Genomic DNA, 52971 nt, shown 5'->3' on the forward strand with positions numbered 1-52971 from the left:
CGACCGACGGCAGAGGGCTTCGACTCCGCTCGTTGTGAGTTGCCTTCCTGTTCGTGGACTGACTGGGAAGGGCATTTTACTCAGAGTGAAAAACGAGCTTTCGAAGAGTGTCTGAGCAAATAATTTAGATTAGTTCGAGTTTAGTTCGAATAAAGAAGCTGAATGCGATGACCTAAAGCGTATGCATTTTTAGTATTAGATGCGTATGAAATGGAGGATGTGAATGGATGAGCTAATAGACTTTAAAAAACGATTTCTCAAGAATGGCGAGCTGGTTTCAATTCCAAAAAAGGAAAGCTATAAAAGAATCATGCTGCTATGGGCCGTCTCTTTCTTTGAATTAAATACAAGTTATACGGAGCTTCAGGTTAATCGTGTGCTGTCACAGCTCTATCCTGATTATGCCGTGTTGAGGCGGTACTTGGTTGATTATGGATTCCTATTAAGGGATGAACGAGGCCTGAAATACGAGGTTAATCGTGATGTTCACGGTATTGAGAGCTAGCCGTCCGGTTCGGGTCCTATATATTGCTAGAGGGATAAGCGAAATAGGCAATTGGTGTGCGAATATTGCTTTGCCAATGCTGATTTACGAGGTAACTCAAGATGTTTCTGCAACTGCTTTGATGGTCTGCTGCAGATTTGCCCCCTCTCTGTTTTCAGTTGCGCTCGCGCAGCTGCCTCAGAAGATGGGTATCGGGACACTGCAGGCCATGAGATTGGCAGACTTAATTCGCGCGGGATTATTCGTTTGCTATATTTTTGTTGATAGTAAATGGAGTATGTTTGCTATTACGTGCGCGGTATCGCTTTGCCGAACGGTAGAAATGCCCTGCTTTTACTCGTTGTTAAGAGCCAATACGAATAGTATCAATCGCGACGTAATTAATAATTCGTTTGGGTTCCTGCAGAATTTGATGATGGTTCTGGGGCCAGTTGCCGGCGGTTTTGTTGTCGCTCAATTTGGGGCGGAGGCTGTTCTTGCATTAGACGCGCTTTCTTTTGCCGCGTCGTTCTGGTTGCTGCGAGATGTTCCGTCGGTTATCGAGGTTAATGATAAAGAGGGAATAAGCAAAAATGAAAAAAACAGGACTGCATTTAGTGATCTTAGCGCGAAGCACTTGGCAATTGGTTTCCTATTAATCGATATTTCTAGTGGCGTGGCATTCGGCTCTCTGAATTCTCTTTTGCCAGCTATAGCGCAATTGCAATTTGACTCGTCATCGATACAATACGGATTCCTTCAGAGTAGTCTTACAATCGGACTGTTGTTCGGAAATACAATATATGGTCGTTTAATCAGTGGTTCCGATTGCGTTAAATCATATTGTTTTGTGACGTATCTTGCGCTCGGTGCGTATCTGGCGTTTGGCTATCGCTATGCGTCTGGGATATCGTTTATTTTCCTTTTTATCGTCGGTGCCGGAAACGCCATTCAAGATGTGCTTCTCATAACATCGCTGCAGGATTTGGCGAGAGACGGATCTGAATCGATAAGCCTGTTTTCAATTAGGGAGTCTTTGCAATCGGTTGCTGTTGTTATTTCAACACTTCTTGTTTCGCTGTTCACGAGCATCGCGATGTTCTCAATTCTCGTTACAGGACTTGGTGTATTTTCAATTATGATGGTAGTTGTGTTTCAATTGAATTATTTGCGAAAGATGTGACGTTGATATGCCTAAAACGCTTTTAGTATTTCCCCCAGGATGGAGTCCAGTGGGGCCGTACCTTGCCTTGCCTGTTTTGAAGTCATATCTTCAAGAGGTTGAACAATACAAAGTTGACATTGTTGACTTAAACGTGGAATTTTACGATGACCTCCTATCTTTTAGACATGTCGAAGAGTGCTGTAAAAGGTATCGGGAATCAAAGGATTCGTTTAGTTCGAATGTTCAATTAACAATCGAGTTGATACAAAAGTCGGCACTTAATGTTGACGAGGCAAAAGATATTTTCAGATCGAAGAGATACTTTAATCTAAAAGAAAGACAATATGCTGAAAACATTTTTAGAAATGCACTCTATATCATAAATCACGTCTCATATGGAGTTAAATACACGTTCAACTCCATAGATCTGCCCTATGATTATTATTCGACACCAGAAATAATGAAATCGCTTGCGGATACCTTGCATAATCCGTTTATTTCCTTCTATGAAACTGCCTTTCTTAAGCGTATTCAGAGGGAAAAAATCGAGTTTATTGGGATTTCGGTGAGCGGCTGTTTCCAATTGATTTCTGCAGTTACGTTAGCGAAACTGATTAAAGAAGAATGTCCATCTGTTAAACACGTCTCATTGGGCGGCAATTACATTACTCGTTTAGCAGATGACTGCATGAAAGAATGGCATCCCTTTTTTGAATACATTGATTCGATAATGATGTATGACGGCGAAGAGCCGCTTGCACGTCTTCTTGAGGCTCTTGACTCTGGTGATGACAATCTCGACTGTGTTCCAAACCTTTGCCATGCTAAAGGTGGAAAGATATATAAAAACCATCGGATTGAGCAAACATTTATCAACGATACAGTTCCCGATTTCGATGGCTTCGCCCTTTCTAAATACTTCATGCCTGAGCTAATATTGCCGGTTTATTCCTCTAGGCAGTGTTTTAATCATTGCGCCTTCTGCACCATTCCCGGTGCTACCGGTGGTTGTTACCGAAAGATGCCTATATCGAGAGTATTTGAAATAATGTGTCGGTTAAATGAAAAATACGGCACGAGAGTTTTCTCTTTTGTGGATGAAACATTCGAAGGCAAAAGAATGGAGCAACTCGCGGATGAAATAAACGCATCGGGAAAAACGTTTTTCTGGCATGGAGAAACGAGGTTCTCTCCAACCCTAAGTACAGACGTTTTTAACAAGATATACCAAAGTGGATGTAGGCAGATTCAGTTTGGCCTCGAGTCATACAACCAAAGAGTTCTTGATCTAATGAAGAAGAACACGAGAGTTGATTGGATTGATCGCAATATCCATGATTGTCTCAATGCGGGTATTCCTGTTCATCTATTTTTTATGATTGGCTTTCCGACCGAAACTAAAGAAGAGGCTCTGAACACCTTAGCTTATACAGAGAATGTTTTGAATTATTCAAAACAGGTATGTGGTGTTCCATATTCCACGAGAGGATTTACAAATTTTGGTCTCGTTATGGGGTCGGATGTTTGGAATCATCCCGATAAGTATGGTGTCTCTGTAATGCCGCAGTCCCAATATGAGGATTTGCGCCTCGAAGTAGATTATGTTTCAGGCACTGGTTTAACTTTAAATGAAGCAAAATCCTTATCTGATGAGCATCATATTGATTTTTATATGCAAGAGGTCATAAACGGTAGCGACACAATTGACTTGCCCCAGCGGCTTCATATTTCAGAGGTGACCTGGATCCTAGATTCTATTCACGCTGTCAGGTATAAGGGACATTTGACCAAAGTAAAGCGACGGCTAACTAGTCTAAATCCAGCTGATCGAATCTGTCTGGATTCCAAGACCTCTGTCGTGCTCGTTGAGCCATTTGCCTACTTCTATAATTCTGAATACCATCATGTCTATGCTGTTTCCCAGTTGGTATACCATAAGTTGGCCCGTTTATTGGAGGCCGATTGTAGCATTTCTCTTATTCTTGATCAGGGCGACCTCGAGCTGACAAGGGCGATAGAAGAACTGTTGCATTATGGATTGCTGAATACAAATATCGATGCCGATTATGTAATGCACGATAATGGTTTTCAATTGGTTAAAAGTTCGTTTGTTAAAGAAGTCGGACGCTCAAAAGAGGGGTTAAGAGTACTGCTGAGTTGTGCCACCCATAGAATGTGTGCGGTTAATGATTTTTCGTTCGCTTTGCTTTCGTTGTTTGAAAAGCCGATTACTAAGAACGAGGTGCGCGACATTTTGAAAAAAGAGGGACTATCGACAAGCGAGGAGCAATTAAACAAGTTGGTTGATAATTGCATGAAAGCAGATATACTACAACTGATTAGATAGAGGAGGTTTCTGCATGGACGTTATTAACAAAGATCTCTTGGAGCAACTGAAAGAGTCTCAGGAAGAGGGCGTCGTGGTAGAAGTGTTCGACTTTGAGGACTACATGGATAAATTCTGCCATTAGTTTCGGAATTTTCTTGCCTCGCTTAAAGGAGAAGTCGATTATCGATTTCTCCTTTTTTAATTAAAGATATTTTTGGAATACATGCTCTTAGCACAGGTTAGCGTCTCAGTAAACTGGGAGGTTGCTTTGGCTAGTTAGAGATATGTGAACGTCCGTTAGACTGAATCTCAGGGTAGAAGGGGCCTCCAGTGTCCAGATCAACAAGGCAATGCTGCGTTTCGGCTAATAAGAACGACGGCTTTTTGCGTGTGGCGGCGGCGTCGCCGCAGATTCGCGTCGCCGATGTCGAGGGCAATGTCGAGGTTGCGCTGGCGGCTGTTCGCGATGCTGCCGAGCGCGGCGTTCATGCTCTGGTGCTGCCCGAGCTTAACCTGACCGGCTATACCGCGGCCGATCTGTTCCATAACCGCACACTGCTGCATGCCTGCGAGGCTGCTCTGGTGCATATCCTCGACGAGACTCGTGGGCTGCCGATCGTCTTTACCATCGGTCTTCCCGTTGCAGTTGCCGAGAATATCTACAACTGCGCCGCTGTGTGCTGCGCGGGCGAGCTTTTGGGCCTCACGGCCAAGAAGTATCTGCCTAACTATGGCGAGTTCTATGAGCGCCGTTGGTTTGCTCCGGCGCCTGCGGATCCCGTGTGGGTTGAATTTGCCGGTCAGGGTCCGGTCCCGCTGGGTTCGGGGCTTGTCTACCGTTGCTGTGATGAGGGCGCCGAGGACCTGGTACTGGGCGTTGAGGTCTGTGAGGACCTGTGGGTGCCGGCGCCCCCTTCGACCGAGATGGCGCTTGACGGTGCGACGGTGATTCTCAACCCGTCGGCCTCGGACGAGATTATCGGTAAGGCAGATTACCGCCGTAGCCTTATCTCCAATCAGAGTGCGCGCCTGTACTGCGCCTATGTCTACGCCGATGCGAGCGAGGGTGAGTCCACGACCGACATGGTCTTTGCGGGGGAGAACCTCGTCTACGAAAACGGCTCCAAGCTCGCCGCGACCAAACTGCTTACCTGCGATATGGCCATGGCCGACGTTGACCTTGACCGCCTGGTTGCCGAGCGACGTCGCTCGACGACGTGGGCGCGCGCGGACGATGCGCCGGAGGCCGCGACCGTTGAGTTTTCGTTTGAGGGCGTGTTGGCCGAAGAGCCTGTCCTGCGCGATGCCTGCGATATCGACCGCGTTTTCCCGCGCGCGCCCTTTGTGCCGGCCGACCATGGCGACCTGGCCGAGCGCTGTGAGACCATCCTCGACCTGCAGACCGCCGGCCTTAAGACCCGCCTTGCCCATACGGGTACCAAGGCGGCTGTCATCGGTCTTTCGGGCGGCCTGGACTCCACGTTGGCACTGCTTGTGACCGTGCGCGCCTTTGATGCGCTGGGGCTGCCGCGCACGGGTATCACGGCGGTTTCCATGCCTGGCTTTGGCACGACGCATCGCACTAAGTCGAATGCCGAGTCGCTCGCTCGCGACCTGGGCGTGAGCTTCCGCGAGGTTTCGATCCACGCGGCTGTGGAGCAGCACTTCAAGGACATTGAGCACGATCCGACCGTGCAGGACGTGACCTACGAGAACAGCCAGGCCCGCGAGCGTACGCAGATTCTGATGGATCTGGCCAACCAGGCTGGCGGTTTTGTCATCGGCACGGGCGACCTGTCGGAGCTGGCGCTCGGCTGGGCTACCTATAACGGCGACCACATGAGCATGTACGCCGTCAACGCGAGCGTGCCCAAGACGCTTGTGCGCCATCTGGTGCGCTATGCGGCCGATGTCTTTGGCGGGCGTATTGCCGAGGTCTTGCTCGATATCCTCGATACGCCGGTGTCCCCCGAGCTCCTGCCGCCCACGGGCGACGGCGAGATTGCGCAGAAGACTGAGGACCTGGTGGGCCCGTACGAGCTGCACGACTACTTCCTCTACTACCTGCTGCGTTTTGGCTTTGAGCCGGGCAAGATCTACCGCATGGCGCTCAAGAGCTTCGAGGGCGTCTACGACGTCAAGACCATTCACACGTGGCTACGCACGTTCTACCGTCGCTTCTTTGCCCAGCAGTTTAAGCGCAGCTGCCTGCCCGATGGCCCCAAGGTGGGCTCGGTCACGCTCAGCCCGCGCGGCGATTGGCGCATGCCGAGTGACGCCAGCTCGCGCCTGTGGCTCGCCCAGATTGACGCGCTCAATCCGATGGACTAAGGTTGCCAAATTGAACCAAAACAGCGGGTGCAAGCGTTACACTTTTGCAATCTGATGGCCCGTATCGCGCGGCGCTCTTGTCGGAGCGCCGCGTTTTTCATATCGAAAGGTGGCACCATGCAGGCATCGCAGCGTCTCGACCGCTTTGGCGCGGAGGTCTTCGCCTCGCTCAACAACAAACTGCTTGCGCTGAAGGCTCAGGGCAAGACCATTTACAACATGAGCGTGGGCACGCCCGACTTTAAGCCGTACGACCACGTGGTCGAGGCGCTCACGCAAGCGGCCCAGGACCCCGAGATGTGGAAGTATGCCCTGCGCGACCTGCCCGAACTCAAGCAAGCCGTGTGCGATTACTATGAGCGCCGCTTTGGCGTTTCGGGCATTACGCCGTCTATGGTGCAGTCGTGCAACGGCACGCAGGAGGGCGTGGGCCATTTGGGCCTGGCCCTGCTCGATCCGGGTGACACCATTTTGGTTCCCGATCCGTGCTACCCGGTCTTTGAGGCGGGCGCCAAGATTGCCGATGCCAAGCTCGAGTACTATCCGTTGGTCGCCGAGCATAATTACCTGCCCTATGTGGCGGGCATCGATCCCGAGGTGGCCGATCGTGCCAAGTATATGATCGTGTCGTTGCCCGCCAACCCGGTCGGCTCGGTGGGCACGCCCGAGGTCTACGAGGAGATCATCGCTTTAGCCCGCGAGCACGACCTGCTCATCGTCCATGACAACGCGTACTCCGACATCGTGTTCGACGGCGAGCCGGGCGGAAGCTTCTTGCAGTATCCTGGTGCGCTTGAGGTGGGCGTGGAGTTCTTCTCGCTTTCCAAGTCGTTTAACGTTACCGGTGCGCGTATCGGCTTTTTGGTCGGCCGCGAGGACGTGGTCTCTGCCTTTGCCAAGCTGCGCGGCCAGATCGACTTTGGTATGTTCTTCCCGATCCAGAAGGCTGCTATCGCCTGCCTGAACGGTCCGCGCGATGAGGTCGAGGCGCAGCGTCTGAAGTACCAGGAGCGCCGCGATGCCCTGTGCGACGGTCTTGAGGGCTTGGGCTGGGAGCGTCCCAACGCGCATGGCTCTATGTTTGTGTGGGCCAAGCTTCCCGGTGGTCGCACCGATTCCATGGCGTTTTGCGAGGAGCTTATGGAGAAGGCCGGCGTTGTGGTGACGCCGGGCGCGAGCTTTGGTCCTTCGGGTGAGGGGCATGTGCGCATGGCGCTGGTCCTGCCGCCCGATCAGATCGCTTTGGCTGTCGAGGCCATTCGCGAGGCGGGCCTGTATTAGAAAGCTATTCCGCTCGTCAATAGCTCGAAACCGATTTCGTGCAGTTATTTTACGAATCCTGCAAACAATTTCGGTAAACGGTCGATTTTTGGCTGCGAATAGGAGCATAATCAAAGTCCCGATTGGATGTATTGGGATTACGGCAAGCCGCTCGGGTCGTTCCCGGGCGGCTTGTTTGTGGAGAGAGATGGGAGTTTCTAATGGTTAACGAGAAGAAGGTCGCTATTGTCGGCTGCGGTTTCGTTGGTTCGTCTTCGGCGTTCGCGCTGATGCAGAGTGGTCTGTTCTCCGAGATGGTCCTCATCGACGTGGACAAGAACCGCGCCGAGGGTGAGGCCCTGGATATCGCGCACGGCATGACGTTTGCCGAGCCGATGAAGATCTACGCCGGCGATTATTCCGATGTCGCCGACGCCGCCATGATCGTCGTCACCGCTGGCGCTGCCCAGAAGCCCGGTGAGACTCGCCTGGACCTGGTCAACAAGAACGTCAACATCTTTAAGTCCATCATTCCCGAAATTAAGAAGTCTGGCTTCGACGGCATTCTGCTCATTGTCTCCAACCCGGTCGATGTTCTGACCTATGCCGCCATCAAGATGTCCGGCCTGCCCGAGGGCCATGTCATCGGCTCCGGCACCGTGCTCGACACTGGCCGTCTGCAGCAGATGCTTGGTGCCCACGTCGAGGTTGACCCGCGCGATGTCCAGGCCTATGTCATGGGTGAGCACGGCGACTCTGAGTTTGTCGCTTGGTCCAGCGCCCAGGTTGCCGGCGTGCCGCTGAACACTTTCTGCGAGCTTCACGGTCATCTGGAGCATGAGGCTGCCGAGAAGCGCATCGCCGAGGACGTCAAGAACTCCGCCTACACCATCATCGAGAAGAAGCACGCCACCTACTATGGCGTCGCCATGGCCGTCAAGCGCATCTGCACCGCCGTCATGCGCGATGAGCAGACCGTTCTGCCCGTCTCCTCGCTCATGGTGGGCGAGTATGGCCTGTCCGATCTTGCCATCTCCATGCCGACGGTCGTTGGCCGCGACGGCGTCGTCTGTCGCGTCCCCGTGCCGCTGAACGATGACGAGCAGCATGAGCTCACCGCCTCCGCCAAGGCCCTCAAGGACATCATCGACAGCGTCGACTTCTCCTGCTAAATCAAGCTCGCTAGAGCGAAAAGCTACAATGAAGGCGTCCGGGTCCACACGGCCCGGGCGCCTTTTTGGTGCAAAGTAACCTGACCCCAATGCACCATAGTTGCCCCAATGCACCATAGTTGATGGGAGGGCCATGTCGGATTCGCCTATTTTTTTAACCTATGCCCAGACGGCGTTTGATCCGTTTGAGGAGAGGCCGTTCTGCGCGGTGGATAGCCTCGTCTTTGCGTGGTTGTCCTATTTGCGTTTGCCGGGTGATATGGCGGAGCTGACGAACTGGCAGGGCCTAGACGTACGCGAGCTGCTGCGTGCCGAGTGCTACCGGGACATGATTGACGACTTGTGGGACCCGGAGGGGAGCAAGGCCTTGCTGGAGGCCGTGGCAGCAAGTCCTCGCTACCGTGGCGTGCACGTTTGCGGCTATCGTGCCGTGAGCGATGTGGTGGCGACAGAGCAGTTTGCAGCCATGGCGTTCCGGTTTCCGGCGGGGTTTAGCTATCTTTCCTTCCGGGGGACCGACAGCACGATTGTGGGCTGGAAAGAGGACTTTAACATGGCGTTCCGGTATCCTGTGCCGGCCCAGGAATCCGCGGCGCGTTATGTGGACGAGGCGGCGGATGCGATTGACGGGCCGCTTTTGTGCGGAGGTCATTCCAAGGGTGGAAACCTTGCGGTGTACGGTGCGGCGATGTGCTCCGATGTCGCCCGTGCGCGAATCGAACAGGCGTATTCCCATGATGGTCCGGGTTTCGTCGAGGAGTTTCTGAACGGCAACGCCTTTGCCGATCTTTCCGGTCGAATCGACAAGACGCTACCTCGGTCGTCGATCTTTGGCATGATGTTCGAGACGCAGGAGGACTATGCCATCGTTGAGAGCACCGAGTTCAGCCTGCTGCAGCACAATCCCTTTAGCTGGGTGGTTGATGGTCGCGACTTCGTGTACTGTGAGCGCCTGTCCGCCGGTGCTCGATACGTTGATGGCTCCATTCGCGAGATGCTGCTTGCAGTTTCGCCTAGCGAGCGCGAACGTTTTGTAGATGCGTTGTTCTCCGTGTTTGAGGCTACGGGTGCTGAGCGGTTTGCGGATATCGCTGGGAATCTGCGCGAGAGCCTGCCCGTGATGCTCCAGGCTGCGCAAGGGTTTGACAAGGATACGCGACGCTTTGTCTCGCAGACCATCGTGGCAATTCTTAAGTGTGCGCTGCTGCCCAAACGTCCCGAGTTCAGCGTGCCTTCTAGTGGTAAGAGCCTGGCAGAACAGCTCGAGGTATGGCAGTCCGAGCTCCTGCGCTAGCCATTGGTGCAAAGCAACCTGTCCCCGATGCACCAATCTTCGATGCGCCTGGGGCGGGCTCGACCGCTATACTGGTTCGTGCTCAATTCAATCTAGAACGGAATGCCGTATATGAAAATCAATCATGCGATTCTGCATATCCTGGACTTTGACTCTGCCGTCAACGTTATGAGCCAGCGCGAGCTCGATATCGAGAGCCGTACCGTGCGCAACTTCGTGACCACGCATCTGCGCCGCGCACGTACCTCGGCCGACAATAAACGCGCCGCGTTTGCCGAGAACTCTGCGTTTGGCGGCGAGCTCAAGGGCTATTTCTTTGGCGAGCGCGAGTTCGTAGACCTGTCGCAGCAGATTGCGGAGTTCATTTCCTCCGAGCTTACCAAGGCCGAAAAAGCCGAGTCCACCGACGTGCTCGTGGCCGACTTTGACGACGATGAGGATGCCCGCTGGTTTGCCGTGATGCTGCTGGGCTCCAAGCAGGCCTTTATGCACGAGGTGGGCCGCGAGGAGGGCGAGGTACGCAACGACATCGCGCGCCACTATGCTATCCTGCCGAATCCTTCCCAAAAGGTGCCAAGCTATGCCATCGTGCGTGCGAGCACCATGGAGATCGGCTATGTGGACAAGAAGCGCAAGATTGCCGGCGAAGACCGCATGCTCATTCCCGACGGTCTGCTGCAGTGCGATACGGGCGTGTCGGGCAAGGAGGTCATCGACACCGTGACGCGCGTGGTCGAGGAAGTCGCCGAGGAGCACGGTGCCAATACGGCCGTAGCGCTCGCTAAGGTTAAGGCTGCCGTTGCCGAGAAGGTTGAGGATGACGAGGAGCTGCCGCCCTGGGATATCGTCGATGAGGTCTTTGAGGACGAGCCGGTCATCAAGGAGAGCGTACGCGCGGCGCTGACCGAAGAGAAGGTGCCCGAGCGTGTGCCCGTGGAGCGCAAGCAGGTCGAGCGTGCGGCCGTGCGCAACCACAAGATTCGTACCGATACGGGCATCGAGATCAGCTTTCCGGCCGAGATGGGCTCGAACTCCGAGTACATCGAGTTCGTCAACGAGCCCAACGGCCTCATTTCCATCGAGCTCAAAAACATCGGCAGCATCGAGAATAGATAAACTGCGCTTGGACGCTGCAGAAAAACAAAGGTCGAAACCCTTCGGGACTTCGGCCTTTTTGCTTGGAGCTGAATTGAGTTGCAGACTGAGCATACGTCAGCGAAAACGCCCCTAGGCGAGCAAGGTGACGTGAAAGAGGAGGGAAGCGTACTTCGGTACGCGACCGACGATTGAACGTCAGATTGCCGCTTAGGGGCGTTTGCAGCGTCGAGCCGTTACGCGGTTTGGTAAAACCGCGTAACTTCTACAGCCGGCGTAAGCCTTCCTCGAGTCCGGTCTTGCTGTCGGTCTTCTCGTCGCGCATCTTGATGACGCGGGCGGGGACGCCGGCCACGACGGCACCAGCGGGGACGTCCTCGACGCACACGGCGCCGGCGGCAACGACAGCGCCCTTGCCTACGTGCACGCCTTCCAGGACCACGGCGTTGGCGCCGATCATGACATCGTCCTCGATGATGACGGGCGTGGCGCTTGCGGGTTCAACGACGCCTGCCAACACGGTTCCAGCGCCGATGTGGCAGTTCTTGCCCACTGTGGCGCGGCCGCCCAGCACGGCGCCCATGTCGATCATGGAGCCCTCACCGATGACGGAGCCGATATTGATGATGGCACCCATCATGATGACGGCGCGATCGCCGATCTCGACGCGGTCACGGATGATCGCGCCCGGCTCGATGCGGGCGTTGATGCCCTTAAGGTCGAGCATGGGCACGGCGGAGTTGCGGCAATCGTTCTCCACATCGTAGTAATCGATGGAATCGGCATTGGCATCAAGGATGGCTTTGAGCTCATCCCAGTCACCAAAGACGGTCTTGCCACGACGACCGCCGTAGACGTGCGCATTGCCCCACTGGACCTTCATGCCGGGCTTCTCGCGCACGTACAGTTTGACGGGCGTCTTTTTGGGCGCTGTGGCGATGTAGTTGATAATCTCCTGGGCATCCATCTCGGCTGCATTGCTCATTTGCTGTCTCTCCTTTGGGTGGATCCGGTTGATACCTGGTTAGGCAAACATGACCTGGTCGAACGTATAGAAGCCGTGCTCGCGGGTGACGAGCTTCTGCGCGGCTGCCAGGGCGCCGTTGACGAAGATCTGACGGCTTGTGGCGCGATGCGTGAGCGTGACTTCTTCGTCCTGGCCAAAGAAACTCACTTCGTGCACGCCGGCGACAGTGCCACCGCGCAGCGAGTGCATGCCGATCTCCTTGGGGTCGCGCGCTCCGCACATGCCCTCGCGGCCATAGACGGGGTGGTAGCCTGCCTTGGGCTCGGCCTCGACTACGGCGTCGAGCAGCAGCTTTGCAGTGCCGCTGGGGGCATCGACCTTTTGGTTATGGTGCGTCTCGACGATTTCGCAGTCAAAGCCGGGCAGCTCGCGTGTGGCCTGTGCTACCAGATGACGCAGGGCTGCGATACCGATGGAGTAATTGCCGGAGTGCATGACGCGGGCGTTCTGACCCAGCTCGCGCAGGCGATCCATCTGCTCGGGTGTGTAGCCTGTAGTGCCCGAGACCAACGCCGCGCCCGTGCACTCGACATAGGCGACGACGGCATCGAAGGTCACGACGTTCGAGAAGTCGATGATGACGTCGGCTGCCGGGGCGCTCTCGAGCTCGGACAAGTCGAAGCCGATGTGGGCCACGATATCAAAAACGGGCTGCCCGGCGGCGTCGACAATGCCTTCGGCGGTAGTGCGGATGAGCGAGCCCATGCGGCCCGTTCCCATAATGACGGTCTTAATCAAGCAGACCAGCTCCCTTCAGAGCATCGGTAAGTGCGGCTCGCGTGTCGTTGGCCATGGGGCACAGCGGCATGCGGTAGTTTGCCTCGATCATACCCATCTGGGCGAGCGCTTCCTTAACTGGGATGGGGTTGACCTCGCTAAAGAGGGCATTGATGAGCGGCTGGCCGGCAATCTGGATATCGCGGGCGCGCGCTACGTCGCCGTCCAGATAGGCGCGGCACATGTCGTGCACGAGCTGCGGCTGAACATCGGCCCACACACTGATGGTGCCCGAGGCGCCCAGGCTCATGAGCGGCACGGTGAGGGCGTCCTCGCCCGAGTACATGCGGAAGTCATCGGACAGCAGGTGGGCGATCTTGGCCGCGTAGGCGACGTTGCCCGAGGCTTCTTTAATACCCATGATGTTGGGGTGCGCGGCCAAGCGCTCTACGTTGCGCTCGCTGATGCCGCAGCCGCAGCGGCCGGGGATGTTGTACAGGATGCAGGGGATATCTACGGCATCGGCAACGGTCTTAAAGTGCTGGTAGATGCCCTCCTCGTTGGACTTGTTGTAGTAGGGGGTAATGAGCAGCAGGCCGTCGGCGCCCAGGCCCTGATAGGTGAGCGACTTGGTGAGCATGGTCTGCGTGGAGTTGGAGCCCGAGCCGGCGATGACGGGGACACGGCCTGTAACCTGCTTGACCACCGCGGCGACAACGGAGTTGTCCTCATCGTCAGTCATCGTGGCGCTCTCGCCGGTGGTGCCCAGGGTGAGGATGGCGTCGGTACCGTTTTGCAGGTGGAAATCGATAAGGCGCTCGAGCGCGTCAAAGTCGACGCTTCCGTCCTTTTTAAACGGCGTGACGAGGGCGACGATCGAACCCTCGAGGTTGCGGATATCCATGTTCTTCTCCTTCGCTTCCGCGATCTGGATGCGTTTGTTCCACTGAGCGGCGACGGCCAGACGCTCGTCCTGGGCGCGACGGCGGGCACTTTCGGCGCGCGACTTGGCCAGCAGCTCTCGGCCGCTAGGCAGCACGTCGAGCGTGGCAAAGTAATCGCCCGGGCGCTCAGCACGGCGGATGAGGTCGGCCGAGCCATCGGGGCGCAGCAGCACCTCGGCGGAGCGCAGACGGCCGTTGTAGTTGTAGCCCATGGAGTAGCCATGCGCGCCGGTATCGTGGATCACGAGCAGGTCGCCCATGTCGATATGCGGCAACTCGCGATCAATGGCGAACTTGTCATTGTTCTCACACAGATTGCCCGTGATGTCGTAGGTGTCCGTAACGGGTGCTGCGGTCTTGTCGGCGCCACCCGGCTGTCCCATCACCGTAATGTGGTGGTAAGCGCCATACATGGCGGGACGAATGAGGTCGACGGCACTGGCGTCCACGCCGATATAGTCCTTGTAGATCTGCTTTTCGTGGATGGCCTTGGTCACCAGGCAGCCGTAGGGGCCCATCATAAAGCGACCCATCTCGGTGCAAATCGCCACATCGCCCATGCCGGCGGGAACCAAGATCTCGTCGTAGGCCGCGTGTACGCCCTCGCCGATGGCACGGATGTCGTTAGCCTGCTGCTCGGGCAGGTAGGGGATACCCACACCGCCGGACAGATTGATAAAGGCGACATGTGCGCCCGTTTCACGCTCCAGGCGCACGGCAAGCTCAAAGAGGATGCGCGCAAGCTTGGGGTAGTAGTCGTTGGTGACGGTGTTGCTGGCAAGGAATGCGTGGATGCCAAAGTCCTCGGCGCCCTTGGCCTTGAGCATGCGGAAGGCCTCGAAGAGCTGCTCGGTGGTCATGCCGTATTTGGAGTCGCCCGGGTTGTCCATGATGCCGTTGGAGAGCTGGAATAGGCCGCCCGGATTAAAGCGGCAGCTGACCGTCTTGGGGATGGGTCCCGCAACGCGCTCAAAGAACTCGATGTGGCTGATGTCGTCAAAGTTGACGATGGCACCCAGCTTGTCGGCGAGCTCAAAGTCCGCCGCCGGTGTGTCGTTGGACGAGAACATGATGTCGTGTCCGGTGATGCCCAGCGAGCGGGCGATCATGAGCTCGGTATAGCTCGAGCAATCGCAGCCGCAGCCGTATTCGTTGAGAATGGAGATGAGTGCCGGGTTGGGGTTGGCCTTGACGGCAAAGTATTCCTTAAAGCCCGGGTTCCATGCAAAGGCGTCGCGCACTTCTTGCATGTTGCGGCGGATGCCCGCCTCGTCGTATAGATGAAACGGCGTGGGGAACTGCTCGACGATATGCTCGAGCGTCTCCTTGTCCACAAACGGCTGCTTGGCCGCATATGCCTCGTTGGGAGTCAATGACATGTCCCGTAAACCTCGCTATCCAGACGGCGCTACCTGCGCATCGAATCCGCATAGCGTGGACCCAATGTCCGGATAGCGCTCCCGCATTGCTGCAGACAGTCCTGCGGGTGTTTCCCGCAGGCCCACCAGGCTGTTCGTGCCCGAAAAACCCAGTTCGGCGGGTTTCGCCTCCCCGCGGGGTCAAAGCCTGCCGGCTCGCCCGCGGCTCTTCGTGCCCGCGCCTCTATCAAGTGGTAACGACCCTACCACGTTGCACTTTACCAAACAAGAGTATTCGTATATAACGTTTAAAAAATGCAGGGATATGCTGGAAATAAGGGTGTAGCAATCTTGCGGCACAATAGATAGCAGCCGACGCGCACCTACGAAAGGAACCAATATGGCCGAGCTCCAAGAACTCCGTCGCTACCGCCGCGACTTGCACAGGATCCCGGAGCTCGACTTCGATCTTCCGCAGACGATCGCCTATATCGAGGGCGTGTTGGCACCGCTCACCTGCGATGTGACCCATCCGTGCCCCGGCTGCGTCTGCGCTTTCTTCGACGCTGGCGTTGGCGCCGCGCATGCCACGGCGATTCGCGCCGATATGGATGCGCTGCCCATTGCCGAGGCAACGGGGGCAGCGTTCGCTTCGACCCATCCCGGCAAGATGCATGCTTGCGGGCACGATGGACACATGGCCATGGCGCTTTCGGCGGCAACCTTTGTCGACCGTACGATCCGTGAGCAGCCGGGCGCCATTAAGCGCAATGTGCTCTTTGTGTTTCAGCCGGCCGAGGAGACGACTGGTGGTGCCAAGACGGTGTGCGAGAGCGGCGTGTTCGAGCGCTACGGGGTGGATCGCATCTTCGGCTTCCACGTGTGGCCCGATCTGCCCGCCGGCACGTTGGCGAGCTGCTCCGGTCCGTTGCTGGCGCGTTCGAGTGAGACACACATTCATATCCATGGCACGAGCATCCATATCGCTAAGACCTATGGCGTTCCGGTCGAGGAGTCGCACGATGCGGCGCTGGCGGCTGCCAAGTTCTTGGTTTCCGAGCGCGAGCTCATGGACGAGTTGGGTGTCGACGAGCCCTGTATTGGTAAGTTCGGCCTGCTGCAGGCCGGCACCGTCTGCAATGCGGTGGCGGGGGAGGCCCATGTTGCCGGCAGCCTACGTGTGTTTACGGACGACATGTTCGACCGCGCGCGCGAGGGCGTGCGCCGCGTGCTGGACGATGCCTGCGTCGCAACGGGCTGCACATATGACCTCGATTTTGCCGAGGGCTATCCGCCGGTCGATAACGATCCCGAGCTGTTCGCCCACATTGCGCCTGTCTTGTCCGAGCTGCAACTCGTGGATGAGCCTTTGCTGATTGCCGAGGACTTCGCTTTCTATCAGCGCCATCTGCCAGGCGTGTTCTTCCTCCTGGGTACGGGCGTGCCGGAGGGACAAGATAATCCGATCGATTCGGATGGCTGTCCCGCCTATGCCACGAGCGCTCTGCATACCGATACCATGCTCTTTGACGAGGAAATTCTACTCAAGGGCCTCGATGTCTACAAACGATTGCTTAACTTGGAGTGACGATGAAGCGCCGACAGTCTTCCGTATATAGTCCGGGTGGATGCGGGTGTGGCTTGCTGCTGCTTCCGGTTATTGCTGTGAGCATTGGCGTGATGTTTGCGCTTGCCGGGTTGGCCGCGGCGGCGCTCGTGCTGCTGATTGTGGCCATTGGCGTGACGGTCTGGCTGTGCCGTTCTCGCGAGCAACGTCGTGCCGATGGTAAGACCAATGTTGGATGGACCATCTTTTTAGTCGTCGCCTACCTATTGAGCATCAGCTATTTAGTTTTCTTTATCCTGTTGCTTGCGAGTGCCTTTACCGGGGAATCCGTCACGGTGGGTTGATCACCACTGGCAGACGGTCGCGCAAAGTGCGTTTGCTCGGCGCTTGGACAACTGCATTGGCCGTTTACCGCAACCTTAGCTCTCAGCTAATGAATTCAAGTTCAATCCTTCCTACGATGTGCTGTGTGCCGGCACGGTAGCCGGATCGTAGGAAGGATGAATAATGGCAAAAGAGGGAAAGAAGCCGATCGGCAAGATTGTCCTAGGCGTCATCGTGGTGCTGGTTATCGTCGGTGCCGTGGGCTCTATGGGTGGCAATTCAACCGATTCGTCTGCGAGCGATTCGGCAAAACCTGCCGAGGCGACACAGCAGGCTGAGGAGCAAAAAGAACCGCAAGAACCGTATACCATTGCTGACGAGGCTGAAGACACCTCCAATCAGTTTGCCTATAAGATCACGGGCACGCTGACCAATAACACGGACAAGGAAAAGAGCTACATTCAGATTGAGTATGTTCTGTATGATGCCGATGGCAACCAGGTTGGAACGGCTCTTGCAAACACCAATCATCTGAAGGCGGGCGGTTCCTGGAAGTTCGAGGCGCTGGGTACGGTGTCTCCCGACCAGGTTGCTAGCTGGGAGCGTTCGGACGTAAGCGGTTTCTAGCATGTTGCATGCACTGGGGGAGGTGAAGTCGTATGCCCGATAAAAAGCTGACTGAGGAGTTGCTCAATGAGCTTCTCGATGCACCGAACATCGATGGCTATATCAGGGAGCACGACTTTGCCGCCCCGTCGCTTTCGGACTACCTGAAGCAGCTGCTGCAGGAAAAGGGCTTGGAGCGCTCTCGCGTGGTTCGTATGGCCGATCTCAATGAGACCTTTGGCTATCAGATCTTTACTGGTGCGCGTCACCCGAGTCGCAATAAGGTGCTGCAGATTGCCTTTGCGATGGCGCTGACGCTCAAAGAGACCAACCGTGCGCTGACGGCTGCCGGGGTGAGCGTCCTCAACTGCAAGGATCGCCGTGATGCGATTATCATCTTTTGCATCGATCGCGGGTGCAGCCTCCAAAAGGTCAACGAGGAGCTGTATCGCTTTGGCGAGGAGACGGTGAGTTAGCGGCTGATATCTGAGCCGGCGGAGCTGCCGAACAACGATGCAAACGAACGGGGCGCAGATGCCATGGGGTGTCTGCGCCCTGCGCTATGATGGAGGCTATGGATACTCAGACCCCAACATATTCCGATGACGAGCTGACCGCAGCGCTTGCCGAGCATCTGGCGTCGCTCGATCGCGACGACAGCTATCGCGTGGAGCGTGTACTTAAGCGCTCGTCCGTTGAAACAACCGAGCTCGTGTACTTTGAAGGAACCGATGGTGGTTCGCTCGGCCCCTTTGTCCGTAAACGTATCGATGCTTCGGCTCAAATCGGCGGGGCATACGAGCGTCTGTTTGCCGCTCAGCGGGTAGGCAGGCGTTTTGAGCATCTGCCCAGAATCGTCGATTGTCGTCGTGTGGGCGACGAGCTCAACGTGGTTGTGGAATACATCGAAGGGGAGACGCTCGGGGCGCTGGTGGACCGTCTGGGAGCCACCCCCGATTATGCGCGTGAATTGTATCCTGTCCTATGCGATGCCGTGGGTGAGCTCCACGCCGGTTTTGCAATGGCGGGGGAGACGTCGGCGCCGGTGATCCATCGCGACCTCAAGCCGTCGAATATCATCGTGACGGGTGCGAGCCGTACGCTCGATGAGGGCCTGACGTTTTCATCGCTGGTGATTATCGACTTGGGGATCGCGCGCGTATGGCGCGATGGCGCCGATGCCGACACCGTCAAGTTTGGCACGCGACCCTATGCGCCGCCCGAGCAGTATGGGTTTGGGCAGACGAGTGTGCGCAGCGACGTCTACGCACTTGGCGCCCTGTTGTTCTTCTGCTTGACGGGGGCCGATCCGAAATCGGGGCTCGACATGCGCGAGCAATGCGAGATGCGCGGCATTCCTGCCCCTCTGGCCGATGTCATCTGCATGTCGATGGCGCTCGACCCGGCTAAGCGTTTTGCGAGTGCGGAAGCGTTGGGACGGGCTACGCGCGCGGCATACGATCTGAGTCGCCCCGTGCGGCCTCCTGCGCCTGCGCCTGTCCGTACTCCAGACTCGGAGACGGTGTTGACGCCCCAAGGGCTCCAGAACCCCGCAGGGCTTCCTAGGCCTGCCGCCTCTGTTGCATGCGGTCTGCTCTCTCGCGTTCCGGAGTCTCTGGGGCGCATTTGGAATACGCTTGTCTGCTTCTCGCTACTTGTGTTCTTTGCCGGAAGTCACTTTGCCGTCTTTCACCCCACGGGAGCAAACCAAAGCTACCCGACGTGGCTTCTCATAATCGAGTATTTTTTCTTTGTCGATGGCCTTATGGTGCTTATGCATTTTGCGCTGCTCGATAAGCGCCGTCTTCGTCGGCGATTCGTACTGCTCGACAGCTATCGCGGCAAGAAACTCGCGAAACTCTGGCTCAAGGCATTGGGTGTGCTGCTCCTATGCATGATCGTCATAGTCGCGGTTGCCAATGCGACCGGCGTCGTCGATACCTCCGCTACCTAAAAGAAAAGGGCCCCATTGGAGCCCTTTGCAGTTGCGCTTAGATGCGGTTCATCTGAGCGGCGACTTTGTTATACCAGTCCTGCCACGTGGGCGGGCAGTACTTTTTGGCCGCTGCCGGAGTAAGGGTGGAGCCGTAGTTGGCACCCAGATAGGCAACGTGAGCGGAGATGCCCTCGCTCCAGCTGCCAAAGCTGCGCCAACCGCCGCCACGGGCGCTCCAGCCCCAGGCGTTGTAAGAATTGGCGCAATAAGCACCCTTGGTGCTCTCGATACAGGCGATGGCGGGGGACCAACGGGGGTCGACACCGGTATTCCAGGCGGCGACGGCAAAGTTATAGCCCTGGCCTGCCATGGGGGAGCCGGCAAGATAATTGTCGATGCGGCTCGTCCACTCATTAATGAACGAATCGTAATCGGAACTACCGGTATTGGAGTTGTTCACCGTGGTGTCTATGGTGGTGTTGGTGTTGGTGGCCTGGCTGCTGGAATTGCCGCCGCTTACGCCCTCGCCCGAGAGCTTCTCGGCGGCAGCGGCCTTATCGGCCTCAAGCTTGGCAAGCTCGGCGGCATTTTCCTGCTCGGCTTTTGCCTGTGCCTCGCTGCGGAGCTGCTGGGCCTGCGCCAGCGCATCCTCGGCGTTTTTCTGCTCTGCCTCAAGCTGTGACTTGGCCTGCTGGAGCTCGGCCTTGTTCTGCTCGAGTTCGGTTTGCATATTATTGAGCTCTTCGATCTCGTTGACGCTCGAGCTCGTGATCTGGTTGGTGTATTTGCAGGTCGTGATGAACTCACCCAGGCTCTGCGCATTGACCAGGAAGCTCACGATGGGATTGGTGCCCTTCTGATACTTGTACAGATCGCGCATGGCGGAGCTTGCCTTGGCCTGCTGCTCGGGAAGCTTAGCCTCGATTTCCTCGATGCTTGCCTCGTTGGAGTCAATCTGCTTTTGCAGGTCATCGAGTTTGGTGCGGGCGTCGTTGTAGGCGCTCGTGGCGGCTTCGATCTTCTGCTGGGCTGCGGAAAGCTGGTCCTGCGTTGCCTGCGAGGCGGCATACGCCGCAACGGGGGAGAGCATCGGCGTGGCCGTCAGCGCAACGGCGAGCGCGGCGCTCGTGATGATACGAGCCGGCTTCGACGCAATGAGCGCTGCGGCGCGATGATTCGAATGCTGCATCCAGTCCCTCTGCAATCAATCGTAGGTTATGGTTCGAACGGTATTCTACTACTGCTTTCGACCTCAACTTGAACCTTAAAGGTTCTAAAGGGTCAAGTTGAACTTGAGGCTTTGGCCTTGACCTGCGGGAATGGTGAATTGTTGAGAAACCATAGAGTTCAACTTTAACGTTACGGAACCCTGTCGAGAGGGTTTTTGTTTATCAAAAGTCGCCTCATGTGGGGTTTTGCAACTACAAGGTCCCATTGCGGTGAGTGCGGCTTTTATGCTGGACGATCACGTCGATTGCCATAGATACGGTGGAGCTTTGGGCACCGGCGGCTCGGCACGCTAGAATAAATCAGTTGCGCAAAGACCGCCCGTTGTGTGGGCAGTTCATGATAGGAAGTTTCCATGGCATTGCAGTTTACAGAGCGCGAGTTCATTCCCGTGCTGCTCGGTGGCGACATCAACGCCTATTCGGTGGCGCGCGCCTTCTACGAGGAGTACCAGGTCAAGAGCCTGGTCTTTGGCAAGTACCAGACGGGTCCCGCGTACCGCAGCCAGATTATCGACTACACGCCTAACGTGGATATCGATACCATGCCCGTGATGCTCAGGACCGTCAACGGCATTGCCCAAGCGCATGCCGATAAGACGATTGTCCTTGTGGGCTGTGGCGATAACTATGTTGCCCTCGTGGCTCAGGCCAAGGATGCCCATGAGTTGGCGGATAACATCGTCGCGCCTTACGCTCCCTATAGCATGCTTGAGCAGTGTCAGAAGAAGGAGATCTTCTACGAGCTGTGCGAGAAGCATGGCGTGCCCTATCCGCATACCTTTACCTTCACCATGGCGATGCTGAATGCCAAAGGCGAGGCACCTGCCGAAGTGCTCGACCAGATCGATTTTCCCTACCCGATGATTCTGAAGCCTTCTGACGGCATCATGTGGTGGCAGCACGAGTTCGAGGGCCAGAAAAAGGCCTATGAGATTGCCGACCGTGCCGAGCTGGAACAGGTCATTCGCGACTCGTATGCCAGCGGCTACACCGACGACCTGATCTTGCAGGATCGCGTGCCCGGCAACGACGAGTACATGCGCGTGCTCACCAGTTATTCCGACCGTAACGGCAAGGTGCGTATGATGTGCCTGGGTCACGTGCTGCTCGAGGAGCATCAGCCTCACGGTGTCGGCAACCACGCCTGCATCATCACCGAGCCCAATGACGAGCTTATGGATGGCGTGCGCAAGTTGCTCGAGGACCTTCACTTTGTGGGCTATTCCAACTTTGACGTTAAGTACGACGAGCGCGACGGCTCGTTTAAGTTCTTCGATTTCAACACGCGCCAGGGTCGCAGCAACTACTACGTCACCAACAGCGGCTTTAACGTTGCCAAGTATGTGGTGGACGAGTATGTGTTCAACCGCCCGTTTGAGCCGGAGTTTGTGACGGCGCAGGACGAGGCCCTGTGGATGGTCGTTCCCATGGGCGTCGTCGACAAGTACGTCAAGGATCCCGAGTTGCGCGCGAAGGTGCATCGCCTGGACAAGGAAGGCAAGGGCGCCGACCCTTCGTTTATGAAGGGCGACTTTGTCTTTAACCGCTGGCTGCGCATGTGGCACACCAAGCTGCGCCACTTTAAGCTGTTCAAGACGTATTACAAGTAGATGAGTGCGGCGCCCGTCCGGTTTACATCGGGCGGGCGCGGGTATGATACGCGCAATTGCGCAAGCGTCACCAAGGAGGCGGCGATGGAAAAGCTGGGAGTTATCGGCGGCATGGGCGCCGAGGCCACGTCGTATTACTACGACCAGGTGGTGCGCCATACGGCTGCTGCCTGCGATCAGGAACATATCGACATGGTGGTGCTCTCCAAGTCGACCATGCCCGACCGCACGCTTGCCATTAAGACCGGCGAGCATGCCAAGCTGCTGGCGACCATGAAAGAGTGTGCCCAGGCACTCGAGTCGCTGGGCTGTGCGCACATTGCCATTCCCTGCAACACGTCGCACTACTTCTACGACCAGATCCAGTCGTTTACGAAGGTGCCGATTATCCACATGCCGCGTGAGTCGGTGCGCTATGCCCTTGCGGGTGCGGTGATGGGGGAGTGCGAGTTCGACCCCAACCTGAGTATGCCGGCCGAGCCGGTGCACAAGATTGGCATTATGGGCACCGACGGAACCGTGGGCGCGGGCGTCTACGGCCGCGAATGCGAGGCTGCGGGTGTTGAGGTCGTCTATCCCAGCGAGAAACGTCAGAACGATGTGATGTCGCTTATCTACGATGATGTGAAGGCCGGACGTGAGCCCGATATGGATAAGTTCGACCGCGTGATGTGGGAGTTCGCCCGTAGCGGCTGCGACCGTGTCATTCTGGCCTGCACCGAGCTATCGGTGCTGCAGAAGTATCGAGAGATGCCCGAGATCACCCTCGATGCCATGGATGTCCTGGTGCGCGAATCCATCATCCGCAGCGGCGCTCCCTACCGCCTCTAGCTTCCGACCTGCCAAAAAAGGGGCAGGTTAATTTTGGTAGCTTTTATCTGGTGAAACAGTAAAGGCCTCGGCTCGTTTGGTGCGAGCCGAGGCCTTTTGCGTTGGGCGGTTGCTGCCGGTGGCGAACTAGAACAGGAAGCCGATGGCGATGAGGGCGATGCTGACGATGAGCACGGCGATGTCCAGGCCCTTGATGGGGTAGCGCTTGTACGAGCTGGCGCGTGTACGCAGATAGAAGCCGCGCTGTTCTGCCGCCAAGGCCGTGGCATCGGTCTTGGCCACGCTCGAGATGAGCAGCGGCACACACAGTGGCAACATGAGCTTAAGCTTCTTGATAGGGTTCTTGGTGTCGTACTCGACGCCGCGCGCGGTCTGCGCTTCCATGATGGCGTTCATCTCCTGACCAAACACCGGCACAAAGCGCAGCGCCGTGGTAAAGGTGAAGGCATAGCGATACGGTACGTGCAGCACCTCGACGCAGGCGTTGGCAAGGTCGTTGAGCTTGGTCACCATGAGCATGAGGATGAGCGGTAACGCCACACCCAGCAGGCGCAGACAGGCCTTCGATCCTGTGATGAGGCCCGTGTCGGTGATAAAGCCCCACACAACGTTGCCATCGCGCATAAAGGCCAGCTGGAGCACCAGCATGATAAGCGCGAGCGGAATCAGCAACTTGAGCAGCGAGAACAGACGGTCGACGACACCGGCATAGGCGCCCAGCGCAAGGGTGAGTGCCAAAAAGCCCAGCAGCGCCACGTAGGTGTCGGACAAGAAGATGCCGACGATGATGGCGGCGGCGAGGCCCAGTTTGACGACGGGGTTCAGGCGATGCAGCAGCGTATCGCCCGGCATGTAGTCGATGACGTTAACCACGGCGGACCATCTCCTTGGTAATGCGAACGACATCGGTGACCTCGCTCACCTGCGCAAAAGCGGGCGAGACGGAAGATGCCAGACGGCGCGAGAGTTCAATAACCTGGGGAGGCTCCACGTAGGCACGCCGCATGAGATCGATGTTCGAGAATAGCTCGTGCGTGCGGCCGCGGTCGAGGATGCGACCGTCGGCCATTACTACGATACGCTCGGCAAAGTCGGAAACAACTTCCATATCGTGGCAGACCATGATAACGGCGCAGCCGCGCTCGGCCATGGTGCGCACCGTTTCCATGACGGTCATGCACTCGCGGTAATCAAGGCCGCTCGTGGGCTCGTCGAGCACGACGATCTTGGGCTCAACCACTACGACGGAGGCAAGCGCCACCATTTGTCGCTGGCCGCGCGAAAGTGAGAAAGGTGCCTCATCGGCAGGCAGGCCAAAGCGGTCGATAACAAGTTGAGCACGGCGCAGAGCCTCGGCACGGTCGATGCCGGCAAGCTCCAGGCCAAAAGCGACCTCGTCGAGTACGGTATCCTTGCAGATCTGGCGGTCGGGGTTTTGGAAGAGGGTTGCGACTTCGCGGGCGATGCGGCTCGTAGGAACGGCTGCGGTATCCAGCCCCGTAACGCGCACGCTGCCCGAGGCGGGCTTAAGCAGGCCCGTGAGCAGCTTGGTGAGCGTGGTCTTGCCGGCACCGTTTTGGCCGACGATGCCCACGAGCTCGCCGGGATAGAGGGTCAGGTTAAGGTCGTGTACGGCGGCGCCGCCATTGGGATAGGCAAACTCAACGTGATCGAAGGTGAGGACGGGCTCGGCGTCCTTGGCATGAGGGCGCAACGACGGTGCATGCGGGGAGCCGGCGGGCGCCTGGGCTTCGCTGGCCGCGCGTGCGGGGTCGACGATGCCCGAAATCAGGAGCTCGGCCTCATCGACATCCAAGCAAGGGGTACCGCTTACCAGGCCATCGGCCTCGAGGCTATTGAAGATACGCGTGACGCGAGGGCAGTCGACGCCGATGGCACGGAGCTCGTCGGTATGCGCGAAGACCTCGTGTGGTTCGCCCTGCAGCGCGATTTCGCCATGGTTGAGCACGAGCACGCGGTTGCAGTACTCCGAGAGCAGGGCGACCTTTTGCTCAACGACGACGATGGTGATTCCAAGTGCGCGGTTTGCCTCACGCAGCGTCTCGAAGACCAACGTGGAGCTGGCGGGGTCGAGTGCCGCGGTGGGCTCGTCGAGAACCAAGACGCGCGGACGCATGGCGAGGATGGCTGCGATGGCTACCTTTTGCTTCTGTCCGCCCGAGAGGGTGGCGATCTCGCGGTCGCGCAGGTCGCTGATGCCGACGGTCTCGAGCGTTTCGCTCACGCGCTGCTCGATCTGGTCGTGGGGAATGCCAAAGTTCTCGAGGCCAAAGAGCATCTCGTCCTCGACGACCGAGGCGACCATCTGCGTGTCGATATCCTGCAGCACGCTGCCGACGATTTGCGACACGTCGGTGAGCGAGGCTTCGCAGGTGTCGTGGCCGTCAACCATGACGGACCCAAAGAACGTGCCGGTGTAGTGGTGGGGCACGGCGCCCGACAGGCAGGCGGAAAGCGTGGACTTGCCGGCGCCCGAGGGCCCGATGATGCCGATGAAATCTCCCTTGTTCACGCTGAGCGAGATGTGGCTAAGCGCCTGCTCGGTCTGCGTGCCATAGGAGAACGAGACATCGTCGACGTTGATGATCGTTTCCATGGATACCTTTCATAGTCATTGGGGACGTTCTTTAATGACTAGTCGTTTAAGAACGTCCCCAAGAGCTAGTTGTTTGGGACAGTCTTTGGTGGCGAAGCACGGAGACGGCTTTACGAGGGGCTCCAGGTTGGCGCGAAAGAGGAGCGAAGCGTACTTGGGTACGCGAGCGACGAATGAACGCCAAGATGGGGTGGCTCATAAAGCCGAACGGGTTAGTTGAGCTTCAGGGTCTTCTGGATGGGCAAGTAGAGGGCGCCGACCAGAATGGCGTTAAAGACGGCGGTCATGGCGACGACGGGCAGCATGGCGGCGGCGAGCTCGCCCACCACGCCGAGCATGGCCATCTTGATGACCATGAAGATGACGCCCGAGACAAAGGTGGTCACGAACGTCGCGACAATGGCGATGGCGGGCTTGACCTGACCGTTCTTGCCGGCGGCATTGACGATGACGGCCATGAGCATGGCGGCGATGCCCTCGGCGGCAAAATCGACGAACGGCGAGGTGGTGGTGATCTGGATCACGGCAGCCGAGATGAGGCCAATGACGAGCGCCTGACCGATGTTGGGGCGAACGACCAGGATGGTGAGGCAGAAGGCCGAGATGATGAACTCGGGGCTGATCATGCCGCCCGAGATGCCCGAGATTGCCTTGCCGACGGTAAAGTTGAGGATGAAGCCGGCGGCGAGCAGGATGGCGAGCAGGACGAGGGCGCGGACATCGAGTTTGCCGCGGTCGGCGGTCTGGACGGTGCGGGGCTGGGCGGCGGTGTTCTGAGACATGGTGAAAATCCTTTCGGAATGGGAGTGCAAGAGAAAAGCGGAGGCGCGTGATGCGAATGCGATCGGGCTCGAGATAGAAAAAAGCCCCCGGTCGAAACCGGAGGCCTTCCAATCACCTAGAGCGCAAAAACAGGCGTGAGGGACTCACTGTCGACCGATCGTATTCGCATCACGCCACCACCAGTTGTTGAGAGACGTCATCGTGTTCTTCATGTTGGTGGCTCCTTTCGTGATGCCGTGGCGCGGTCGCACCTAGTTGCTGTTGCGCTGCACTATAGCACAGCGAAGTGTATGCGAGGAAATCTTTTTTGAAAAGATTTCAGGCGGGTTTCCCGTCGGTCAAAAGAGCGGGCTAAGCGGGCGAGGCTGCCATTGCTGCCTCGCCCGCTCAGCTAAGACATGAGGGCCTTAGGCCTTCTTGCGACGATAGATCACGTAGGCGCAGACACCGATGATGACGACGGCGCCAACGGCCATGGCGGCCATGTTGTTGCCCTCGGACTTCTCCTCGGTGACCTCTTCCTCTTCGGCCTCGGGCTCGGCCACGTCCTCATCGGAAAGGGCCTCGTCGGCGTAGGTGATGGACTCGACCAGGCAGTCGTTGTCAGCATCGTAGTCACTCGGGACGAACTCCTCGGAGAAATCGCCCTCCTGGAGGTAGTCGCGCATCTCCTCGAGCATGGCCTTGCACTTAACATAGGTGTTCTTGGTTGCAGCCTTGCCGGCCTTGTTGGCCAGGGCGGTGCGGGCTTCGGTGCCTTCTTCGGCCTGCATGGCCTCGTCGACGGTCAGGTTCTGCTCGATGAGCTCCTTCTGCAGGGCGTCGAGATAGGCGCGGACGCCGGTGGCGCAGTGGTCGCGGTTCTCATAGGCGAGCGTGTTGATGTCCATGAGGACGTAGTTGATGGAGTTCTCGGGCTCCTCGTTGTTCACGACGTCTTCCTCTTCGCAGTGATCGAAGGAGACATCCTGATCGCTGAAGTAGGGGCTGACCTCGGTGAGCAGTGCGGAATAGAGGGGGATAGCGACGGAGAACTCGGCGTTGGAGAGCATTTCCCACTGGATGGTCGCGATCTCGGGGTCCATGCCGTGACGGATCTGGAAGGTGTGGATTTCGGTGTTGCGGTTGGAGCCGATGGCATACGCGCCGTCGGTGTTGGCGTTGAGGCCGGCGACATTCTCGCCGCGAGCGGCGAAGGAACGAATCATCTCAAAGGTGTTCCAGTCGGACTTGCCGGGCGTAAAGAACAGCGGCTGCATTTCGTGGACCAGGGCGCCGGTCGTCGCGCGAGCGTCTTCGCGCTCGTCCTTGACGATCTTGTAGTCGGTGCCCTCAGCAAGCGGAGCCATGAAGTAATCGCGGCCCTGGATATAGCGCGACCACTGGTGCATGCCGGCCTCGCCAATCTCCTCGCCGTAGGTCTTGGCGACGTCGAACTTGCCGTCGGTGTACTCGGCAAAGCCCTTCTCCTTAGGCATAGACTCGATGCCCTCGGAGTGGAGGCAGTTCTCGGTGTCGTCGAGGTCGACGTCATAGGTGAGGTTGCCGATGTTGGGGTTGAGCGAGGCGATATCGTCAGTGAGCCTCATGGCGATCCACTGATGGCCGGAAAGCGCTGCAAACAACCAGGTCTCGTTGTTGTCGGCAATGATGATCTGGTCGTTGGAGCAGACGCCCTGCTCGTCAATCAGGCTGCCGAGGAGCTCGACACCCTCGCGGGCCGTGGCACTCTCGCCCAGAATGACGCTGGCGTAGTTGTATTCGCCAATGCCAGTCTCCTCGGTGATGGGGTCGGCCTCTTCGGCCTTCTCGTTATAGGAGGTGCTCAACGTGGCAGAGCAGGAGACACCCTTCTCGTTGATGCCTGCCTCGGAATATGCGTCGTAGCGATCTTCCCACTGCGAGGGGTTGTCGCGAACGAAGGTGTAGCGGTAGGTTGCGCCCTTGGACTTGTACTCAAAACCGGACTCGACCGAGGTGTACTCGTTGCCGTCCTTGTGTGCGGGCTCAATGCCAAAGTGCTTGATGTAGCGCGGACCGAAGTCCTCGGAACGGCCGTAGTACGTGTTGCCGTCTGCCGTGAGCTTGCTGCCCATGTAGATCTGGGTGCAGGCGAGTGCCGAAGTCGGCATGGCCATGATAGCCGCTGCTCCAAACGCAAGGCCGCAGCCGAGCTTCTTGAGCGTGTTGACAGGATGAGTAAACCTCATAATCCCTCCCAACTGTTGAAACCCCGCGAAACCGTACGGAGTTTCAGCTAATAAATACATCTACTAGCCTAAAGGAAGTGTAAAGAGTATTCACTCGACAACAGCCTTTGCTCGATGAGCGTGAAGAAATATACGATGAACGGATAATAATACTCATTTTATGGCTTTAGTTAAATAAAGGCACCCTGCATTTACTGTAGCTGAATAAAGCATTAGACGGCGGTCAAAAAGAAAACTCTCCCGCTGTTTAGGATTTGCATAAACAGCGGGAGAGTCGATAACTGGATGAATATCATACCAATGTGGATTTACTTCTTTCGGCGGTGAATCACGTTGATGGCGTAACCGACGAGCATGGCCAAGACGATGACAATAAAGCCGATCAGGGGATTGTCGTTCATAGGGTCCTCCTATTTTCCGAGCGGGGAGAATTCGTCGACGATGAGGTCGAGGCATTGCGGAAGCGCGCGGGCTCCAAAGACGCCCGAATTGCTGGAGATAATCTCGCCATCGAACTGCATGCCCAGTGACGGGGTGCAGGTGATCTTGGCTTCCTTGGTCTGGATGATCTTGAACTGTGGGCGCCCGAGTACCTTGCCGGCGGGGTCAAGCGCAGCGGTGATCACGGTAGGCAGCAGCTGCACGGTGCGCACGGGTTCGATGACCGCAATGTCGACCATGCCGTCGTTCATGCGGCAGTTGGGGAACAGGTTGATGTCGTTTTGGATGACCGAGGTGTTGCCGGCCATGCAGCAGATGCCATCGAGCTCCTCGACAATGCCGTCATGCTCGATGGTAAAGTGCGCCACCGTGTGGTTGGGCGTGGCGAGCGCGGAGAGGAAGTAGGCGAACTCGCCGATGTCGTTTTTGGTAGGGGCGGCCTTCATCATGATCTCGGCGTCGAAGCCCGAGCCGGCGATGATGATAAAGCAGTGGCGCTTTTCGTTGCCGTTCTCGTCGAGCCAAAAGAGCTCGCCCATGTCCACTTTGACCGTGCGACCGGCACGGCAGGCCTTGGCAAGTGCCGCTGCCTCGGGGGCATTACCGATGTTGTTAAAGAACAGGCAGGCTGTGCCGGAGGGGAAGACGAGCGTGGGGACGCCGCATCCGCGCATTTGGTCGAGTACGTTGGAGACGGTGCCGTCGCCGCCCGAAATCACCACGCGATCAAACTCGCGCACGTCTGCCACGGCGTCTTCGGGTTCCATGCCATCGCCGATAAAACGCATCACGACCTCGTCGCCGCCCTGCGCGAGGGCGTGCGTGAATGCGTAGATTTCATCTGAGCTGGGGCCCGATGCCGGGTTGTGGATGATAAGGCAGCGCATACTTACGTTCCCGTTCTGTGACTAACCGAGTATAGTTGTAAGGCAATGCCGATATCCTACCCGTGTTTTTCGGGCCTAACCTTATTCGATGGGTTGATATGTACATTTCCACACATCAGGCTCTACTCGACTTTTGTCAGCGCGCCCGTGAGTTTGACGCGATTGCCGTCGATACCGAGTTTTTGCGCGAGCGCACGTTCCATCCGCGCCTGTGCCTGGTCCAGATTGCCACTCCTGCCGAGAGCGTCGCGGTTGATCCGCTGGTGATCGACGACCTGTCTCCCTTGGCCGAACTCATGGCCGACGAGAGCGTGACCAAGGTGTTCCATGCTTGCTCGCAGGACATGGAAGTTATGCTTCATACCGTAGGCGTGTTGCCGCGTCCGATTTTTGACACGCAGGTGGCCGCCGCCTTTTTAGGCGAGCGCCAGCAGATTTCCTACGGCGCGCTCGTGCAGACGTTTTGCGGCGTCTCGCTGCCCAAGACTGAGTCGCTGACCGACTGGTCGCGTCGCCCGCTGACCGATAAGCAGATTGAGTACGCGATCGATGACGTCAAGTACCTGATCGTCGCCTATACCGAGATGATGAGCCGTCTGCGCGAGCTGGGCCGCGTGGACTGGGTACTCGACGAGTTGCGCCCGCTGGCTGACGAGTCGCACTATCGCGCCGATCGCCACGAGGCGTTCCGCAAGGTCAAGCGCATCAATTCGTGCAGCCGTCACCAGCTGGGTATCGCGCGCGAGCTCGCCGCCTGGCGCGAGGACCGCGCCGAGCGCCGTAACATCCCGCGCAAGTGGGTCATGTCCGACGACACGCTGCTTGCGCTCGTTAAGCGCAATCCCGTCCGCGTTGAGGAGTTCCGTAGCATTCGCGGTACCGACCAGCTGGGGGAGCGCGACGTGGACGGTGCGCTCATGGCCATCAAGCGCGGCGCGAGCTGCCCGCACGATCGCCTGCCGCTCATGGTGCGCGGACACCGTCAGATCTCGCCGGAGCTGGAGAGCGTGACGGACCTGATGTATGCGCTCATCCGCCTGGTTGCCGAGCGCTCGGGGGTGGCGACCTCGGTCATTGCCTCGCGCGATGACCTGGCCGATTACATCGAGCATCCAGAGCAAAGCCCCCTGCGCGAAGGCTGGCGTTTTGAGCTTGTGGGTTCGCGCCTGGACGATCTGCTTTCCGGCAATATGGGGCTCACCGTGAAGGACGGAAAGATTGAGTTGTTATAGGGAAGCCTAGTCTGCTGAGTGGGTAGAATGCCTCCAACGTGTAACTCGATTTGGAGGAATTCGCATGCCCTATTACTATGGATATGGCTTTGGCATCGACCCGCTGTACCTGCTGGTTGTTCTTGTCTGCACGGTGCTTGGCCTTGCTGCGCAGAGCTATATCAATTCGACGTACAAGACGTGGTCCAAGGTTCGCTCGGACGGCGACACGGGTGCCACGGTCGCTCGCCGCATGCTCGACGCCAACGGTTGCAACGCCGTGGGTATCAAGGGCGTCGCCGGTGAGCTCACCGACCATTACAACCCGCAGGACAATAACCTGTATCTGTCGGATTCCAACCGTTCGGGCGGCTCGGTCGCAAGCGTTGCTGTCGCTTGTCACGAGGCAGGCCATGCCGCGCAGCGTCAAAGCGGCTATGCCATGATGAAGGTACGCACCGCCCTTGTGCCGGTCGTCAACTTTACCCAGAACACTTGGACCATCGTGCTGCTCATGGGCCTGTTTATGAACATCGCGGGACTCACGACCCTCGCACTGATCTTCTTCTCGTTTAGCGTGCTGTTCCAACTGGTTACGCTACCGGTCGAGATTGATGCTAGTCGGCGCGCCGTGGCGTATATTGAGCAGTCGGGTATGAGCTCCCAGCAGGTCAACGGTGCCAAGAAGGTGCTGACGGCCGCCGCGCTTACCTATGTGGCTGCGGCGCTCACCTCGATTATTCAGCTGCTCTATCTTATGGCTCGATACAACAGAAACTCCAACCGATAACAAATTGGGTCGCTGGGCGCCGCGGGGATTCGTGTCCTCGCGGCGCTGTACTATGTGTTGGACTTGAATTTGCGCAGGGCCGAAGCCCTTGTGCACGATGACGAAAGGAGGCTGCGTGGCAGGCTGGAATCTAGCCGGCAATGCCGTTTCCGCCGAGTTCGACGGTTCGGACGAGCAGGAGCGTAAGGAGCTCAGCGTGAGCCAGGCGGTAGAGATCGCCGCCGGTGCGCTCGATGCCATTCCGCAGCTGAGTGTCCTGGGCGAGGTCACGGGTTTCCGTGGTCCCAATGCCCGAAGCGGCCACTGCTACTTCCAGATTAAAGACGACTCGGCCGCCGTCGACTGCATCATCTGGAAGGGCGCCTATCTCAAGCGTACCTTCGATCTGCGTGACGGCATGCAGGTGAGCTTTAAGGGCAGCTTCAATCTCTATAAGGCCACGGGCCGCATGAGCTTTGTCGCTCGCTCGTTTTCGCTGGCGGGGGAGGGTCTGCTGCGTCAACAGGTGGCGCAGTTGGCCGAAAAGCTACGCCGCGAGGGACTGATGGACGAGTCCCGCAAACGCCGCATCCCGGTGTTTTGCTCACGCGTGGCGGTCGTCACCTCGCTTTCCGGTGCGGTAATCGACGACGTCAAGCGTACGCTGCGCCGTCGCAACCCGCTCGTCGAGCTTGTCTGCGTGGGCGCCAAGGTTCAAGGCGAGGGTGCGCCGGCCGAGCTCATTGATGGCTTGCGCCGCGCCGCTTCCATTACGCCGGCGCCCGACTGTATTTTGCTGGTGCGCGGCGGCGGCTCCTTTGAGGACCTCATGACCTTTAATGACGAGGAGCTTGCCCGCGCGGTGGCGGCTTGTCCTGTGCCCGTGGTGACCGGCATTGGCCATGAGCCCGATACCTCGATTTGCGACATGGTGAGCGACCGACGCGCCTCCACGCCCACGGCGGCGGCAGAATCGGTGGCGCCGGCTATGACGGAGTTGGCCGATGTGCTCGAGGCGCGCCATCAGCGTCTGGGTGCCGCGATGGCATCGATGATTGGGTCGGCCCAGGTCGACCTGGAGATGCTCGATCAGCGCGGTCGCCGTGCCTGGGATACCTATACGGCTCGCTTGGGTGATGCGCTCGATGCCGCTGCGTGTCGCCCGTGCCTCAACGACCCCACATTTATGGTCGAGCGTCGCGAATCGGAGCTTGCGCTGACTGCCGATCGCCTGTCGGGCGCCATAGTACGCTCGGTCGGGACATTCCGCTCCAACTTTGAGCGCTTGCCCGAGCGTCTGATTACAAGCACCTCGGGGCTCGATGGTAAGCGCCATGCGCTCACGCTTGCGAGTTCCCGCCTAGAGCATCAAGGGCGCACGATGCTCAGCAAGCCAGCGTCCGACCTGAGCCGTGCGGCAGCGTCGCTCGATGCCCTGTCGCCGCTCAAAGTGCTTGCTCGCGGCTATTCCATCGCGTACAGCGATGATGGTGTGGCTACGAGTGCCAAGACCTTTAAGCCTGGCGACGCCATTCGCGTGCGCATGGCAGACGGCAACGTGGCAGCAACGGTCGATACGGTCGAGTAGACCGCGTTTCGCAGTGATAGACCCTTAGGAAAGGAAACAGATATGGCAGAGAAGACCCCGGTCGAGCAGCTTACGTACAAGCAGGCCTCGCAGGAGCTGGAGCTCATCATCCGCAGCCTGGAGTCGGGCGATATGGAGCTTGAGGAGTCGCTCGAGAGCTACACCCGCGGCGTCGAGCTCCTCAAAAGCCTGCGCACCCGCCTGTCCGATGCCGAGCAGAAGGTCTCGGTGCTCCTTAAGGACGTCGACGGCAACGATGTGCTCGCCGACGGCGAGGCCGCCAACACCGATGATAACCTTTCGTTCTAAGCATCTCGACCAAATATAATTACCTTGGTCTGTAAGAAAGGAACCAGCTATGTGCGATTGCATCTTCTGTAAAATTGCCAACCACGAGATCCCCTCGACCGTTGTCTATGAGGACGACCAGGTCATCGCCTTCGACGACCTCAACCCGCAGGCGCCGGTCCACACGCTCGTGATCCCTAAGAAGCACTACAGCGACATCGCCGACAACGTACCCGCCGAGACCATGGGCGCCATAGCTCACGCCATCCAGGAGGTCGCCAAGGCCAAGGGTCTGGAGGACGGTTTCCGCGTCATCTCCAACAAGGGCGTCAACGCCGGCCAGACCGTCATGCACTTCCACATGCACGTCCTCGGCGGCAAAAACCTGGGCGAGAACCTCATCTGAGGGCGCTTCTTCCTTGCAATGAAACGGAAGCTCAAGCACCGATAACTTATATATCAACGCAATAAACCCGAGCGCGAGGGCGTTTGGGTTTATTATTGAAGCGTATGTAACCTGGCGGCGCCACACCGCCTGTTAGTAGGGAGACACATGAACGTTCTGGTCGTCAACGCAGGATCTTCGACCCTTAAGTATCAGGTCATCGATACCAAGTCCCACAAGGTGTCCGCAAAGGGCTCCTGCGAGCGCGTCTGCTTTACCGGCGGTACCTTCACCCACGCTGCCAACGGTTCCAAGAAGGTGACCGAGAACATCGAGTTCCCCGACCACAAGGTCGCCATCGAGGTCGTTCTGAAGGACCTCGAGGCCAACGGCGTCAAGATCGAGGGTATCGGCCACCGTATCGTTCAGGGCGGTTGGTACTTCGGTGATTCCTCCCTCGTCGACGAGGACGTCCTCGCCAAGATCCGCGAGGTTGCTCCGCTCGCCCCGCTGCACAATAACCCCGAGGCCAACGTTATCGAGTACTGCCTGGAGCAGTATCCCGACCTGCCCAACGTCACGGTCTATGACACCGCTTTCCACTTCAACATGCCCGAGGTCGCCAAGACTTACGCTCTGCCCAAGGATGTTTGCGACAAGCTGCACATTCGTAAGTACGGCGCCCACGGCACCAGCTACCGCTACATCTCCAAGAAGGTCGCCGAGATGACCAACGGCGGGGCCCGCAAGGTCGTCGTGTGCCACATCGGTTCCGGTGCCTCCCTGTGCGCCATCGAGGACGGCAAGTGCATGGACACCACCATGGGTCTCACCCCGCTTGACGGCGTCATGATGGGCACCCGCTGTGGCTCCATCGACCCGGCTACCGTGTGCTACCTGCAGCGCGAGGGCGGCTACACCTTCGACGAGGTTGACGAGATGATGAACAAGAAGTCCGGCCTTTTGGCTGTGACCGGTGGCAAGACCAACGACTGCCGCAATGTCGAGGAGCTCGCTGCCGCTGGCGACCCCGAGGCTCAGCTCGCCTTCGATATGTTCGTCTACAAGATTGCCGCCAAGGCTGCCGAGATGGCCACTTCTATGTGCGGTATGGACACCCTGGTCTTTACCGCCGGCATCGGCGAGCACGCTCCGGCCGTCCGCGCCGGCGTTGCCGACCGCCTGGCCTTTATGGGCGTCAAGATGGATCATGCCCGCAACGCCCTGCGTGGTGACGGCGCTTGGTGCCTGTCTGCCAAGGATTCCAAGGTCAAGATTTTCGTCATCCCCACGGACGAGGAGTTCATGATCGCTTCCGACGTCGAGCGCATCGTCAACGGCAAGTAATTGCAAGAGGGGAGGGGCTGGACGACCGAGCGCCGTTCAGCCCCTCTTTCGTCTCGTTGAGCGATATGCCTGATAGCTATTTATCAAGTTGTGATAACTTCTTATTAACATGCGGCCGCCTTAAGGGGTCTGCGCCGACCGTATCGCACTGCAAAGGAGTCTCATGAACGTACTTGTTGTCAACGCCGGCAGCTCGAGCCTTAAATATCAGCTTTTGGATACCGATACCCGCGAGGTTTTCGCCAAGGGCAACTGCGAGCGTATCGGCTCGGACATGGGCATCTTTGGCCACTCCGAGAACGGTGGTGCCAAGCAGACCGAGGAGATTCCTTTTCCCGATCATCGCTGCGCCATTGCGCGCGTGCTCGAGGAGCTCGAGAAGACCGACTTTACGATCGATGGCATCGGCCACCGTATCGTTCAGGGTGGCTGGCACTTCGATGATTCCGCGGTCGTCGACGATGAGGTCATGGCTAAGATCCTCGAGGTTGCCCCGCTCGCCCCGCTGCACAACTACGGCGAGGCCGCGGCGATTGAGTATTGCCGCGAGAAGTATCCGGAGCTGCCCAACGTGGCCGTCTTCGATACCTCGTTCCACATGACCATGCCCGAGGTCGCCTACACCTACGCGCTGCCCAAGGACGTGTGCGACAAGTACCACGTGCGCAAGTACGGTGCCCACGGCACGAGCCACCGCTATGAGTGGATGATGGCCAAGGAGATCCTGGGCTCGCGCTGCCACCGCCTGCTCTCGTGCCATTTGGGCAACGGCGCCTCGCTTGCCGCCATCGAGGACGGTGTATGCCGCGATACCACGATGGGCCTCACGCCGCTCGACGGCCTGATGATGGGCACCCGTTGTGGTTCCATTGACCCGGCTACCGTGTGCTACCTGCAGCGCGAGGGCGGCTACAGCTACCAGGAAGTCGATGACATGATGAACAAGCAGTCTGGTCTGCGTGCCATCTCGGGCATCTCCAACGACGCCCGTGACATCCGTACGCGCGCCTCCGAGGGCGACGAGCGCTGCCTGCTCGCCTTCGATATGTTCGCCTACAAGGCCATGCAGCAGGCCGGCTCCATGATCGCTTCCATGGCGGGCGTGGACACCATTACCTTTACCGCCGGCATTGGCGAGAACGACTGGTCGATCCGCAAGGCCTTCTGCGACTGCTTTGAGTGGCTGGGCGTGCGCATCGACAACAACAAGAACCGCGAGGCCGTGGGTAACGGCCCGCAGGTCATCAGCGCCGCCGGTTCCGCCGTCACGGTCATGGTCATCCCCACCGACGAGGAATACATGATCGCCCACGACGTCGAGCGTCTGACCAAGAACAACTAACGCGCGCATTTGCAAGTAAGCGAAAGGCCTCCAGAGCAACGACTCAGGAGGCCTTTTTGCTAGCAGGCGGAAATTCCAGTCCCAAAGTGATCATCACCAGCAACGCCCCCGTTCGTAGCTCCGAAGGAGCAGAACGTGGGCGTTTCATTGGTCGAGGACGTTTTCAGGGGTTAGCCCGTACGGCCTTCGGGCGAGTGCGTCCGCTACTCAGCCATCTGAGCCTGGACGGCGGTGATGGCTACGACACCCACGATGTCGTCGGCAGAGCAGCCGCGCGAAAGGTCGTTAACCGGCTTGGCGATGCCCTGCAGGATGGGGCCGTAAGCGTCGGCGCCGGCGAAGCGCTGGACCAGCTTGTAGCCGATGTTGCCGGCCTCGAGATCGGGGAACACAAGCACGTTGGCCTTGCCGGCAACGGAGGAGCCGGGGGCCTTGAGCTGGGCGACGGTGGGAACGATGGCGGCGTCGAGCTGCAGGTCGCCATCGATGGCGAGCTCGGGAGCCTTCTCCTTGCAGAACTTAACGGCCTCCTGGACCTTCTTGGCGACCTCGCCGCCGGCGGAGCCCATGGTGGAGTAGGAGAGCATGGCCACGTGCGGCTCGACGCTGCCCATAAAGGTGGACCAGGAGTGAGCGGAGGCGATGGCGATCTCGGATAGCTCGTCGGAGGACGGGTTGATGTTGAGGCCGCAGTCGGCGAAGATCAGCGTACCGTCGGTGCCGAACTGCGGGGTGTCGGTGCACATCACGAAGAAGGCCGAGACCAGCTTGGTGCCCGGGGCGGTCTTAAGGATCTGCAGCGCGGGGCGCAGGGTGTCGGCGGTGGAGTGGCAGGCGCCGGAGACCAGGCCGTCGGCGTCACCCATCTTGACCATCATGGTGCCAAAGTAGGTGGCGTCCATCACCTGGGCGCGAGCCTGCTCGATGGTGACGCCCTTCTTGGCGCGGAGCTCGGCAAACTTCTGTGCGTACTCCTCGTGCTTCTCGGCGTTGCGCGGATCGATGACGGTGGCGCCGGGGACGTTGATCTCGTTGGGATCGCCCAGGATGACGATGTTGGCCAGGCCTTCCTCGATGATCTTGTTGGCCGCGACGATGGTGCGCGGATCCTCGCCCTCGGGCAGGACGATGGTCTTAAGGTCGGCCTTGGCGGCAGACTTCATACGGTTTAGGAAATCGCTCATGTTACTCCTTGCAAGCGTTTCGCTAAGCTCCAGGCGCCCGGCTGTTCACGAATAAACCCGCTGCTAGCGGGTTTACCTTTCAATAATGTACGCCGCGGTGCTTGAGCTTTCCTTGTGTGGCAAGCTCATTATAGGACGCATTAGCGCTATAATCGCTCTGATAAATATGTCTCGAAGAATGTTCGAGAAAAGCCCAGCTAACGAGCCCGTGGCTTTTGACAAGGAGTATCGATGCAGATTACCTCAGGCCTGCCTGAAGGCTTTAACGCCGGCGCGTACGACATGATTGTCGTCGGTGCTGGATATGCCGGTGCCGTTTGCGCCCGCCGTCTTGCCGAGACCATCGGCTATCGTGTTGCCGTTTTGGAGCGCCGTAGCCACATTGCGGGCAATGCCTATGACTGCACTGACGAGGCCGGAATCCTGATCCACGAGTACGGTCCGCATATCTATCACACCTTTAACGAGCGCGTGCATAATTTCCTGTCGCGCTTTACCAAGTGGACGGATTATCAGCACAAGGTGCTCGCCAACATCAACGGTACCCTTATGCCCGTGCCCTTCAACCATGCGAGTCTCAAGCTCGCCTTTGGTGATGAGCGCGGCGAGGAGCTGTATCAGAAGCTCGTGGAGACCTTTGGCAAGGATGTCAAAGTGCCCATCATGGAGCTGCGTAAGAAGAACGACCCCGACTTGGCCGAGGTCGCCGATTACGTCTACGAGAACGTCTTTTTGCATTACACCATGAAGCAGTGGGGCCAGACGCCCGACCAGATCGATCCCTCGATCACCGGCCGCGTTCCCGTCTTTGTGGGCGACGATGACCGCTACTTCCCGCAGGCCCCCTTCCAGGGTATGCCGCAGGATGGCTACACGGCGCTGTTTGAGCACATGCTCGACCACGACCTGATTGATGTGTTCTGCGACGTGGATGCTCGCGATCTCTTCGAGATCGACGAGACAACCGTCAAGGTCGACGGCAAGGTCTACGGCGGCGAGATCGTCTATACCGGTCCGCTCGATGAGCTGTTCAACCTCGACCTGGGCGCTCTTCCGTACCGCACGCTCGACATGAAGTTCGAGACGCTCGATATTGATCAGTTCCAGCCCGTGGGCACCGTCAACTACACCACGAGCGAGGACTACACCCGCATTACCGAGTTCAAGAACATGACTGGTCAGGTCCTGCCCGGCAAGACCACCATCATGAAGGAGTACTCCAAGGCCTATACGCCCGGCTCGGGCGAGACGCCGTATTACGCCATTCTTGAGCCCGAGAACCGTGAGCTCTATGAGCGCTATCTTGAGCGCGTCCAGAACCTGACAAACTTCCACCCGGTGGGTCGTCTGGCCGAGTATCGTTACTACGATATGGATGCCGTGACCAATTCTGCCCTCGATCTTTCGGATGAGATTATCGCCTGCCATGCATAAAGTCATAACATTCGGTATTCCCTCGTATAACGCCGCCAAGGACATGGACCATTGCATCACCTCCATCTTGGAGGGGAGCAATTACGCCACCGATATCGAGATTATCGTGGTGGACGACGGCTCCAAGGACGAGACGGCCGCCAAGGCCGACGAGTGGGAGGCCCGTTATCCTGGAATCATCCGCGCGGTGCACCAGGAGAATGGCGGCCACGGTATTGCCGTCCTTTCGGGTCTGCGCGAGGCGCAGGGCACCTACTACAAGGTCGTCGACTCGGACGACTGGCTTGACGGCGCTGCCCTTTCGACCATGCTGTCGATTCTGCGCGGCTTTGAAGAGCGCGACCAGCGCGTTGACCTGTTTATCTCGAACTACGTGTACGAGAAGGTTTACGAGGGTACGCATACGGCCATTGGTTACAAGTTTGCCCTGCCTCGAAAAAAGATCTTTACCTGGGACCAGATCGGCCATTTCCGTTTGGACCAGAATCTGCTCATGCACAGCCTGTGCTATCGCACGGATGTGCTGCGCGAGTCCAACCTGCCCATGCCGCCGCACACGTTCTATGTGGACAACATCTACGCCTACGTGCCGCTGCCGCGTTGCAAGACCATGTACTACGCCGACATCGACCTCTATCGCTACTTTATCGGTCGCGAGGGCCAGAGTGTCAACGAGGCCACGATGGTCAAGCGTCTGGACCAGCAGTTCCGTGTTACGCGTATCATGATGGAGTCGTACCACCTGTACAGCGATGTCGAGTCGTCGCGTCTGCGTTCGTACATGATGGGCTACTTCACCATGATGATGGCGATCTGCTCGGTGCTCACCAAGCTTTCCGACGAGGATTGTGCCGATGAGCGTCTGAAGACGCTGTGGAATGATTTGAAGGCCTATGACGAGCGTATGTATCGTCGTGCACGTTACGGTGTGGTCGGCTTCTTCACTAACCTCCGCGGTCGTGCCGGAGACAAAACCACACTCGGCCTATACCGTCTTGCCTCAAAGATCTTCAAATTCAACTAACTGCTGAGTTATCGATACTGTTGGGTTGACTGGGCCCCTTGGCCTTTAGTTTGCTACTGCGAACAGTCCTGCTCGCACGGAAAGCACATTAAGTGCTTTCCGGCTCGTGCGGAACTTGTATCAAACTAAAGGCCAAGGGGCCTCTGCTATAAGTATCGATTTTCAGATGATTTGAATTTGAAGATCTTCGACGCGCGGTACACAGGGGCCTGGGCTGAAAAGAAAAAGGTTGGAAGTCGGCCGGAGGCGGGCGGGCATTACGTTTGTCGCGAGCTCCGCATGCAAAGAAGGCCACTTAATGTGGCCTTCGTCTTGCATAGGACTGTAGAGCAGCAAACGTAATGCCCGCCCGCCTCCGGCCGACGGTCGAGTGAGATTACTTCGCAGCACCTGGGATGCCGTGGGAGGTTTTGGCGGTTTTGGCTCCGTTTACGATGGCGGTTTGCAAAGCCCTTACGGCGAGCATGCCCAGCAGGTCTAGGGGAACGGCGGCGCTTGCCTGGGCACCCAGTTTGCCGCTGGCGAGGGTGTAGATGGTGTCGCCATCGTTGGTGGTGTGCGTGGGACGGATGGCGTGTGCGTAGGCGTCTGCGGCCATCTGAGAGACCTTGGTGGCTTGTGCCTTAGTGAGTTCCACGTTGGTGACGATGCAGCTGATGGTGGTGTTGGTGCGGTCGAGCGGCATCTGCATGGATCCGGCGGCGGCAAAGGCTGCGAGTTCCATGTCGACGATCTGGTCGCTATCGGCTGCGGCGCGCATACCGGCGACCCACTCGCCGGTGAAGGGGTCGACAACGTTGCCACAGGCGTTGACCGAGACCACGGCGCCCACCTTGATGGGGCCGAGCGCCACGGCGGCAGCGCCAAGGCCGGCCTTCATGCAGGTGGCAGGGCCCATGAGCTTACCCACGGTAGCGCCCGTGCCGGCGCCTACGTTGCCCTGTTCGAGCTTGGTGGGGGTGTGGTCGAGCGCCTCGCGCACGGCGGCGATGCCGGCCTCAATGTCGGGGCGAACGGTGGGGTCGCCAAAGGCAAGGTCGAAGATACAGCTGGAGCACACGATGGGCACCTGCGTGGGGCCGACGGGCAGACCAATGCCGCGGCTCTCGAGTTCGCGGGCCACGCCGCTTGCAGCCTCGAGGCCAAAGGCCGATCCGCCCGAAAGGCAGACGGCGTGGACCTTGTCGACGGTGTTCTCTGGTCGCAGCAAGTCGGTTTCGCGCGATGCGGGAGCACCGCCGCGAACGTCAACGCCACCGGTGGCACCCTCGGGCGCCACGATTACGGTGCAGCCGGTGCCAGCTTCCTCGTCCGTATAGTTGCCAAAGCAAAAGCCATCGACATTGCAAACATCGATGGCTTCGAGCAGTGTGTCCATGTTTTCTCCTATCGGTTTTCCGCCGGGCCTTATGCCCGGTCGGGATCCGTACGGTACGGCAAAATTGTAGGCGCTGGGGGATACCCAGCGCCAGATGCAATTACGAGAGTTTTTGAATCGCGCGTGCGACGCGAGCGATGGGCAAGCCCACCACGTTGTAGAAGTCACCCGAAATATCGTGCACAAGCATGCGGCCGCCTGTGCCTTGGATGCCGTAGGCCCCGGCCTTGTCCATGGGTTCGCCGGAGGCAACATAGCGCTCGATCTGCTCTTCGGTAAGCTCATAGAACGTCACGTCGGTCACATCGACAAACGACAGGCTCTCGGCGGCATGCGGAGCTGTAGCGTCGCCGGCTTTAACGATGCAGACGCCGGTTGCGACCTGGTGCGTGCGGCCCGAAAGCTCGCGGAGCATGGTGCGTGCCTCGTCCCCGTCTGCCGGCTTGCCCAAAATATGGCCGTCAAAGGTGACAATAGTATCGGCCGCGACGGTCAGTTCGTTGGGCTCGGCATGCTCGGCGGCAACGGCGGCGGCTTTGGCGCGTGCTAAGCGTTCAACGAGCGTAAGCGGGACCTCGCCATCAAAAGGCGTTTCGTCGATATCTGCGGGAATCACGCGAATGTTATAGCCTGCCTCGCGCATCAACTCGATGCGGCGCGGTGATTGCGAAGCCAAAATCATAGCTGAATGCCCTCGGCGACCTTCTCGACGGCCTTGTCGCCGGCGAGCGTGCGCAGCAGCTCAAGCGCAAAGGGGAGCGACTGGGCCATGCCGCTGGCGGTGATGATGTTGCCGTCGTGCGTGACCTTGTCGCCGGTATAGGCGCCCTCGGGGAAGCTCTTCTCAAAGCCGGGGAAGCACGTGGCGTGGCGTCCCTCGAGCAGGTCGAGCTCGCCCAGGATAAACGGGGCGGCGCAGATGGCGGCAACGTGCTTGGTCGCGGCGAAATCGCAGACTACGTCGCAGACGCGCTGGTCGGCGCGCAGGTTGGTGGCACCGGGCAGGCCGCCGGGCAGCACGACGCAGTCGTACTCGTCAAAATTGATCTCATCAAAGAGCGCATCGCAGGTCACGGGGATCTGCAGCGAGCTTACGACCTCGCGCGTGGGCATGATCGAGACAAGCGTGGCGCGCACGCCGCCGCGACGCATGACATCGACCATGGTCAGGCATTCAATAGTTTCAAAGCCATCGGCGGCGAGAACGGCAACGCTGGGCATGAGGGTTCCTTTCATAGGCGGCATACAATTAGCCGTCTTATACCCCGAAGACCTCCGCTTGCCACGCTCGATTTTCCATTGTTTAAAAAGGGACGGGGCTATTTTAGCTACCCCACTTGCAGGGTAGCTAAAATAGCCCCGTCCGAATTAGCTACCCTCACCCATCCTCAACAATCTCAATCTGTAACATCTAGACCCACTTTTGACCCCTAACTGTTACAGATCAAGACAAACGGAAACCGCCCCGACAAAACGTCTAAATCTGTAACATCTACGGACCAAAACCGGGTCTTACTGTTACAGATCGAGACAGCCCCCAACAGCACCGCCCCGTTCGGGGAAACGACCGCTACAGGTACGGCGGGCAGAGGCTCACTTTTTTCTTCGGTTTTTCTTGACGGAATCTCACCTGTTGTAGTACTTTGTCCCAGTCTAAAAACGCGTGGACTTTTCTGGGCGCTAGCCACCTTTTTGCCACGCAACCGAGCAGTCGGTTGCGTGGCTTTTTTCGTCTTGGCAGCAGGTACCACATGCACCGCCAGAAGACCGCACGAGCCCACCTTCCGACTGCAGGGAACAGACGCACGAGACGTGCATCTGCAAGACAGCAGACGGAAGGGAGCCTAATGGCAGAAACAAACACAATCAAGCAACAGACCGCCGAGGCGGGAGCCGCGGGCGCGGGGCAGGTCAAGGCGGCGCTCCAGGTCTTTGCGGGCGGCGCCTGCTACGGCGCGATGGCCACGACCTACAAGCTCGCCTACGCCGCGGGCTTCACCTCAGCGCAGGTGGTGGCGAGCCAGGCGTGGTTCGGCTGCCTCTTCTTCGCCCTCGCCACGCTCGCAGGGCACGCACTCGGGCACCGCTGGCAGCGCGTGGGCTGGAAGCTCGCCCTCAAGCTCATGGGCCTGGGAGCCCTCACCTGCCTCACCTCAATCCTCTACTGCTACGCCATGAGCGTGCTGCCCGCCCCGGTGGCACTCACGCTCCTCTTCCAGTTCACGTGGCTGGGGCTCGTGTGGCAGACCGTCATGACGCGCCGGCCGCCGAGGCTCCTCCAAGTGGTCTCCGCCCTGGTCATCGTCTTCGGAACGGTGTTCGCCAGCGGCGTCTACAAGACCGGCATCACCGGGTACGACCCCGTGGCCCTGCTCTGCGCGCTGGGGGCGGCCGTGTCCTGCTCCCTCTTTGTCACCCTCTCCGGCAAGGTCGAGGCCCCCTGCTCGTCCGAGCAGCGTGGCGTCATCGTATGCGCGGGCTCCGTGGTCATGTCGCTCACGGTGTGTCCGGACTACGTCGTCTCGGGCGTCCTCGCCCAGGGCATCCTGCCCTTTGCCGTCATCGCCGGCTTCTTTGGCATGCTCTGCCCGGTCCTGCTCTTCGGCATGGGCTCTCCGCACCTGCCCGCGGGCCTGTCCACCGTCATGGCCGCCGCGGAACTCCCCGCCGGCCTGCTCATCGCCATGATCGTCCTCGGCGAGCCGCTCGGCGTCGTCGAGTGGCTGGGCGTCGCCATCATCCTCGCCGGCGTGTGCCTGGCACAGGTCCCCTCCCTGCTTGGAGGCCGGGAGGCACGTCGCGCCGCCGCAGGACAAGCCGTCAGCTAGTCACCCCTTCACAGGCGGCCCGCGCGCATCAGGGAAAGGGCCACGGGCCAGGCGCGCGAGGCCGCAAGGACGTTATAAAGCGTCCCCCGCAGAGATGGGGGCGCCAGAGAGAAGGAGGCACCATGCCATTTCCAAAAGGGTTCCTTTGGGGAGGAGCCACCGCCGCCAACCAATGCGAGGGAGGTTATGACGAGGGCGGCCGCGGCCTTGCCAACGTCGACGTCATCCCACACGGGCCGGAGCGCAACGACGTAAGCCGCGGCCTGAGGCGCATGCTCGACTTCGAGCCCGGGTACTACTACCCGGCCCAGACGGGCATCGACTTCTACCACCACTACCGCGAGGACATAGCCCTCTTCGCGGAGATGGGCTTTAAGGTCTTTCGCCTCTCCATCGCCTGGAGCCGCATCTTCCCCAATGGCGACGAGGAGGAGCCCAACGAGGCCGGGCTCGCTTTCTACGAGGACGTGTTCCGCTGCTGCCGCGAGCACGGGATCGAGCCCCTCGTGACCATCACGCACTTCGACTGCCCCATCCACCTCGTCAAGAAGTACGGCGCCTGGCGAAACCGCACCCTTATCGAGCTCTACAAGCGGCTTGTGACGGTGCTCTTCAACCGCTACCGCGGCCTCGTGCGCTGGTGGATCACGTTCAACGAGATGAACATGATCTTGCACCGTCCCTTCATGGGTGCCGGCATCGTCCTCGAGCCCGGGGAGAATGCCCGCGAGGCCGAGTACCGCGCCGCGCACAACGAGCTCGTGGCGAGCGCCTGGGCCACCAAGATCGCCCACGAGGTCGATCCGGAGAACAAGGTGGGCTGCATGCTCGCCGCGGGAAGCTACTACCCCTACTCCTGTCGTCCCGAGGACGTTCGCGCGGCGCAGGTCAAGAACCAGGAGGACCTCTTCTTCGTGGACGTGCAGGCGCGCGGTCGCTACCCCGGCTACGCGCTCAAGATGCTCGAGCGCGAGGGCATCGACGTGGGCATGACCGCCGAGGACGAGCGCATCCTTGCGGAGAACACCGTCGACTTCATCTCGTTTAGCTACTACTCCTCGCGCTGCACCGCGGTCGACCCCGACTCCGTGGGCGGCGTCGCCGAGGGCAACGCCTTCGCCGGCGTGGAGAACCCCTACGTGCGCACGAGCGACTGGGGCTGGGTCATCGACCCGCTGGGATTCCGCATCACGATCAACGACCTCTGGGACCGCTACCAGAAGCCGCTCTTTGTGGTGGAGAACGGCCTCGGCGCCTATGACGAGGTGCTTCCCGACGGCACGATCGAGGACGACTACCGCATCGCCTACCTGCGCGAGCACATCGAGGCCATGCGTGACGCCATCGAGCAGGACGGCGTCGAGATGCTCGGCTACACCACCTGGGGGCCGATCGACCTCGTGAGCGCGGGCTCCGGCGAGATGGAGAAGCGCTACGGCTTCATCTACGTGGACCGCGACAACCTGGGCAACGGCACGCTCGAGCGCAGGCGCAAGAAGAGCTTCTACTGGTATCAACAGGCCATCGCCACCAACGGAGGCGACCTGGGCTAGCCGCCCGGGCAATATCACTAAGGAGAAAATAATGGCTGAAAAATACGACGATCTGGCCAGATCCATACTCGAGAACGTAGGCGGCACAGAGAACGTCGCCAGCGTCGCGCACTGCATCACGCGCGTGCGCTTCAAACTCAAGGACGAGTCCCGCGCCAACACTGCCAAGATCGAGGCCCTCAAGGGCGTCATCCAGGTCATCCAGGCCAACGGCCAGTACCAGGTGGTCGTGGGTAACATCGTCGAGGACGTCTACGACGCGGTCCTGGAGGCCGGCAACTTCTCGGGCGGCGCAAGCGCCGACGACGAGCCCCAGGGCGATAAGACCGTTGCCTCCGTCGTCATCGACCTCATCTCTGGCATCTTCCAGCCCATCCTGGGACCGCTTGCCGCCGCAGGCATCATGAAGGGACTGCTTGCCCTCATCACCTACTTCGTCCCGGCCTTTGCAAACGACGGCCTCTACACGCTGCTCTACACCGTGGCTGACGGCTTCTTCTACTTCCTTCCCGTCGCCCTGGCGTTCAGTGCCGCGCGCAAGTTCCGCATGAACGAGTTCACCGGCGTGGCAATCGGCGTGGCGCTTCTCTACCCGACGATGGTCGCCCTGACCTCGGGCGAGGCGCTCGGCAGCATCGACCTCGGCGTGGCCGGCACGTTCTCGTGGTACGCCACCGCCCTCGGGCTCCCCATCATCATGCCCGTGTCCGGCTACGTGAGCTCGGTGATCCCCGTCCTTCTCATGGTGTGGTTCGGCTCTATCCTTGAGCGCTGGCTCAAGAGCTGGATGCCGGCTGCGCTCAAGATGTTCCTTGTCCCGCTCGCCACGATGACGGTCTCCATCGTCTTGGGCTACCTCATCATCGGCCCGGTGGCCACCCTCATCACCAACCTGCTGAGCGCGGCATTCTCGTTCATCTTCCAGCTCCCCGTGGTTGGTTCCGTCCTGGGCAGCGCCCTGGTTGGCGGACTGTGGATGTGCCTCGTCATCTTTGGCTTCCACTGGAGCCTCATCCCCATCTCCATCATGAATCTGAACACCCTCGGCCACGACAGCGTGCTCGCCGCCACCATCGGCCACGGGTTCGCGCTCGGAGCGGTCATCTTTGCCATGTACCTCAGAAACAAGGACGAGCGCTTCCGCGGCATCGCCCTTCCCGCGATGATCTCCGCCTTCTTCTTCGGCGTCACCGAGCCGGGCATCTACGGCATCGCCCTCCCCAACAAGCGCGCGTTCGTCGTGGCATGCCTGAGCTCCGCCGTGGGCGGCGCCATCGTGGGAATGACTGGCGCTCTCATGTACATCTCGGGCGGCCTCGGCGTCTTCAACCTGCTCAACTTTATCGACGGGACCCCTGGTGGCGCCGGGATCTCCCACATGATCTTCGCGATCATCGCCTCGCTCGTCTCTGCCGTCCTGGCCTTTGTTATCGAGTTCATCACCTACCGGCCCAACGACGATGAGGAAGGCACCCGCTAGCCTGCGCCCTCCTCAATCAGCTCTATGTAATTGAGGGGCAGTTGAGGTGGGTGAGGGCCGAGGGCGATCAAGGTGGCCGCCCTCGGCCCGGGACAACCTGCCAGAAGGCGTTTAGCTTTCTCGGGCGGCGCTGAAATGAACTGCGCCCCGATACTTGGACGGGTCAATTAGCGGCCTATGCCGCACATGGGGACTGATTTCGGAACTCCTCCGGGGTCAGTCCCTTTTGCTTAACCCGCCTCCTCTTGTTCCAGTGAACGGTATAGGCTTCGAGGTCCCGCTTGAACTCCTCGAAGCTCCGCCACGTCCGGCTCCTGTAGAATTCGTCCTTCAGGCGCCCGGGCAGCAGCTCCGTCGCATGAGCTTGCCCTCGCACGCCGCCGGCCCCGGCCGGGTCCGGGCACCCTTCGGCCTCCCGCTGGCCTTCGGCGCGCCCGCACCCCCTGTCGCAAAGCTCTGCTGCAAGAGTCCTCAGCGTGGCGTCGTGCCTGACTCTCCCGTCCATAAAGAAGCCCCCATTTCTAATGTTCAAGAAATGAGGGGCGGTTCAATTTCGGGACGGGGATTAAATAATCATTCGGAGCAAATCTATTTTTATCCCCGTGCCAGAAAAATCATCGGGCGTGGTCTGGGGCAAACAGTCTAGTTGCGCTTGAGGTGGACGACGGTTTCGCAGTGGAAGGTTTGCGGGAACAGATCGACCGGCGTGATCTTGACGGGGGAGAAGGTACCTTCCTCGACAAAGCGCTTAAGGTCGCGTGCCAGGGTGGCGGGGTCGCAGCTCACGTAGACGACATCGCGAGCGCTCGTGCTGGCGATAAGGTCGATCGCCTCGGGGGCGAGGCCTGCGCGCGGCGGGTCGACCACCAAGACGTCGGCATCCTGGTCGGGGAACTCGCGCACCGCGTCTCCGCCAATGACGTCGACGTTATCAAGCTTGTTGATTTCCAGGTTACGGCGCAGGTCGCGCACGGCCGGGCCGTAGGCCTCGACGGCGGCGACGAAGTCGCAGCGGCGGGCGAGCGGCAGGGTAAAGGTTCCGGCGCCGCAGTACAGGTCCACGGCAAGCTCGTCTTCTTGCGGGTCGAGCGCTTCCATGACAAGCTCGATCAAAATCTCAGCACCCTTGGTGTTGACTTGGAAAAAAGACGGGGCAGACAAGCGCATCTGACCCTCGGCGATATTCTCGGTCCATGAGCCCTCTCCGGCGAGCATTTCGACCTTGGAGACACGGCGGGCCTTCTTTTCGCCCTTGCTCATCACACGCACGATGCTCGTGGGATGAGCGGCGACCGCCAGCACGCGGGAGACTTGCGAGCGCGGAAAAGAGCCCGTGGGCGTCCAGAGTGCAACCTCGAGCGCCTTGGTGCGGCGCGATGCGCGAATGCCCACGCGTTCGAGCCCTAAGTCATGGCTGCCGCTTAGATAGTTGAGTGCGCCGACGACCGATTTGAGCGCCTTGGGAAAACGTTTATCGAACAGCGGACACGCATCGACGGTCACGATTTTGCTGGGGTCGACACCGTGCATGCCAAGGCGCACGCGACCGTTGACGACGGTCGGTTCGAGCTCGATTTTATTGCGGTAGCCCCAGTCGTCCTTGGTGTGGCAGATGGGCTGCACCAACTCATCGACCTGCTCAGGAGCGAACTTGCCGATGCGCTCGAGCGTGGAGCGCAGGTTTTGCTCCTTGGCGGCGAGTTGTGCCGTGCGTGAGAGATTGCCCCACGAGCAGCCGCCGCAGATGCCCACGTAGGGGCAGGGGGGCTGAATGCGATCGGGGCTCGGCTCCAGAATCTCGGTGGTGCGGGCGCGCATGAACGACTTGCCGTCCTGTACGACCTCGGCCTCGACGGTGTCGCCTGCCACGGCACCCTGCACAAAGACGGCTTTGCCGTTGTCGGCGTGCGCCAGCCCGTCGGCGCCGTAGGTCATCGATTCTATAGTGAGCTTCATATCCCTGCCTGTCATTCGTGTTGTTGCTCGCACCATGGTAGCAGGGAAAAGCGCCCCGCATCCGAGGCTTTCCTCAAATGCGGGGCGCTTCTACAAACTGCTTCTACAAACGACTATTTCGTCTTGCCGGTAATGAGCGTCTTAAGACCCAGGCCGATCAGGCCCAGGCCCATGCGCACACGACCGGGGCGATGGCGCTCGATGGCCTTGGTCTTGCCGGCGGGCTTATCGCGACGGGCGCTCGTCTCGGGTGCGGGCTTAGCTGCCTGCGGCTCGGGCTGAGGTGCAGGTGCGGGCTCGGGCTCAATGACGGTCGCCTGGACCTTCTGAACCTCGGGTGTGGCCGGCTGCGGCTTAGGAGCAGGGGCGGGCTTTGCCTCAATGACGGGTTCGGGCGCGGCCTCGGCGTTGCGGTAGGCACGCTCCAGCAGGGCTTCCTGCGAGTTGAAGGGTTTCTCACCCTCTGCGCGCTCCACGGGGACCCAGGTGCCGTCGCTCGTGAGGCTGCGGGCCTTCACGTTGTCGCGCAGCTGCATGCTCATGTACTCGTGCACCAGGGCGCGGCAGGTGGGGTCGAGCACGGGGAAGGCGATCTCCACGCGGTGCTCGGTGTTGCGTGTCATCATGTCGGCCGAGCTCAGATAGATCATGTCCGAGTCCACGCCAAAGGCGTAAACGCGCGCATGCTCCAAAAAGCGTCCGACGATAGAACGGACATGCACGTTCTCGGTCTTGCCAGGAACGCCCGGCTTGAGGCACGAGATGCCGCGGATGATCATGTCCACGCGGACTCCTGCGCACGATGCCTCGGCGATCTTGTCGATGACCTCGCGGTCGGTGAGCGAGTTGAGTTTAAAGAACACGCGGGCGGGCTCGCCGGCGAGGGCGCGCTGGATCTCGCGGTCAAGCCCGCGCATGATGAGCGGTTTCAGTCCGACGGGCGCCACACCCAGGAAGCGGTAATCGCCGCGCAGGTTGCCCAGCGACAGGTTGCGGAAGAACAGGTTGGCGTCCTCGCCGATGCCGGGGTGAGCGGTCATGAGCATAAAGTCGCTGTAGAGTTTGGCCGTCTTCTCGTTAAAGTTGCCGGTGCCCAGCAGCGTCAGGCGCGTTAGCGCCATGCCCTCGCGATAGGTGAGCTGGCAGATCTTGGAGTGGCACTTAAAGCCCTCGGAGCCGTAGATGACGGTGCAGCCGGCCTCTTCCAGGCGCTCGGCCCACTCGATGTTGTTCTGCTCGTCAAAGCGCGCGCGGAGCTCCATGAGCACCGTGACCTCTTTGCCGTTCTCGGCGGCATCGATCAGTGACTCGCACAGGCGGCTCTGCTTGGCCACGCGGTAGAGCGTGATGCGCAGTGAGATGCACTCGGGGTCGTAGGCGGCCTCGTGCACCAGATCCAGGAAGGGGTTCATGGCCTCATAGGGATAAAAGAGCAGCTTGTCGTGCTGAAGTACCTGCTCGCGGATGGAGCGGGTCATATCGATGGTGGGGTTGGGCTGCGGCTTAAACGGTGTAAAGAGCAGCTCGTTGCGCAGGTGCTCGGGAATCTTGCCCTCAATGCCAAAGACGTAGCCTAGGTCGAGCGGGATATCGCAGGTAAAGACAGAGCGGCGCGAAAGCTCGAGCGCCTTGCGGATGGTCTTGAGCGTCGCCTTCTCGAGCGACCCCGAGACCGCGAGCACCACCGGCTGCAGGCGCAAGCGTTTCTTGAGGATGCGCTTCATGTGCTGACGGTAATCCTCTTCCTCCTCGACGCCCTCGCCGTCCGGGTCGATGTCGGCGTTGCGGGTGACGCGGATGAGCGCGCGGTCGAGCGGCTTATAGGAGCCAAAGCAGCTGTCCAGGCAGGCGAGGATGACGTCCTCGAGCAAGATGTAGGAGTAGATGCCGGTGGGCGAGGGGATCTCGACCACGCGGTTCATCGAGGTGGGAATCTCGATAAGGCCCAGCAGACTCTCCTCGTCGGTGACGCCGTCCAGGCCGCAGGCCAGGTAGAGTGCGCCGTTGCGCAGGTTGGGGAAGGGGTGGCGCGGGTCAATCACCAGCGGTGAGATGACCGGCGACACGTAGGCCTGGAAGTAACGGGTTACAAAGGTGCGCTCCTCGGGCGTAAGCGAATCGATGCGGGCGCGGTGAACGCCCAGGGTGTCGAGCTTGCCCTCGATGCTCTTAAAGATGGACTCCCATCGGGTAAGGAGCCCGGGCATTTCGGCCATGACAGCATCGACTTGTTCGGAGGCGGTCATATTGCTCTTGTTGTCGACAGGCTGTTTTTTGAGCTCTGCCAGATCGGACAGGCCGCCCACGCGCACCATGAGAAACTCATCGAGGTTAGACTCGAAAATCGACACGAACTTTAGCCGCTCGAACAGCGGAACGGTCTCGTCGAAGGCTTCGTCAAGCACACGGTTGTCAAAGCGCAGCCAGCTGAGCTCTCGGTTCTGCGTGTACGAGAAGTCGCGCGGCGGCTTACGCAGCTTTGCAGCGGCTTGCTTTTTTTCGATTTTGCTCGGCATATGCATCTGTCCGTTCAGTCCCCGTGGGGGACGGTTGCCTAACACTATTCACTATTGTCTCAATTTAGTCGGCCTATGGCACGGACGTATCGCGTGAACGGTATCTTTACCTACTTCTTACGCTGACAAGCCATAGAGCTGACGCCCTTCGCGTTGTGAAAAACGGTCTATATCCTCACTCAACTGGTGAGTATGTGTGAATAAGAATGATAGGTAGCTGAATATCATCGAATACAGACAGAAACACGAACAAGCGTCATTTATATACATAAAACCGTTTTAGATATGCAATTCTTAATCGAAAGATTGGAGTTGTAATTGCGAATGATTTTTAAGAAAAAAGAGCATTTACCTTAGAAAAGCTACTTTAGAACGCCGAAGTGCATTATGGGAGAATCATATTCGATATACCGTTCATCGAACTTTGTTGACCGTTCGGGGGCGAGGTGGAAGTATGGACTGATTTTGGAT

The 52971-nt window shown here is 58.9% G+C and carries 44 protein-coding genes and 1 riboswitch (1 of these 45 running past the window's edge); of the genes, 28 read left to right on the forward strand and 16 right to left on the reverse strand.

Annotation, left to right across the window (positions count from 1 at the left end; all coding sequences use genetic code 11):
* The 9 genes from DXC18_RS05360 to DXC18_RS05400 all read left to right on the forward strand — a co-directional run.
* A protein-coding gene (locus tag DXC18_RS05360; RefSeq protein WP_055251482.1) for a hypothetical protein crosses the window boundary here: on the forward strand, positions 1-123 show its 3' portion. 99 nt of this gene lie to the left of the window's left edge; the window shows 123 of its 222 coding nt (coding positions 100-222); its start codon lies off the left edge, out of view; the stop codon is at positions 121-123.
* A 100-nt stretch (positions 124-223) separates the two neighbouring features.
* Positions 224-505 carry a DUF2087 domain-containing protein gene (locus tag DXC18_RS05365; protein WP_055251466.1) on the forward strand — a complete coding sequence of 94 codons (282 nt, stop codon included), beginning with the start codon at positions 224-226 and terminating at the stop codon, positions 503-505.
* On the forward strand, positions 483-1667 hold the full coding sequence (locus DXC18_RS05370) for an MFS transporter (RefSeq protein WP_117716572.1): 1185 nt from the start codon (positions 483-485) through the stop codon (positions 1665-1667). The genes DXC18_RS05365 and DXC18_RS05370 overlap by 23 nt, the downstream gene beginning before the upstream one ends.
* Positions 1668-1674: 7 nt before the next feature.
* The gene (locus tag DXC18_RS05375; protein ID WP_117716573.1) at positions 1675-3996 is read left to right on the forward strand and encodes a radical SAM protein; all 2322 of its coding nucleotides are present in this window, start codon (positions 1675-1677) and stop codon (positions 3994-3996) included.
* A gap of 312 nt (positions 3997-4308) precedes the next feature.
* Positions 4309-6309 carry an NAD(+) synthase gene (locus tag DXC18_RS05380; RefSeq protein ID WP_117716574.1) on the forward strand — a complete coding sequence of 667 codons (2001 nt, stop codon included), beginning with the start codon at positions 4309-4311 and terminating at the stop codon, positions 6307-6309.
* Between the two features lie 117 nt (positions 6310-6426).
* The gene (locus tag DXC18_RS05385) at positions 6427-7590 is read left to right on the forward strand and encodes a pyridoxal phosphate-dependent aminotransferase (RefSeq protein WP_117716575.1); all 1164 of its coding nucleotides are present in this window, start codon (positions 6427-6429) and stop codon (positions 7588-7590) included.
* A 200-nt stretch (positions 7591-7790) separates the two neighbouring features.
* Entirely contained in the window at positions 7791-8741 is a 951-nt protein-coding gene (locus tag DXC18_RS05390) for an L-lactate dehydrogenase (protein WP_006234343.1), read from the forward strand.
* Positions 8742-8874: 133 nt separating this feature from the next.
* Complete coding sequence (locus tag DXC18_RS05395; protein ID WP_117716576.1) at positions 8875-10035, forward strand: Mbeg1-like protein; 1161 nt, start codon at positions 8875-8877, stop codon at positions 10033-10035.
* A gap of 111 nt (positions 10036-10146) precedes the next feature.
* Positions 10147-11151 carry a nucleoid-associated protein gene (locus tag DXC18_RS05400; RefSeq protein WP_117583913.1) on the forward strand — a complete coding sequence of 335 codons (1005 nt, stop codon included), beginning with the start codon at positions 10147-10149 and terminating at the stop codon, positions 11149-11151.
* 244 nt (positions 11152-11395) lie between these two features.
* On the opposite strand, the gene dapD is transcribed toward DXC18_RS05400, so the two are convergent.
* The 3 genes from dapD to dapA are packed head-to-tail and all read right to left on the reverse strand — an operon-like array spanning position 11396 to position 15197.
* The gene (gene dapD, locus DXC18_RS05405) at positions 11396-12115 is read right to left on the reverse strand and encodes a 2,3,4,5-tetrahydropyridine-2,6-dicarboxylate N-acetyltransferase (RefSeq protein ID WP_117637490.1); all 720 of its coding nucleotides are present in this window, start codon (positions 12113-12115) and stop codon (positions 11396-11398) included.
* A 39-nt stretch (positions 12116-12154) separates the two neighbouring features.
* Positions 12155-12895, reverse strand: a complete 741-nt coding sequence (dapB, locus tag DXC18_RS05410) for a 4-hydroxy-tetrahydrodipicolinate reductase (RefSeq protein ID WP_199412215.1) — start codon at positions 12893-12895, stop codon at positions 12155-12157.
* Entirely contained in the window at positions 12888-15197 is a 2310-nt protein-coding gene (dapA, locus tag DXC18_RS10680; protein WP_117716577.1) for a 4-hydroxy-tetrahydrodipicolinate synthase, read from the reverse strand. The genes dapB and dapA overlap by 8 nt, the downstream gene beginning before the upstream one ends.
* A 65-nt stretch (positions 15198-15262) precedes the next feature.
* Positions 15263-15431: riboswitch (Lysine riboswitch) on the reverse strand.
* 145 nt (positions 15432-15576) lie between these two features.
* On the opposite strand from dapA, the gene DXC18_RS05420 reads away from it, so the two are divergent.
* From DXC18_RS05420 to DXC18_RS05440, 5 genes are all read left to right on the forward strand, one after another.
* Entirely contained in the window at positions 15577-16764 is a 1188-nt protein-coding gene (locus tag DXC18_RS05420; RefSeq protein ID WP_117716578.1) for an N-acetyldiaminopimelate deacetylase, read from the forward strand.
* 2 nt (positions 16765-16766) lie between these two features.
* Positions 16767-17087, forward strand: a complete 321-nt coding sequence (locus DXC18_RS05425; protein ID WP_147330256.1) for a hypothetical protein — start codon at positions 16767-16769, stop codon at positions 17085-17087.
* A 163-nt stretch (positions 17088-17250) separates the two neighbouring features.
* On the forward strand, positions 17251-17694 hold the full coding sequence (locus DXC18_RS05430; protein ID WP_055309781.1) for an FxLYD domain-containing protein: 444 nt from the start codon (positions 17251-17253) through the stop codon (positions 17692-17694).
* 32 nt (positions 17695-17726) lie between these two features.
* Positions 17727-18149 (forward strand): XRE family transcriptional regulator, encoded by a 423-nt coding sequence (locus DXC18_RS05435; RefSeq protein ID WP_117635411.1) that lies wholly within the window; start codon positions 17727-17729, stop codon positions 18147-18149.
* 98 nt (positions 18150-18247) lie between these two features.
* Positions 18248-19627 carry a protein kinase gene (locus DXC18_RS05440; protein WP_158551978.1) on the forward strand — a complete coding sequence of 460 codons (1380 nt, stop codon included), beginning with the start codon at positions 18248-18250 and terminating at the stop codon, positions 19625-19627.
* Between the two features lie 37 nt (positions 19628-19664).
* Here the strand turns inward: DXC18_RS05440 and DXC18_RS05445 are convergent, their stop codons facing one another.
* Entirely contained in the window at positions 19665-20798 is a 1134-nt protein-coding gene (locus DXC18_RS05445) for a glucosaminidase domain-containing protein (protein WP_117716581.1), read from the reverse strand.
* A 393-nt stretch (positions 20799-21191) separates the two neighbouring features.
* On the opposite strand from DXC18_RS05445, the gene DXC18_RS05450 reads away from it, so the two are divergent.
* On the forward strand, positions 21192-22448 hold the full coding sequence (locus DXC18_RS05450) for an ATP-grasp domain-containing protein (RefSeq protein ID WP_117716582.1): 1257 nt from the start codon (positions 21192-21194) through the stop codon (positions 22446-22448).
* 84 nt (positions 22449-22532) lie between these two features.
* A complete protein-coding gene (locus DXC18_RS05455) occupies positions 22533-23279 on the forward strand; it encodes an aspartate/glutamate racemase family protein (RefSeq protein ID WP_055287235.1) in 747 nt (248 codons plus the stop codon).
* Between the two features lie 126 nt (positions 23280-23405).
* Here the strand turns inward: DXC18_RS05455 and DXC18_RS05460 are convergent, their stop codons facing one another.
* The 5 genes from DXC18_RS05460 to DXC18_RS05480 form a co-directional block, all read right to left on the reverse strand.
* On the reverse strand, positions 23406-24152 hold the full coding sequence (locus tag DXC18_RS05460; protein ID WP_117716583.1) for an energy-coupling factor transporter transmembrane protein EcfT: 747 nt from the start codon (positions 24150-24152) through the stop codon (positions 23406-23408).
* The gene (locus tag DXC18_RS05465) at positions 24145-25896 is read right to left on the reverse strand and encodes an ABC transporter ATP-binding protein (RefSeq protein WP_117716584.1); all 1752 of its coding nucleotides are present in this window, start codon (positions 25894-25896) and stop codon (positions 24145-24147) included. Before DXC18_RS05465 ends, DXC18_RS05460 begins: the two co-directional genes overlap by 8 nt.
* A 212-nt stretch (positions 25897-26108) precedes the next feature.
* A complete protein-coding gene (locus tag DXC18_RS05470) occupies positions 26109-26678 on the reverse strand; it encodes a hypothetical protein (protein WP_117583924.1) in 570 nt (189 codons plus the stop codon).
* A 408-nt stretch (positions 26679-27086) separates the two neighbouring features.
* On the reverse strand, positions 27087-28889 hold the full coding sequence (locus DXC18_RS05475; RefSeq protein WP_158551678.1) for a C69 family dipeptidase: 1803 nt from the start codon (positions 28887-28889) through the stop codon (positions 27087-27089).
* A gap of 410 nt (positions 28890-29299) precedes the next feature.
* Entirely contained in the window at positions 29300-30217 is a 918-nt protein-coding gene (locus DXC18_RS05480; protein WP_117716585.1) for a diacylglycerol kinase family protein, read from the reverse strand.
* Between the two features lie 98 nt (positions 30218-30315).
* Between DXC18_RS05480 and rnd the strand changes: the two genes are divergently transcribed.
* From rnd to DXC18_RS05515, 7 genes are all read left to right on the forward strand, one after another.
* A complete protein-coding gene (gene rnd / locus DXC18_RS05485) occupies positions 30316-31449 on the forward strand; it encodes a ribonuclease D (protein WP_006234315.1) in 1134 nt (377 codons plus the stop codon).
* Between the two features lie 64 nt (positions 31450-31513).
* On the forward strand, positions 31514-32218 hold the full coding sequence (locus DXC18_RS05490; RefSeq protein ID WP_117564390.1) for a zinc metallopeptidase: 705 nt from the start codon (positions 31514-31516) through the stop codon (positions 32216-32218).
* Between the two features lie 115 nt (positions 32219-32333).
* Positions 32334-33785, forward strand: a complete 1452-nt coding sequence (gene xseA / locus DXC18_RS05495; RefSeq protein WP_369831456.1) for an exodeoxyribonuclease VII large subunit — start codon at positions 32334-32336, stop codon at positions 33783-33785.
* A 42-nt stretch (positions 33786-33827) separates the two neighbouring features.
* Entirely contained in the window at positions 33828-34094 is a 267-nt protein-coding gene (xseB, locus tag DXC18_RS05500) for an exodeoxyribonuclease VII small subunit (RefSeq protein WP_006234311.1), read from the forward strand.
* Positions 34095-34143: 49 nt separating this feature from the next.
* Positions 34144-34479, forward strand: a complete 336-nt coding sequence (locus DXC18_RS05505; protein ID WP_117564389.1) for a histidine triad nucleotide-binding protein — start codon at positions 34144-34146, stop codon at positions 34477-34479.
* A 147-nt stretch (positions 34480-34626) separates the two neighbouring features.
* The gene (locus tag DXC18_RS05510) at positions 34627-35805 is read left to right on the forward strand and encodes an acetate/propionate family kinase (RefSeq protein WP_117583927.1); all 1179 of its coding nucleotides are present in this window, start codon (positions 34627-34629) and stop codon (positions 35803-35805) included.
* Positions 35806-35968: 163 nt separating this feature from the next.
* Positions 35969-37147: an acetate/propionate family kinase gene (locus DXC18_RS05515; protein ID WP_117583928.1), complete on the forward strand. Its 1179-nt coding sequence runs from the start codon at positions 35969-35971 to the stop codon at positions 37145-37147.
* Positions 37148-37350: 203 nt separating this feature from the next.
* On the opposite strand, the gene pta is transcribed toward DXC18_RS05515, so the two are convergent.
* Positions 37351-38331 (reverse strand): phosphate acetyltransferase, encoded by a 981-nt coding sequence (pta, locus tag DXC18_RS05520; protein ID WP_117583929.1) that lies wholly within the window; start codon positions 38329-38331, stop codon positions 37351-37353.
* Positions 38332-38562: 231 nt separating this feature from the next.
* Here pta and glf point away from each other — a divergent pair, with 231 nt between their 5' ends.
* Both glf and DXC18_RS05530 read left to right on the forward strand, forming a co-directional pair.
* Positions 38563-39765, forward strand: a complete 1203-nt coding sequence (gene glf, locus DXC18_RS05525) for a UDP-galactopyranose mutase (protein ID WP_117716586.1) — start codon at positions 38563-38565, stop codon at positions 39763-39765.
* A complete protein-coding gene (locus tag DXC18_RS05530; RefSeq protein WP_117583931.1) occupies positions 39758-40789 on the forward strand; it encodes a glycosyltransferase family 2 protein in 1032 nt (343 codons plus the stop codon). The genes glf and DXC18_RS05530 overlap by 8 nt, the downstream gene beginning before the upstream one ends.
* Positions 40790-41165: 376 nt before the next feature.
* Here DXC18_RS05530 and DXC18_RS05535 read toward each other — a convergent pair whose 3' ends face one another.
* From DXC18_RS05535 to DXC18_RS05545, 3 genes are all read right to left on the reverse strand, one after another.
* Positions 41166-42167, reverse strand: coding sequence for a P1 family peptidase (locus tag DXC18_RS05535; protein ID WP_117583932.1), 1002 nt, complete (start codon positions 42165-42167; stop codon positions 41166-41168).
* A gap of 100 nt (positions 42168-42267) precedes the next feature.
* Positions 42268-42849, reverse strand: coding sequence for a nucleoside triphosphate pyrophosphatase (locus DXC18_RS05540; protein ID WP_117583933.1), 582 nt, complete (start codon positions 42847-42849; stop codon positions 42268-42270).
* Complete coding sequence (locus tag DXC18_RS05545; RefSeq protein WP_117583934.1) at positions 42846-43388, reverse strand: DJ-1 family glyoxalase III; 543 nt, start codon at positions 43386-43388, stop codon at positions 42846-42848. Before DXC18_RS05545 ends, DXC18_RS05540 begins: the two co-directional genes overlap by 4 nt.
* 875 nt (positions 43389-44263) lie before the next feature.
* Here DXC18_RS05545 and DXC18_RS05550 point away from each other — a divergent pair.
* The 3 genes from DXC18_RS05550 (at position 44264) to DXC18_RS05560 (ending at position 48028) form a co-directional block, all read left to right on the forward strand.
* Positions 44264-44995 carry an EamA family transporter gene (locus DXC18_RS05550; RefSeq protein WP_233509019.1) on the forward strand — a complete coding sequence of 244 codons (732 nt, stop codon included), beginning with the start codon at positions 44264-44266 and terminating at the stop codon, positions 44993-44995.
* A 122-nt stretch (positions 44996-45117) separates the two neighbouring features.
* Positions 45118-46548: a 6-phospho-beta-glucosidase gene (locus DXC18_RS05555; RefSeq protein ID WP_117716587.1), complete on the forward strand. Its 1431-nt coding sequence runs from the start codon at positions 45118-45120 to the stop codon at positions 46546-46548.
* A 31-nt stretch (positions 46549-46579) separates the two neighbouring features.
* Entirely contained in the window at positions 46580-48028 is a 1449-nt protein-coding gene (locus DXC18_RS05560) for a PTS transporter subunit EIIC (RefSeq protein WP_117583937.1), read from the forward strand.
* 175 nt (positions 48029-48203) lie between these two features.
* Here the strand turns inward: DXC18_RS05560 and DXC18_RS10580 are convergent, their stop codons facing one another.
* The 3 genes from DXC18_RS10580 to ppk1 all read right to left on the reverse strand — a co-directional run bounded on the left by DXC18_RS10580 (position 48204) and on the right by ppk1 (position 52506).
* A complete protein-coding gene (locus tag DXC18_RS10580; protein ID WP_197032199.1) occupies positions 48204-48533 on the reverse strand; it encodes an IS3 family transposase in 330 nt (109 codons plus the stop codon).
* Between the two features lie 137 nt (positions 48534-48670).
* Positions 48671-49999 carry a 23S rRNA (uracil(1939)-C(5))-methyltransferase RlmD gene (gene rlmD, locus DXC18_RS05570; RefSeq protein WP_117583938.1) on the reverse strand — a complete coding sequence of 443 codons (1329 nt, stop codon included), beginning with the start codon at positions 49997-49999 and terminating at the stop codon, positions 48671-48673.
* Positions 50000-50097: 98 nt separating this feature from the next.
* On the reverse strand, positions 50098-52506 hold the full coding sequence (gene ppk1, locus DXC18_RS05575; RefSeq protein ID WP_117583939.1) for a polyphosphate kinase 1: 2409 nt from the start codon (positions 52504-52506) through the stop codon (positions 50098-50100).
* Between the last annotated feature and the right edge of the window lie 465 nt (positions 52507-52971).

Source organism: Collinsella sp. OM08-14AT, from assembly GCF_003438115.1.
Lineage (GTDB): Bacteria > Actinomycetota > Coriobacteriia > Coriobacteriales > Coriobacteriaceae > Collinsella.

Bases quoted from the DNA above. Each gene is read 5' to 3' on its own strand.
- DXC18_RS05510 (WP_117583927.1), top strand. From the start codon at position 34,627: ATGAACGTTCTGGTCGTCAACGCAGGATCTTCGACCCTTAAGTATCAG.
- DXC18_RS05555 (WP_117716587.1), top strand. From the start codon at position 45,118: ATGCCATTTCCAAAAGGGTTCCTTTGGGGAGGAGCCACCGCCGCCAAC.
- DXC18_RS05430 (WP_055309781.1), top strand. From the start codon at position 17,251: ATGGCAAAAGAGGGAAAGAAGCCGATCGGCAAGATTGTCCTAGGCGTC.
- DXC18_RS05465 (WP_117716584.1), bottom strand. From the start codon at position 25,896: ATGGAAACGATCATCAACGTCGACGATGTCTCGTTCTCCTATGGCACG.
- DXC18_RS05515 (WP_117583928.1), top strand. From the start codon at position 35,969: ATGAACGTACTTGTTGTCAACGCCGGCAGCTCGAGCCTTAAATATCAG.
- DXC18_RS05560 (WP_117583937.1), top strand. From the start codon at position 46,580: ATGGCTGAAAAATACGACGATCTGGCCAGATCCATACTCGAGAACGTA.
- DXC18_RS05540 (WP_117583933.1), bottom strand. From the start codon at position 42,849: ATGATTTTGGCTTCGCAATCACCGCGCCGCATCGAGTTGATGCGCGAG.
- DXC18_RS05505 (WP_117564389.1), top strand. From the start codon at position 34,144: ATGTGCGATTGCATCTTCTGTAAAATTGCCAACCACGAGATCCCCTCG.
- ppk1 (WP_117583939.1), bottom strand. From the start codon at position 52,506: ATGCATATGCCGAGCAAAATCGAAAAAAAGCAAGCCGCTGCAAAGCTG.
- xseB (WP_006234311.1), top strand. From the start codon at position 33,828: ATGGCAGAGAAGACCCCGGTCGAGCAGCTTACGTACAAGCAGGCCTCG.
- dapD (WP_117637490.1), bottom strand. From the start codon at position 12,115: ATGAGCAATGCAGCCGAGATGGATGCCCAGGAGATTATCAACTACATC.
- DXC18_RS05390 (WP_006234343.1), top strand. From the start codon at position 7,791: ATGGTTAACGAGAAGAAGGTCGCTATTGTCGGCTGCGGTTTCGTTGGT.
- dapA (WP_117716577.1), bottom strand. From the start codon at position 15,197: ATGTCATTGACTCCCAACGAGGCATATGCGGCCAAGCAGCCGTTTGTG.
- glf (WP_117716586.1), top strand. From the start codon at position 38,563: ATGCAGATTACCTCAGGCCTGCCTGAAGGCTTTAACGCCGGCGCGTAC.
- DXC18_RS05435 (WP_117635411.1), top strand. From the start codon at position 17,727: ATGCCCGATAAAAAGCTGACTGAGGAGTTGCTCAATGAGCTTCTCGAT.
- DXC18_RS05420 (WP_117716578.1), top strand. From the start codon at position 15,577: ATGGCCGAGCTCCAAGAACTCCGTCGCTACCGCCGCGACTTGCACAGG.
- DXC18_RS05450 (WP_117716582.1), top strand. From the start codon at position 21,192: ATGGCATTGCAGTTTACAGAGCGCGAGTTCATTCCCGTGCTGCTCGGT.
- DXC18_RS10580 (WP_197032199.1), bottom strand. From the start codon at position 48,533: ATGGACGGGAGAGTCAGGCACGACGCCACGCTGAGGACTCTTGCAGCA.
- DXC18_RS05400 (WP_117583913.1), top strand. From the start codon at position 10,147: ATGAAAATCAATCATGCGATTCTGCATATCCTGGACTTTGACTCTGCC.
- rnd (WP_006234315.1), top strand. From the start codon at position 30,316: ATGTACATTTCCACACATCAGGCTCTACTCGACTTTTGTCAGCGCGCC.
- DXC18_RS05480 (WP_117716585.1), bottom strand. From the start codon at position 30,217: ATGCGCTGCCTTATCATCCACAACCCGGCATCGGGCCCCAGCTCAGAT.
- DXC18_RS05475 (WP_158551678.1), bottom strand. From the start codon at position 28,889: ATGAGGTTTACTCATCCTGTCAACACGCTCAAGAAGCTCGGCTGCGGC.
- DXC18_RS05545 (WP_117583934.1), bottom strand. From the start codon at position 43,388: ATGCCCAGCGTTGCCGTTCTCGCCGCCGATGGCTTTGAAACTATTGAA.
- DXC18_RS05375 (WP_117716573.1), top strand. From the start codon at position 1,675: ATGCCTAAAACGCTTTTAGTATTTCCCCCAGGATGGAGTCCAGTGGGG.
- DXC18_RS05445 (WP_117716581.1), bottom strand. From the start codon at position 20,798: ATGCAGCATTCGAATCATCGCGCCGCAGCGCTCATTGCGTCGAAGCCG.
- DXC18_RS05470 (WP_117583924.1), bottom strand. From the start codon at position 26,678: ATGTCTCAGAACACCGCCGCCCAGCCCCGCACCGTCCAGACCGCCGAC.
- DXC18_RS05395 (WP_117716576.1), top strand. From the start codon at position 8,875: ATGTCGGATTCGCCTATTTTTTTAACCTATGCCCAGACGGCGTTTGAT.
- DXC18_RS05365 (WP_055251466.1), top strand. From the start codon at position 224: ATGGATGAGCTAATAGACTTTAAAAAACGATTTCTCAAGAATGGCGAG.
- DXC18_RS05385 (WP_117716575.1), top strand. From the start codon at position 6,427: ATGCAGGCATCGCAGCGTCTCGACCGCTTTGGCGCGGAGGTCTTCGCC.
- DXC18_RS05455 (WP_055287235.1), top strand. From the start codon at position 22,533: ATGGAAAAGCTGGGAGTTATCGGCGGCATGGGCGCCGAGGCCACGTCG.
- DXC18_RS05370 (WP_117716572.1), top strand. From the start codon at position 483: ATGTTCACGGTATTGAGAGCTAGCCGTCCGGTTCGGGTCCTATATATT.
- pta (WP_117583929.1), bottom strand. From the start codon at position 38,331: ATGAGCGATTTCCTAAACCGTATGAAGTCTGCCGCCAAGGCCGACCTT.
- DXC18_RS05440 (WP_158551978.1), top strand. From the start codon at position 18,248: ATGGATACTCAGACCCCAACATATTCCGATGACGAGCTGACCGCAGCG.
- DXC18_RS05490 (WP_117564390.1), top strand. From the start codon at position 31,514: ATGCCCTATTACTATGGATATGGCTTTGGCATCGACCCGCTGTACCTG.
- DXC18_RS05535 (WP_117583932.1), bottom strand. From the start codon at position 42,167: ATGGACACACTGCTCGAAGCCATCGATGTTTGCAATGTCGATGGCTTT.
- rlmD (WP_117583938.1), bottom strand. From the start codon at position 49,999: ATGACAGGCAGGGATATGAAGCTCACTATAGAATCGATGACCTACGGC.
- DXC18_RS05530 (WP_117583931.1), top strand. From the start codon at position 39,758: ATGCATAAAGTCATAACATTCGGTATTCCCTCGTATAACGCCGCCAAG.
- DXC18_RS05425 (WP_147330256.1), top strand. From the start codon at position 16,767: ATGAAGCGCCGACAGTCTTCCGTATATAGTCCGGGTGGATGCGGGTGT.